This is a genomic window from Citrobacter sp. NCU1, assembly GCF_010231475.1.
Lineage (GTDB): Bacteria > Pseudomonadota > Gammaproteobacteria > Enterobacterales > Enterobacteriaceae > Citrobacter_D.
The window spans coordinates 1-55,182 of the sequence record NZ_NRDO01000035.1 but is presented as its reverse complement, the minus strand read 5'-3'; the positions used below and the strand labels follow the sequence as shown (position 1 = coordinate 55,182).

Sequence of the window (55,182 nt, the reverse complement as noted above, 5' to 3'; positions counted from 1 at the left end):
GGTGCTGGGGTGTTGCTATTGATGGACTCAAGCACAGCCTTACTGTAGAAGGCACTGTTTTCGACCGAATCAGCCATCGCGCCCAGCAACTTACCGCTATACCCGTTCGACTCTGCCCATGACCGAATGTTGGTAAGGGTATTAGCGCCAATAACAAACGGCATCTTTCTTCCCAGTGAGAAATTCAGGCGCGCGAGATTTTCTTCGGTATCCGGGTTAGCCGTTTCAATTTTGCCGCTCATTTTGATGGCGTTCACCAGCTCGTCTACGCTGGTTGCATTCGCGATCATTTGGGATATATACGCGCCGGTGTCACCCGGTGCGGATTCAAACATCGCAAAGTTCAGCCCTTTTCCTTCGCCGTATTCCTCTTCAATTTCGGCGGATACTGATGACAGTACATCCCCAAGAGAAAGACTACCGCCGCCGAACATATCCCCTAAAGCCTGTTGCTGGTGGATCAGCTCATCGTTAATCTTCTGCGCCATCTTCTTAAACGCTGCGCCAATACGCTTTGCGCTACGGTTGTTAGCGACGATAAACAATGCCAGGGCTTCCGCCTCTTTGCTGGTATCTTCAAACAGGCCTTGTTGGGCGATCACCTCTTCCAGCGCTTGCCCGGAGTCTTTCGCTCGTCGGACAAGGTTGATTGCTTCCTGTAGCGCGGCAATGGCCTGTTTATCCAGACCATCAACTTCATCAAGTCCCCCCACCAGCCCGTTGACGGCCTCCTTGTGAACATCACCGGATAGCATCTGCATCTGTGCAAAATCACTGGCTGCAGTGTTGAGTGCCGTCAGAATATTGCGCATATCAGGATCGGGTTCTTCTGCGACCATTTTGACCAGGCGCTCATCCTTGTACGCTTTGGCGAAAATAGCGTTCTGAATGCGGTCAATTAACTGCTTCGTCGGTCTGCCGTCCGTTGTCACCAGACCTGCAGTAGCCGTGTCCCCAATTTCGCGCATAAACGCCTGAATAAAGCTGTCGTTTGACCGGGCAAGGAGATTGCCTTCCTCGGACGGCGAAAACATTGCCATAAGGCGCTCATCCAGCATTTCAGCGTCTACGAATGCCTTCTCGCTTGCCGCCATTTCCTGAAGGTCGGAAAGGTTGGAGTCTCTGGCGAACTGCGCGCGATCGACGTCGGTAATTCGTTCCCTGACCAGCACCGGCCTGTCCATCCGGGCAATATCTTCAGCTTTAAGCCCATAGTCGGCGGCATGGTCGATAAGATACTCGCGGTAGCTGTCAGCTTGCCCCTGCTCGTAAGCCCTCAGTATCCCCATTGATCGCCCATTACCCGACTCAACCACATTGTCGGGGCCAACAATTGGCGCGCCGTGGCTACTTAGCCCCGAATCGGTTAGCTGTGCTGGCCTCAAGTTACCGGCGATCTTGCTCACCTGAATTTTGCTCGACATACGGGTTCGATCCCGCGGCTGCAGCTCTGTCGGGAATGCCGGGTTTATCGTCCCGTCCAGGTTGTTTGAGATGATCAGGTTTCCGGCGTTAACAACTTTAAAGCCCGTTTTGACTTCATCGCCCTTGCTCGTCACTACAAACGACGTTCGCCCCAGCGGGGACTCAGTGAATTGCAGCGATGCCACCAGCGCAATAAGGCCATCCAGACCTGATGTGCCGTTAATGGCCTGTTGTGTTGCGTCCAACGGTCATACCTCCACGTTTTGGGTTTCGTGAAGGATAAGGAGTGTGTGTTTTATTCAGGGGGAGGAAGAAAAAGCCCCGATGAACGGGGCCGGTAATCAGTATTCAGAGTGCATACTCGTTTTGAGTCGCCCACGCGTTAGCCTGGCCTTTCATATCATCCAGGGTCAGGAACTCGTTAAGGTACTCACCAACCTGGCGTAGCGTGTCCACAAAGTCCATCTGCGCCTGTGTTACAAACTTCCCGGAGAGAAAGTCTTTAACGATTGACGGCGCATTTTCTTTGGCGTCGTCTTTGGCCTCGTCTGGACTTGCTTCAGCGCCATAGCCCAGCTTAACTAAAATGGCGTCGATTTCGTCATTCAGGTCCAGCAAATCCAGCCCTTTAGCCGTCGTTGCTTGTACCATCAGCTCATCAAGACGGTCATTTAGGTCAAGACGTTCCAGCGCGCTTAAATTCATGCCCCTGCCCCTTCTCGTTGAATAGCCACCAGCAGATCAGACAGGTGTTGCGCGGCGGCATTCACTTTGTCTTCATTTTCGTCAAAACGACCGGCGTCCTGCAGTGTTGCAATGGCACCGCGAACCTTGCTGCGCGCATCACGGATCTCCGCGATATCTTTGGACTGCAATTTGGTCACGGCATCCAGATAATCTAACGCGTCATTTGCGGCTTTATCAGCTTCAGATACCACAGGCTGGTCCTCGTTGTTTTGTTCCGGTGCTGGTGGCGTTTGGTTCGCTAACTCGGCTTTAACTTGCCCTAAAAAGTAAGCGAGATCGTCCCCTTCCGGGTACGCCATATTCGGTGCGATTTTCTTTGCGTTCAGCTTAACCTGAGAGTCAAACATCTTGGCGTCCGTCTCAGCCATTTCAACGTATTGCTCTGCATAGCGCCCCATTGAATCACTCGCGACATCCTTCGCCAGCGCATCGAGATCGGCCTGAGTCGGGATCAGCTTCAGCTCAAAGTTAGAAGCCTCCTGTTCCGTCAGTTTATGGTCGTATTCAATGAAGCCATGACGTGCTACGCGACCATATTTATCGTCCTGCGCCGGTGCTGCCAAAATAGCAGTCTGGCCTGCAGGGACGGCACCAATCCCGGCAGGACGATTTACCAGCGCATAGCGGTATTTGCCGACTTGCTCCGGTTCCGGTTGTGGCTCCGGCTGCGGTTGCTGTTCTGGTAGCGGCGGCTTTTCTTCCTGACCGGCATCCGCTGTCGTGACAACGTAACGGTCTGCTCGCCCTTCACGGTAGGCTTTAAGCAGTTTTGTTGCCGTAACCCCCATAGCTCCGCCCTGGGAGGATGGGGACGGCATTTCATACACCTTACCGGACGGATCGGCGATGATTACGCTCCCCATCAATTCGCCGTCGTTGTCATATGAGTTGTAACGGATCTCCGCGCCGTTACTCAAAGTGGCTTTACCATCAACACCCATGCGCTCTTTCACTTTGCGCGTCGTATCAGTGAAAGATGAACCTGCAGCGCTATCACTGCCTGACGGAGTGCCGTTCTGTAAAGCAACCAACTCGGCTTCCAGCTCTGCGTTAATGCGGCGCTGGCTGGCGAGTTTCTCACGTGCGCTTTGCTCGTCGCTCTGGTGAGTGAGTAATTTGCTCTGCATGGATTCAACCTGAGTGAGCAATGAGGATTGTTGCTCACTTAACTGGTCGTTTTCGGCGTTCATTGCGTCAATATCGCCACGCAATTTAACCTGCGCCGATTGCTGTTTGGTGAACTTTGCGCTGTTGCGCTCGACTAGGTTCGCCAGCGCCTGAGTAACCTGTTGTAACGACACGTCGCGACCACCAATCGGGGCCACAATATGCGTTACATCGCGCTTGTTCAGCAGGAAACGGAAAGCCACCAGCAAATCATCGTTTTTGATGCGCCCGTTATCTGCGGTCGGGGAGTGGAAGACCAGAGAAATAGACTGACCATCTGATAACGGTATCAGCGCAGTCATGATCGGAATGCCGTTAACACGGCGAACCTTCCCGATAATGGCGCCACCAATCGTTTTTTCTCCGCTATCGTCCAGGCCAGCATCATCGGTCCCGGCTTTAATGCCCGTCCCGTTCAGGCCACGATTGAGCGATCGGACAAAGGCGCGCATGGTCTGAGACAGGCGCATACGTTCCGTAGTAATCGCTTCAAACATCGCGGAGTGCGTGGTGTAGATCAGCTCGTCACCGAGATAAGAGTGATCCACTTCATCAATCGTGACGCTTTCCAGCATCAGATCTGCACCTTGCCCTTTCATCAGGTCATCGTAGATAGCGTCAGTGATTGCAGGTGCGATGTAGCCAGGCACATCCTTTAGAGTGATTGTATCAATCAGTTTAACGGTCATTTTGTACCTTCTTTCAGTTGCGCGATCTCTTTCTCTAACTGGCTGGTCTTTGCCATTTCGAGATTCAGTGCCGCCTGAATGTTCTCTTGCGATTTTTTCGCTTCGTCGGAATCCGAAGAGAGGGACTCAATTTTCTTTTGAGTCGTGGCGATCGTCCCCTTCAGTTCGTCGCGGCGCGCCCGTGCGTCACTGAGCATTTGCACCCCAGACTTAACACCCTTGCTGGGTTGTGGCTTGTTGCCGTCGGTGTCTTTCTTAGCGGCACGGGCCAGCTTTCTGGATAGTGACTTCTGAAAAGCGGTTGAGCCTTTACGGAATAAATCAGCCAGTGATTTACCCAGTTCAGCCATTGTTTTTACGGGGGTGTATGGTGCGTTTTTGCCATTCAGCTTAATGCCGGAGATATCGCCGGTGTTGTTCACCTGAATTGACATGACCTGCTCATCAATTCCTTTCAGCTCAAACGTTTTTACGGGAATGCCGTCTTTTCGTCTGGCTGGCCCTGCCGGGGTGATTTTGACGACCTCATAACCGGCTTTAGAAATCGCTTTTTTCAGCTTATCCAGGCCTTTCTCGTTTAACTCATCAAAGTTAAGCGTGACGTAGCCCTTATCTTTAGTTGATGACACTGTATCCCCCCTTACCTTTCGCAATCTCATAGCTGCGAACGGTTGACTCCTGAAGTGGGAAGATGCGGTACAACGGGTTCATACGGCTGTTACCGTGGGTAATACGGATCGTTAGTTCCCATGTACCATTGTCCAGATAACGCGTATCTATCAGCAGGTACTCATGGTTTAAGCCTTTCGGCGTTAAATCCAGCGTCCTGGTTTTGCCCGTGATAACTGCCGTGGGGTTACTGGAGTCACGAAGCCAGTATTCGATATGCGCCCCAGTGAGTTTCTCGCAGTTGACCTGAAACTTGACCGGAAACGCTATCGCATTGTCCCTTTCGACTGCTTCCCCCGCGCCCAGTAACACGACCTGTTTTCTTTTAAAAATGAAGCGATCAATTGCCGCCACCGCCGCCATTCCCAGCAGGAAATAGTTTTGAATGTCATTCATTAGCCCCGGCCTCCTTTTGGCCCAAATAAGAATTGGATAGCTTCGATAAGACGGTTTTTAAGTGCTGTTGACACCTCGCGACCGTTGTTGCTGACAACCAACACGGCGAGATAAAGCAAGCTGTCGTCCCACGCCTTATGTCTGGCGATGTAATACGCGGTCAGTCCTGCGAGTACCGCTAACACCCATTCGGTGAGCAAGTTAAGGGATGACGCCTTTATCCTTTCCTCGCGCACCCCATGCAGGAAAACGCCTGTGCCGCTGAGTAGCGACAGGAAAAGCGCCTGTATGAGATTCGCTTCTACTTCTGTCACAAACCCTCCGTAAAACTCCTGATTGAGAGGGTGCAGAATAGTGAGTCTGTGATTTGCAAATGAAGGAGTTAGCCGGGGAAGTGGTTATTGGGGGAGGATGAGATAAAGAAATCAGAACGTCTTGCTGAAGCAGAGTCAATCATTTCCCCACTTGAACGAACGGTAAGGCTGAACATAGCAACTGATGAAGAGGTCAAACAACTTGAGGCGTGGGAACGATACAGCGTGATGGTTAACCGGGTAGATACATCAAACCCCGAGTGGCCCCCGGTCCCATCATGATAATTGAGTAAAGCCCGAGCTAATCGGGCTTTGCTTTTTCATATGGTCGGAGATTCGGGCCATTCAATATCTGGCGCATCAGTTGGTTTTACACGACTCAGTAATACCCGGTATTTTTTCCATGCAACAAGCGACTCTTTTTCATCATCGGTTGCCATATCGAAATCAACGGCATCCTGTAATGTTTCAATAGCTTCATTCGCTAGTTTGAGTTGCGTAATTTTCTTGTTTTGTGCTTCCTCAATGAACGTACTTCTCTCTGCATCAGTATCATCGACCCAAGATATGCCATCCCATTTTTGCCAAGCGTTTTCAGGCGCAATTGTCGTTGTTCCTACAGGATATCCGCCTGGTTCTGTTATCTCTATTTGATTACCGGTTTCTGTATCGAAAACAATCTCACCTCGATGATCCTCTGCCTCTTCCCACTTTTCATTTTTAGTATCAAAAATAAAAATAAAACCGTCTTTACTCTCTGGTGGTTTCATGGTTGTGCAATGGGCAGGTAGTCCAGTAAATGCTGGAATAAAAGCATCGCCTTGTCCAATAAATTCATTGGTATCTGAGCGAAGATTATAAACAGTTACAGTCCGGCATTCTCCGGTCATTTTAAAAGTCATTAGGCAAGCCTCACTAAATAATTAAATGCAGTATTTTTTACGGTATTTTCAGCATTACCAGCGGCGTTAACTGTAATGGCATGGCCATGCGGCCCAAGAGTGACGTTATGTGAGTGCGCACCTATACCCACAGTATGAGCATGGGCGCCGATGGTTACAGCATGCGCGTGGTTTCCAGCCGATGATGAGTTAGACGCCGATCCCCAGCGTGGCACCTGGTTTTGTGTGTTATTACCCGAATCTACGTAAGAACCTCCATTATTCCTGGAGTGTACGTGTGCCCCCGTTGTATTCGTTGTTTTCGTTCCATAATCAAACGAGGAAGATGTTTTAGTGCCGTAATCAAATGACGTCGTCGCCTTTGTCCCAAGATCGGTATTTGCAGCGGTGGCACTATGGTTATGCGATTTGATGCCATCCTGTTCCTGTGACAATACCGCACGCCCGGTTGCAGGTTTCCCCTTAATGGTCTGACCGCGCATATCAGGGATTACCCCCGACGGATACGCACTGCCAAGCAATGGATATGCTGATTTGTCAAAAGCCTGGCCCTGCATTAATGCGTAACCCAGAGGGGTGGTATCAGATGGCCACGGGATTGGCGCTCCCACTGGGAAGGAATTGTCGGGGGTCCACGGCGTCCAACCTCCAGTTGAATACTGGCTTCGCGTATAACTGCGAGAAGAGTTATACGTGCGATAAATCTGCGTGACTCCGGCACTTTTCAACACGACCAAAGAACCGGCGTTATTCTCTGGATAATGCAGCGCTGCACTGGTATTGGCATTTGCACTCTGAACATAGAGGCCGGGTGTTTTGTAGTTATTCAGATCCTGATTTGCGCCAATTTCGACGCACTGACCGTTGAAGATGTCCTGAGACGTGACATTGACGTCTCCGGACAGCGCGTGACCGTTGATTTTTCGGGTCGCCGGTACTGCATTTTTTGCGATCTCGATGGTTTCGCTTAAACCAAGGTATTTTATAACGTCGGCGATCGACGATTTAGCCAGGATATCACGCGCCACCTGCGTGAAATCTGTTTGTGCAACTGTGTCTGCACCGGTGAAATACGGTAGTTTATTTGCACCGGTAGCCAACGCTGCAAGTGCCGTTAGAGTGGCATCCAGTGGCTGTTTTTTCGCTAACTGATTAGTAATCGTTGTTGCGAAGTTCGGATCATTGCCCAACGCTTTCGCTAACTCACTGAGCGTATCCAGCGCTTCAGGAGACGATCCCACTAATGCAGCCACTGCAGCATTTACGAATGCCGTAGTCGCAATTTGTGAGTTATTAACTGTTAATGGTGCTGTAGGGGCCGTTGGTATCCCTGTCAGAGCGGGGCTATTGAGTGGTGCTTTCTGTGCAAGCGCAGCAGCTACTGTGGCGCTGTAATGTGGATCGTTGTTAATTGCATCCGCAATTTTTTTCAGCGTATTCAGCATGGCTGGCGCGCCGCCAACAAGTTCTTTCACCAGCAATGTAGCTATGTCATTAGCAGCTTTAACCGCCTTTTTGACTGCGTGTGACGATGCCGCAACATGGTCATCATCACTGTCAATCTCACTACTCAGCGTAATACCAAGAGCTTTATTCCGGCGATGCGATAAGTCGATCATATCCAGAGTCAACTCTGTCGCATCAGCGGGAACGGTTAAACGGCATAACTCCAGATGGTTGCCAGCTACCGGCTCACTGATGCTGGCAGTGAAAATCCGCGCAGCCGGAATATCTGAGCTACCATCAATCTGGTTGGTTTTGACACCATACTCGTAATTTGCTTCCAGCATTACCCGCGTTATGCCATTTACCGGGATAGCCAGTATCACATCTTCGATTTGCTGGACGGTTATCTGAAGATTATTCACATCTACAGAGGCTACTCCATGCCCACCGGGACCATGCAAAGATGTAATTTTAAGGTTTAACCCACCAGCAAGTTCAGGTGCAAATCCTCCGTAGATGCCAGGTGTAATGATCCCTTTCATCTTGCGGTTAAATGCAGAAGAGACATGACCATCCATGAACTGCACATCAGCCAGAAGCGCATGTTTGATCGCTGAACTCAGGATGGCGATTTTGTTAATGGCCTCGCTCATCTTGAGTTTCCTTTCTGCTCAATCGTGAGCAAAATATTGTACGTTTTGCCCTTATAAAGACTGTCTTGCTGGGCGCAGAGCACGGCAAATACAGCGCCCTGATCGTCTATTAGGGCAAGAGTATTAAAATCGAACACATCATTTTCCGGCAGTGCAGACTCCGGAAGGACAATGCTTACCGTGATGACTGCACCTTGCAACGTGCATATCAATTCACTTTCGGCAAACTTTCCGATGAGCTGTTCATTGGCGAAATCATTTGGAATTTCGGCAATATTCCAACCGCCATCAGGATTTTTCGTTACCAGGTCAGAGCGGCCCCAGTAAGCTTTCATTAGCGTAAAACGGCTACCAATGCCGATCGCGGATTCCGCGCGACGGGTATAGTAGTAATCCAGCAGTTTTGCCTTATACATACTCCCATTCGGCGAAGATAAATTGATGTTGTCTGACATATGAAAACCCCGTCACTAGAACTGTGACGGGATAATAATCAGTCTGTACTTTGTGTCGGCGGCTAACCCCCCTCCCCCCGCACGAGGATAGGTAAATCCAGAGGCCACGCGTCAACCGGTATAGTGTCAAGGGTTAGGTAGATAGGTTCCAGGGAACACGTTTGGGGTGTCACTTCGCCAGCATCATAACTAACCTGTGTTTGTTGCAGGTTCGCTAACTCCTGGACAGGCTGAAACAGAAAAGCACGGCTACAACCTACCGAGGAATGGGCAAGCTTTATGGTTTCTTCTGCTTCCTCAAGCCAGAAATCCAGACGGAGAGAAATGCCATCAAATACTGTTTCGAGAGGCAGTAACGGGGCAATAATTCGGTCTACGTCTTTTATCAGCCGTTTAATTAACTTGTCCTGTTCCTCATAGCCGTAAATTTCATACAGCTTGTTCAGGTCAACATTAATGGTGCCGCGCGAGGTGAGAAAGAAATCCCCATAACTCCCCTGCGCGATCTTAACGCCGCTTTCTGTAGTAAAAAACGTGCCATACGGGAAACGCTCCTGGTCTACCGGTGCGTATAACGGCTCCCAGTTGACCGGCAGGTTGCCAAACTCACGCCAGAACGTAGAGACAATAGGCCGGTCGGTTCCCTTAAAATGGACTTCATCAAGACGCTGGGCCAGCAGTATTGGCCTACTCGCTTTGTCTGTTTCTCCAATAACGAAAAATCGCCCGTACTCACTGATACGGGTATCCATGTCCTCCGGGTGCATGGAAAAAAACGACTTACGATCGCTGAGTCGGGAAAGCAGAGGGGCTACCTGTTCCTCATAGACCGCCTGTGTCACATCAGCGAAGTCAGGCCATAAGCCCTGGCGCTGTTTTTCGGGAATTAACTGTTTTTTTAACCAGTCTTTAATCACCGGATCACCTCCCCTGACTGGCGGATATCAAACGTAGAGTTTTTGGTATCGAGATAGATAAAATCGTTGAGATTTTCTGACTCCTGCATACCCTCAACCGTTATGTCATAGGTACTTAGCAACCCCATTTCATCAACGCACGTCCACATATCCTTCACTTTCACCTGAACAAACTGCACGTCGCCGTTTTCCAGCTCGTCACCAAAGCTTTTGGAGTCGTAGCCGAAACGAGACTCCAGTTCATCGGTGATGGCTTTTTTGGCGTCGTTAATGACCACGTTTTTATTGGCGCGACCGGTCAAAGTAATGGTGAACGGTTTCTGATTTACCTCCATCCAGCGGAAGTTTTTATTCAGGGCATTGGGTACGCTTTTCAGTGCCATATGAATGGAATCGGCTAACTGCTCCTGAGAAACACCCGGCTTATGTCCACTGAAGAAAATGGTATTGATATTGCGAAGGTCTTTGACGCCGGTTGCGGCTTCTTGTTGCTGTTCTCCCCATACAGCAAGCCAGCTCATGCCCGGAACATGGCGATGAATGAAATAGCGATAATCACCACCCCATACAACCTGCTCATCAAACGGTACGTAATACTGAGCGCGATAGCGCGTATCTTCGGTCGATTCAAACCCACTACCGCCGGTAATGGGGGTCGTCGTGACCACTTCCAGCATTTCTGCCATTGACGAAATATTACCTGCGGGGGTGAGTTTTTGCCCCTGCGCCAACGTTGTTTCGCCCTGGCTACACCATGCTTCAATTTCAACACGGCTTCCCGCCGGTGGCATTGCGCCGGTAGAACCATTACCAAAACGGACGCCTAATTGTTCAGATGGTCGGTACACCAGAACGTAATGCTCGCTGGTCGCACGTGACAGCCTGAACATAGGGTTATATTTCCACTTCCGGCGCAACCCACCAGCAAGCACAAACACGTTGATAGAGGCCGTTTCTGCGGTGATATCTTTAGGTAAAAGTAAGGTGAAAAAGGCGCTTTCTTTTTCAATGTCAGCACTGATGCTGACCATTTCCATCTGCAGGACGTTTTTGACTTCAACGGTTCCCCCGGCAGGGATCGTCACGGCATCCGAAAGAACATAGGGCAACTCCAGCGAAGACAACAATTCGGCATAGATGGGTAACTGAATTTCTTTTTTCGTCTTGTTCCTGATGCTGATAGCACCTGACGACGGGGTGATTAGCGGCCCGACGTATCCACGGTCTTCGGCTGCAGCCAGAATACTTGAACGTTTCGTTGCCGTAGAGATAAAGCCCTCCCCCAGCGCTCGCCTGGCGTGGGATTGAGCGATATAGATAACCTGAGCGCCAAACACGCTCATCATTTGGATAAACTGACTGTTCGCGAAGCGCGCCCACCACGGCTTGTCCTGAAGTAAGCCGTTAAACTTTTCAAGTAATTCCTGAATGCTCAAGATGTTCTCCCGTTTGATTCTTTTTGCATAGGCATAGGGGTAGTAAATTCACCGTCTGGCGTCACAAAGGTAATTGCCAACGTATCTTCAGATACCGACTCACACCGCACCTGCAGGAGACGGACGGAAGGCAAATCCATGCGGAGTTTTTTAATCAGCTCGTTTTCAATAGCGACCTCCACCAGATAGCTTTTCTCCGATCCAATGGGTTCATGTTTGAATTTCGCTAATGGATTACCCCATGATGGCAAGCCGTAAACGCTGCCTATTGGTGTTCTCAGCCATTCCTCCAGCCGGATTTGGCTTACCTTGCCAGTCCCCTCAACAACGATGACGCCACCAGCATCAACCCTGAGTAATCCGTCAATCTCGTATATCACGTGCTTATTCCCTCAATAGGTCATCGAGCGTCGCATCTTTAATGGAAAAAGACGCCGCCTTGCGCGGTGCTGGTTGTGCGGTATGAACAACTTTTTCCGGTGCATCCCCTTTCTGTTTTGATACACTCAAAAGCTGTTCTAACGTGGCCCCCATGCCTCTTAACTCTTTCAGGATATCCACATCATGATTTGCAGTGTCAGTGCTTAACGATGGTCGGATACCACTTCCCGCCAGATCCTGAACGGTAGGCATAGACTTCGGAATGGACAGGCCAGACGACTGTGACGTAATGGATGTCGGTAATGCGGTCTGATCCTTAGTTAACAGCGACGTCGAGGCCTCTTTAAACGAATCAACCCCGCCATCAAGCCAGGTTCCAACCTTATCGGTAATGGGCGCGATAGCGCGCTGAATGGTAGGGTCCGACATTCCTGCTGCGTTCAACGCGTCCCCTACCACCTGGCTACCACTGAAACCACTGATTGTCTGGTTTAGCGTGTCGCTGACTGCCGGGAGGATGGACGCGCCGACCGTTTTCAGTCCGTCAACGGCCCCGCCCATTGCTTTTTCAAACATGCTTTCTTCGGGGACGGCTGCATCGATGGCGCTGACTTTCGTAACGCCTGACGCATTGGCTGGCGAACGCCCGGATACTGTTGTCGTAGTGCTTGCTGTTTGCGTAGTTGCCCTGGCGCTGGCCTCACGGCTGCGACGGGCGATTTCTGAGGCGGGTAATGCTGCCATTTCAAGTGACGATGGCAACGCAGCTCCGTTAGGCAGAGTTAACCCGGCAGACGGGCGATTTTTTTTCATGCCTCGGACGCTGAACTCTGTCATTTTCTCCTGCAGCGCATCATCTAACTTGCCAGGTACCGCCATTACCGCGCTGGCGCCCGTAGCCATAGCTGATTTCGTTTTATCCCATACGCCATCTTTACTGGATGCCGCTTTTTCCCGTTCTTCACTGGCTTTAATGGCAGATTGAGTGGCTGCTTTTGGTTGAGTGATCCCTGCATCCGGACGATTTTTTGTCAGGCCGCTAACATTGTGTTCGTTTAACTGCTCCTGAACGGCCTTATCCACCTTCGCCGGTACACTGGCAATAGCTGCTGCTGCGCTGGCGCCAGTTGCCGGTGATGGGGTAATCGCATTCGGTGACGCTGTGGTGATCGCCTTACTGCCGGTGCTGTAGAGGGAATTACCTGCAATTGGTGCCAGGCCTTTGCTGGCCCGTTGTTCATTGACGACTTTCAGGGATTCGTTGCTAAATTTCCCGCCAACCCATTTTCCGTCCTGGTGTGTACCGATAGAGTCCTTAATGAACTGATCCGTAACCTGTGGGTTCCCGCCTTCAATGGTGGCGATGCCGCGCATTAACTGGGTCATAACCTCGGGATTGGTCATATCCAGTTGCTGCCCGGACTCCACGCCCATTTTTTTGGAAAGCGAACTGATATAGTTCTTCGTGTTGTTTTCGCTCTCTGGTGCGTAGATCTTGATAATGTCCTCAACGGTATTGAGTTTCTTACCACCAGTAGCTTTTGACTTCCCGTTTGAATACAGCGTGAGTTGGTTCGCCAGCGCCCTAAAGCCCTCTTCTGGCGTATTAAACTTCGCGAACCTTGCCAGGCCTTTCCCGTTCGGATCTTCGAGTCTCGCGCCTTCCTGCCCGACGTAATTCAGGTTCCCAAAGTTGTTGTTACGGAATGAGCGTACTTTTGCATTTTTCCCGCCAATGTTCAGATCCGCCGAAATGTCATTGGCCTGAACGGACGCGTAATCCGATACAGATTGACCGGCGGCACCAACGTTATCTTGCCCCCATTCACCGCCCTGCATTTGTGAGCCAAGCTTATTGATGGCGGTAACGGTTTTATCTGTACCATCAGATACGGCTTTGGTTATCTCATTGCCTTTATCTTCATAGGATGACGTAACCTTTGATATGGCATCACCAACAGTCGCCATGCCTGAATCCAGGCCTTTAGCAATCGTCTCGGTGTCAAAGGTCAACGAATCAGCAACCTTATCCATACCAATCATTCGCGCGCCGGAAGCCAGTAATCCGGCTCCACCAGATACCAGCCCTCCCATATTGAGCACATTCGCAGCGGTGAAGGCTGTTTTTTGTCGGGCGTTGACTTCTTTGCCTTCGGCAACGTTAAACGCGGCTCTCTGGCCTTCTTCGTCATTTACACCGTCATACGCATCCCAGCCAATACCAAGCGCAGTACCGAGAATGGGGATCGTCTTCAATGCGGCTTTTGCCCCAAGTTTGCCACCCGCTTTTAGCGCGCCTTTCTTCGCTATGGCCTCCCCTGCTTCCTCCGCTATTGGTGTTGCAGTCTTGACCGCTGCAGGTTTGGCGGCAGCTTCAACGGCTTTATTTGCAATTTTTTCGGCAGCGGGTTTAGCAACCGCGTCGGATGCCACTTTCGCGCCGGTGGCAGCAAGCGCACCACTGGCAACAACTCCACCAGCGCCTTTAAGCACGTTAGCGGAGGACATAACCGCCTTGAGTTTGCCCAGCTTGCCCGCCTTCCCGGTCGGCTTGCGCACCCTCTTCCCCGCTTTATCAGGCAGTGATATGTCTCCACGCCCAATATGGCCAGCTCGCCCTCGCCTTCCCTTTCGACCAAAGCGATCGCCGAACCAGCCCCCTAAACCGCCACCGTTCGCCCCCTTGCCACTCCGTTTAATTTCTTCCCGGATCTCGTCCAGCCCTTCAATGATTCGCTCATCATTGGCGGCGATGGTTTGGGTTTGTTCTTTGGTGGCCTGGATGCCCTTTTCCACGTTTCCACGCGTGAAGGTTTCAGCCGATGACTTCTTGCCCATCACCGGCGGAGGAAGTGGCTGTGTTACTACATCAGGATATTTTTTTGCTGGCGAAGGCTCGCCCAGCTCTTTGCCCTCTTTCTTGTCATTTGCCCATTTCTGCAGCGAAACAACGTTATCACTCACACTCTTGCCGAGATCGAACATTCCCCGCCCCAGCATCCACACCGGACCACCTACGGCAGCACCGCCCACCAGCTCCGCGCCGTCGGCGTTCGAATTGGCTTCTTTGTCGCTGTTACCTTTGAGCATGTTGCTCAGGCGGCTGAAAAAACCAACCTGCAGTTTCTCTTGTTCTTTTTGCCCCAGCTTTTGCTGACGAACCCGGCTTGTCTCTTCCGCTTTATCACGAGACACAAAACGCCCGGACGAATCGCGTTTTGTTGAGTTACTACTGTCATTGCTGGCTTCGGTGTCTCGAGCGTGAACTTGTCGCTGTTTCCGGGATGGCTTTGGCCCCTGCTCCCGCGTCAGCGGCAGACCATTCGCCGCCATTACATCAGCATAGGTTCTGTTACCGGAGGCCTGATATTTTCGCTTTCTCGGTTCCTTTTGTTCCTGTTTAGTCCTTTCGGTAGGTACATTTTCGGGTTTGCGCGAGTCTTTGCTTAAATTGTCCTTTCTATAAGTCCTTTTATGGTCTTTATTTTCCCCTTTTGGACTTTGTGAATTGTCGTTTTCGTCCTCATGCGACTGTTTGCGTTGGGTGCCGTGTGAATTGGTTCTCTGCTTCAACCGACGGCTGACTACCAGTGTCGGACCGCTTTGCTCAGATGAGCCTCTGTCGTTCGCTGGTACTCCGCCTGTATGCGCCGGGGCGATATTTTGTAACGCCTGGGAGATCCGCGCTAACTCGCCCAATTCCGCTTCGCTGGCTTTTTCTATGGCATCAATGATGCTCAACCGATCCTGTTTCACCATCGTCAAGAACTCTTAATTTTGTACTTATCCTGTAGCGCTTTATTCATTTCCAGCGCTCTCCACTCCGGCAACCGTTCGACGTCGCTCACTGGCTGATAGCCGTATAACGTGAGGTTGTTAATAATTGTTAGCCAGCCACTCAGATTTAAAGTTTGGAATGAATGCGCCAGGCCGAAAGGGAACGAGCAACCGTGTTGCCATACCCTCCTTACCCTCAGCTTCACAGTGGTGCGGAGGTAAAACCAGGCTGACAGCGCCGCGATCAATGCTCACTTCCAGTCCATGCCGTAAGTCGCGCTGCATTAAGTGAACATGGGCCACCAGCGGCACAAATTCCGCATCAGTGGTCATGCTTTGAATCAGGTCGAAGCGACGGTTTGCAGCGGCTTCAAAGTCTTCAGGGTCATCGTCAAGCGCCGTATGCAGGGCTATTTCAGCCAGGCGCATTCGCCGTACAGCGTTGTTGTATTCAGGGTCGGCTTCGTCAGGCAGCATGAATCGGAGTTTTTCGAGCATACAAATACCCCGACCATCCAGCGGCTTTAGCGTCCACTCTGTAGGAACGCCTTTAACCGGCACCGTGACGCGGCGAACTGGTTCTTCCGTCAGCAACTCTGCAGTTTCAGACAGCGCTCTCAGGTCGCAATCATAGAAATGAGTTTCCCCGCAGTGCTTGCACTCATAAGGGAATGTGGTCACGGTGTCCGTGCGGGAATTGATGTAAATCCACCATAACGCGGTCCGACGGTCCTGCGCCGTCCATAGGGCAGAGTCATTAACTTCGCCAGGCTGCATGGCATTCAGGTATTCAGTGGTAGTGACTTCTTCCTGCTCCTCCTGGCTGTCGCTGTATTCCATGGAATCCGCCACAGTGGGCATTCGAAAACTGATCTCTTTTTTTGGTCGGGATGGTAATGGGAAAGCGGGAATATTCATTTTAAGCCCCAGCAATTGAGTGATGCCGGGTAGGATAGTCAGTCTGTGTTTTATCTCGTGGCACCACACATTACTGATGTGACTTTCATATGATATGAATGTATGACGATGTGAAGATATTACAAAATGACAATATTACTTTAATACAATGTGGCACTGCAAAAGACCGGCATTAACGCTGAATGAGGATATGAGGATATGAGGATATGACAGAATGATGATGTGATGATGTGATGATGTGATGATGTGAAAGAATGATAGAGTGACAAACACTCCTTACGATAATACGACGGTCACTACGTCATCTTTTGTTTCAGTCATAACTTATGACAGTGTGACTATCATTCAGCATTATCAAATGACAATCACACTATATGATTGTGTGACATTTAGAATTGAATGGCGCTACTAACTTTGCCTGTCAGCCCTGAAATGGCGCTCTCTGCAAGGCCTCCCAGCCCCCGGTTAATCGACGAGTATTTAACAAACGACAAAGGGTAGGACGTGAACTCAGTTACCTGGTCACGCGAACGGGTAATCTCTCCAAGCGTCGTTGGAATCACCGAGACTTCTTCCTCTAAATTGCGCTGGCCTTCCTGCGTTACCCGGTAAATTCGAATGTTCATCAGATAGGCGTGGGGGAGGTTAATAGTCCCGTCATTATTAATAACCCTCGCTCGGCGCTGATCAAACCACCGGTACAAATCACCCCGTTCGTTATCACGCACGGTCATCGTAAGGTTTCCAGCCGTCCGGTGAGTCGGTTTATTGAACTCAATCCCTCCGATAAGTTTGGACTCCGTTTCTATGTTGCCGAACCCATAGGTAACGTCTTTAGCGTACATGTCGAGTCCGGGCATACCATCGGCCTCAATGGTCCACTGCCAGCCCTGCGCGTAACGAATACGCATTGCGGCCTGTAAAATAGACTTCGCATTCGATAACTCAGCGGGTAGGCCACCGAATGACACAGGCCTACCACTCGAAATGGATGTGGCGCGATCAAGGATGTTAGAGATTAAATTACTGCCAATGGATTTTGCGCTGGCCCCGCCGGTGATGTTACTCGCCAGCCCATCAAAGAATCCCATATTCACCTCAATATGCTGGTGGAGTGCTGCAAGCTATACAGCACTTTCCCACGCGTTACAGAACGGTCGCCCCAGGAATAATGGCCCTGTTAGCTGACATTTGCGCTTCCAGCTCTTGCTTGCGCTGCTGCAGGGTGATTTCATCCGGGTATCCGCTTGTGTCCAGCTTCCCGGCAATGGCGACAATACGAAGTCTCTCTGTGTTCTTTATTGCGATAAGCGCCTCCAGGTAGTCTTCCAGCATCCCGATAATGTCAGCCGGTATATTCCATTCTTTGTAATTGCGATCTCGCAGATTGACCAGGTAGAGCATTGTGAAGGGGTAGCGCTCATCCCCATTCAAATCAAGGTCAATGGAGTCCGGGAAGGGATCGGAATACACCAGACACCCACGACTATCTGTGACGTGGATTAACGCCAGGTAGTCTTCTGGTGGCTTCAGGCTGACACCATCCTCTTTTTTGATGCGCACAGGCTTAATCACGCCAGCCTTATCCTGGTAAGTGGTCAGCGCCTGACGTAGCAGGGTTTGAAGCAATGTTTCGTCATCCGCTAAAAGCGGCTGAAAGCGCCCCTTGACGCTTTCCAGTAGTTCGACTGGCGTCATGATTATTCAGCCCAGTTGAAAACGATACGCAGGGTAGGGCGCACGACCGTAGTCACGTCTTCCGAACCAAAATCAATAGCATCGCTGTAAACCTTACAGTGCAACAGGGTACGGGAAATGCCACCGTCAGAGCCGCTATTGGACTCAGCCGCCGCTTTCAGCTCGATGTCGACGTATTCCTTGCCGTATACCATTTGACGGACGGCTTTAAACACATCGCCTTTGATGGTTTCAGCACAAGTAACCTGCAGTTCGCCAGAGTTGCGAATAGCGCCGTGCTGGTTGAACTTCATGCCGCCAGGCGCGAAGTCTTCCACATCTTCACGGGTCATTTCGGGAAGTTGAGCGGTACGCACCAGGATCGACAAATTGTCATACCCTTTGATACGCATCCAGAACTCAGAGCCAATCAGTTTTTCACCGGCGGCAATACTCTGATTGAGACGTTTTTTAAGGAAGCCTACATCGGCTTTGGTGTTGGAAAATCCAGACATAAATACCCCTCAGTTAACACAATGGCAGTGCCAATTTGCACCGGGGGTAGAATAAGTAGTCTGTGATTTGCGAAGGGGGTCAGATAAACATGTAGGGAATATCAGACTGGTTTTGTACAGCCATTCCTGAACACTGCAGCGTTACAGTATTGTGCGTGTAGTACCCATCGCTTGTGCGCGGTACATCTAACTGAAAACTGACATTCTGGATCACGACATCCATCAGTTTGAGCCTCCGCCCAACATCCAGCACAACAGGTATTGGTCGGCGCCCAGTTGCCGCCATTGCAGCCAGCTCCGGCGATTCCATCTGCAGCAAGGTTGTGATGGCATCGTTCACTTCCACCTTTGCATTCATCGTCGCCATCAGGTCAATGACAAGGTTAAAAGTAGGTGGGGTCTGGCCTTCCCATATCAGCAAACTGTTAAACGTTGATTTGGTTGTCTGGTCAGTCATTGCCTGTCCGGTTGACGCCACTTTACCGGCTGCAGAACTCACCGCACCAGCCATTCCCCCTAAGCTATCGTTACCGAATGGAGATTCCCACATAGACTGCAGATCAGCGCTGCTACCCTGACCGATATAGCCAACAACCATATCTGTTTCAGACGTGATAAAGACTTTCAGGAAAGGGCTTACGCCGTCTGGCATTATTGCGCCACAAATCATTACGATGACTCCCTGAAAAGCCACCAGCAGGGCGCTGGTGGCTCAAGCACATTACATTCCGCGCTTCTTGCGGAGTTTCATGGATTTGCGTTGTTTGAGTTTCGCCGTAGACGTATGCGATTTACGCTGGGCTTTTTTGAGGGCTGCTTTTTGCTTTGAAGTACGGCGTTGCTTGCGGATACGCTTACGGATCAGCTTCACCTTACCATCACGGACCACTTTGATTTTCGGCGCTTCAAACATAGCGTCGTCGTCGTCACCGGCAATGGTGTATTGAGCGATAGCGTCATCGGTATCTTCAATATCATTGATCGCGTCATAGACAGCGGCAGCGGCGTCGTCGTCCTCATCGTCGATCATGCTGGTTACGTCATCCTGATCAGCGCCCAGTGCAATGGCGGCATAAGCAAGATCAGCCAGCGCTTCGTTGTAGGCGTCCACCTGTTCGTCGGTGTAGTCGTCGTCACCGTCTTCCAGATCAGGGAGGTCTGCCAGGGAAATAGCTAAGGCGCTGAAGTCCTGCCAGGTAGGTTCGCCATCGCTCGCCCATTCCACCAGCATGGACGCCGCCAAACCGCGACGGTCTTCATTAAAGCGGCGTTCGACAGCTTCCATCATCGCCATTTCTTTATCGGCGCCCTTTTTCTCCTGACCTTTCTTATCACCGTTGTTTTCCAGCATGGCATGTTCCCCGGAAGCCGGGGCTGGTGCAAAACCTGCCTGAAGAAGTAGGCTATGGTTCAAGTTTCGTTTGTTCAGCATCTCTTTTTCCTTAGCGCAAGAGCATCGGTTTACCGACAATTCGACGGGATGAACCAGTCGGGCAAACGGCCCACTCCAGCTCCCACAAATCAATATCTTTTTGAATCAGCGTCAGAGCGAACGGGGATTCACCCTGGCTTGGGTCACGCGGTTTCACGATCGCTTCAGCGGCGGCAAAGCGCTCCAGCAAATCGGTCATCCCGGACATCAACACGGTGTACGTCACACCATCGGGTTCATGTTTTGCAGCTTCAGCCACTTCATAGAAGCCACGCGCAATAGCGTTCATCAGCGAGCTAATATGCTGCAGACGCAGGTAGTTATTTTTGGTGAGAGTGGTAAGCGCGTCGTCGATATAGAGATCACCCGCACTATTCATGGCAACCGGGTTAATACGCGCCTTCACGAACTCTTCGTTATCAATCTCATCCAGGTTAGGAATAGGCTTGATATTTTGACGACTGATAATGGCGCGCGAGACGCCAGCCGGTGAGTAGTGCCATCCACCAACATCAGGGACCAGCGCAACACCTTTAGCCTTAGCCACAAACGCATCACAGGAGATCCCGAATACGACATTCGCACTGGTGAACACGTCACGGCAGGAATACGGGAAGTAGTAACGGCACGGCTGATGTGAACCACCGAGGCCGTGAGATTTGGCTTCAGTAATAGCTAATGCAGCGGTTTGAGCGCCCAGCAGGTCGTAGAACATGTCAACACGCACGTCCTGAGCAAACTTATCCAGATCCGCGATCACGGTCGGGTCATAGCAACCGAGAGACAGCACGGCGGTAAAGCTGAACATAGACTTTTTCAGTACGGTAAGGGCTTTTTGATAGTCCTTTGCGACCAGCTTAGACATGTCACCATCGCTACCACCGACAAACGGCGCAGCCTCAACCGTAATGGCTTCCCCTTTAAGCTGAGAGAGCGCTTCATGCGCGTCATCAGCCACCAGCGCACGTAACCGCGTGGAACCATTTTCCAGCGCAGTATCCATGAATGCCGGAGTCCCCATATCAGAACGCGCTTCCGGGTCAAAAGAGACCTGGTGCGATTCCAGGATGGTGACAGTCCCTGCGGAGTCGGTTTCCTGCAGCTCCAGCATGAATAACCCTTCTGAGGTTTCGTCCTCATAGAAATTAATCGCTCGGGATGCAGAAGCGTCACCGTCATCAATGTAGATAAGTGCATAAGCACCTTCCGGCAGGGCAGGTGCAGCGCCGACATTTACCGTTGAGGCTGTCACCGTAAGCTTTTTGGTTTCGGCATCCAGCATGAAGGCCAGCGTCGGGATCTTCATGTCTGACGGGCAAACACGCACGACATAGCCGTCACCGCCTTTCGTTGCACGTTCAACGTGGCGTAAAGGCTCGAAAATTGCCCCCTGGCGTGGGTGAATTGCCGCGCCAAGCACTGACTCGAAGTTATTGGCAGTGACGCGCAATACTTCGCCAGGCTTACCACGACGGGAAATAACCAATCCGGCAAAAACGGAAGCACCGCCTGACGTATTGGTGTTGGTCGCATCAGCATTGATCGGCATGACCGCAACACCAGCCGCCTGACCAACTGCATAAGGAATTTGTTTCATTCTCAGAGTCCTTTTAGCGGCGCCCGTTCAGGCGCCGCCTTGCAATTACTTGGAGGCTTTAGCCGCTTTATCTTCAGGCTCGTCAACTTCAGGTGGCTGTTCGGCTTCAATTTTCTTGCCGGTCAGCATGTTGAACGCACCGACTTTGGTGTTGGTCAGCTTCAGCTTGCAGAAGTAGTTTTCACCTTTACGCGGGTGGATCTCGTTGAGCGCAGATCCCCACATAGTGGTGCGGTTAACCAAAGCAGGGTTGGTTTCATGGATGTACGGAATGGCAGGGACGGCATCACCGGCAATCAGGCCAGCTTCGCCAATGCTGTTACCACGACCGTAGAAAATTACGTCGTTCGGATTGAAGTTATAACCATCTTCAACGAATTGCTCACAGACAGCGGTCGGGACTTCGTAGATACGGATGTAGCCAAACAGCGTACCGATATACTGGACGTGAGGACTTTCAACGTAGTTCGAGTCCTGGGCGAAATACTGCGGAGGTAGGGACTTAATGAAGTTCGCCGCTTCACCACCAGCAAAACCACCACGGATACCAGATTTGCGGGTCTTGTTGACCATCGCCGTACTCATCTCGTTCACGCGGTGACGGATCAGACCTACCCAGGACTCATACTGCTGGGCTTCCGGCATTGCCACGTCAAACTCGTAGTTGTTAACGCAGAAGAACGCCATCAGACGCAGACGCATCATGTCCTGCTCGTGGGACAGCCAGTTACGCAGCGCGGTAAACTGGACAGACTGCAGGTTGATACCAAATTCACGGCTGAGATCGGACGCCGACATTACAGTGTGTTCGGACGCTACGACGTACTGAGACGGGCTAACTTCCCACTCACGCATAGACTGGTTAATCACAGGGATAAGCTCTGGCGCTTTCTCGATGTTGATTTCCAGTTGGATAGCCAATTCAGTGTCGGCTGGTGGCACTTCAGTAAAGGTGACAGCAACGGTCCCCTTGTCATAGGCCACTTTACAGGTCGCGGAGTACGCAACGCCGTTAAAGTCTTTATCGTTGAAATACAGGTTGCCATCACCATCATCGGCTTTGGATTGACGACGGTTAATCAGCAATTTCGTGCGACCGGCACGAATCGGCATGTCTTTGCCTTCCAGATCTTTAATCGCGAAGTTAAAGACTTTTTTCGTGCCGTCTGGCTGGATGGTTTTAGGGAAGATGTAGTAACGCTTGAGTTGCGAATACATACCCGCGCGCTGCATATGCAGCTCATCGCCAGGCTTGAACGAGCCGAACTCAGTACCCGCAACGTTCAGTAATTCGAAGATGTTGGCCTTATCACGCTCGCACGGTACGAACGTACATGCGTCAGACGTCGCAGCACCCAAAGATACCGGCAGGATAAGAGCCACAAACTGCGCCAGACGTAAAACACCATCAGAGGTGCGCATATCGGCTGCGACAGATTCAAACATCGCGCGGCCTGCGCCTGTGTGCGAATCGGCTGCGGCTTCCAGCATCAGTTTTTCACAGCAATGTTGAGCGTTCGCCAGCAAATCAGCAGACGGCAGATCACCAGTGCGTTCCTGATGCTCCATAACAGCAGACGTCCACGCACTCGCTACGCGTTTTACAAAGCGTGGGTCAACATTCTCAAACATTGGATCACGTAACGCCGCATCCATTGAGGCCTGAGCCAGTTCCTTTGGATCGGTAATGGTGACGCCATTCTTTTTCTGAATGTCGACGGTAAATGCTGCGACTCGCGCGGCGCGGTGGTTGATGTCCTCCAAACGCGCGCGGGCAGGTTGAATATCTTTGCTCACAATTTAGCCCTTATCTTAGGGCGCGGATGCGAGAGTTACTTTTGACGCGTAGAAGTTATGCGGTTTGTACTTTGATTACCTTTCAAAAAATACCATCAAAAATATTTATTTTCGTTAGAATTGCATGTATCTTTACTCTGAAATTGTCCAACAGGGAATTACCGTGTCTTACGAGATTTACTTTGCATACAAGTCGGGGGCGACAAGCCACAACTTACAGACGGATTCGCGCCGGGTTATTGATGCCCGATTACGTGAATTGCTGACCAACGAAACCGAGACACGTCAGATGGCGGATCGCATCGTCATGAAACGTGCCGGGGCCATCATTCTGGATATGCCCACCAGCGCCAGTAACAAAGAGATCATTAGCTCGGTGCTTTATCCCCGCGTAGGCGCACCAAGCAAGATAGAAAACCCCGTATCACTTTCTTGTTATATCCCCGGTAAAGCCGCCGATTTTTTAAAGAAACGCGGTGACGGCTCTGCATCAAAGGGATTGCGCCTGATCCTGATTGAAGTCGGCGGTGAGGAAATGCGTCAGGCATACCAGCCAAAAAAATGAGACTGGTTAGAGCGCTGTTTGTGGGCTTGTCCTTCCTCGGTTGGGGCGTATTCATCGCTCTGGCATGGGGAGTGGAGTGGGGGACAGAAGCAGCAGGAAAAATAGCCCTGGGTTCAAGCCTTCTCGCCATTGTTTACGGCTGTGATAGCTATCGAAGGAAAGGACGAAACAGGAAAAGGGGAACAACAAATGGAACCCATTGAAGGAAGGAGAATCGCATGAGTGACCGATTTTACATGGCCTGTCTGCGCGATACCGTTGGCACCAACATGTCCTTTCATTGCGTTGATGGACATGGTTACAACACCAATATCGACTCAGCTCACGTGTACACCCAGGAAGAAGCACAGGCCAAATGGAACAAGGGCCGGGATATTGATCTCCCTGTTTCTGCTGACTGCATCGATGCGCTGGCAGTGTGGCACGTTGACTGCCAGAAAATCCCCAATACGACAACGCTGGTGGATGGCTGTAACGCCTACGTCGCATTCGTTACTGGCAAGTGGGATGGTAACGACGTTTATTGGCTGGCTGACGGCTCACTGCCAACGACCGATTTTAGCAAAGCCGCGATTTACCCGGCGGCGCGCCAAGATAGCGAGGGTCTTGTCTGGCTTCCGTTCTCCACCGTGGACGCAGTTAAGCGCCGCACGTTCAATATAAACCTGCTAAACCGCCGCAAGATGGTCCAGGGCGCTGGCTTGCGCGTACCTGCACTCCTGAAACGTCGTAAACGCAAAAACACAGGCAAAACCCGCTGGAATTGCCCTTACTGTGGGCGCATTAGCTGGCAGCTCAACCCTTATGACTTTGAGGGATGCAGAAACTACAGTTGCGAGGGCGCACGATGACCACCAGCAACCTCAGCAAAGAAACCAAAGCGCACCTTCACGCTCAGTTGGTAAAGCTGGGCGATATGATCGGCGACGGTGTTGCTAACGAGCCAGGCGGAAAATGGGTAAATAAAGAATACAACCGCATCCTTAAAGCGCTTGGCATGGCTCCACCACGCAGGAAACGCCGCACGAAGTCACCAGAAGCTATTGCCGAGATTAACCGCCTCATGACCATACGGATCACTGAAGTTCAGTGTCCTCAGTGCAAGAAATACAGCCTCAAACAGTCCCGCGCCGGTTCTATGTCTGCCAGGTGCGAGTTATGCAATTTCGGTGTGAAGTTGCTCCGAATGACTGCGAAATAAAGGATTAACAGTGAAACCGACCTATGAAGAATTAGAAGCCGAATGCGCGGCGCTTAACAAATTTAAAACCGCTGTGTACCAGCAAATGGATGTTGGCTGTGAGGCTCCAGTATTCGCCATAACAGTCGGGATCGGCAACCTGCGGCGCTTCGCTGACACGCTACATGCCGTTGAACGCGAGTTCTTTACTCGCGAAGTGCCGGATGAAGAGAACGAAGACGAAACCGTAGAGCAATGCCCGATGCACTGGGGAATGTCAGTTGAAGAATACGTTCACGCGTTCGGTAAGAGCCTGTCTGAAGTACGGGCGCAGGGTGCGGAGGGATTTATAGCGTTCTGTGGTGAAGAAAACTCCGTATTTGTTGAATCTAAGGCTTATTACCGTTCACTACCGGATGCCGTTGCAGAGTTCGCTGCACAGCTTCGCCAGGAGGCCCAATGAGCATCAACACCAAAGCGCTGAATTACGACCCTGCCGATCCTGACAAGATGCGTTTACCGACTGGTGTGACATGTGGTAATTGCCATCACATTCGCCGCTGCAAAGCTATGTTTGGTCACACTGAGACAGACACCTATTGCGACTGGTCACCATCCCGCTTTATCGCTAAAAAATCCGAAGGGGAGGCAGCCCAATGAGCAAGTCTATCGCTGACGGGGCAAAGCTGACGCCGGAAACCTTCGCTGATTTTATTGAGCGCCTGAAGTATCACCATCAAGGCGAAGGAGTGAGCCGCCACCACACCGCCGATCCAATTTTCATGGTGCAGAAGCAATCGACAATTTACGGCCTGGCTGACGAATACTGCGAAGGCAAGGTACTTCATTACGAGGAATACGACTGGCATTCACCGCAGGAGTATTGGGATGACGCCGATGAGGAAGACCGGGAAAAGCTGAACAGCATGGCCCAGGGAGCATGGGAATGCGATTTCCTTGAGTGCGAAGAGGATGAGCAGTGGCTGGTTCTTGCTGACCTGGACGACCATACCGTTTGTGGGTATCGCAAAGAATGGCAGCACGTAAATGCGCACCTGACCAGAGAAGCGGCAGACGCATTCATTCGTCGCAAGCAACACGACTACCCACCATTGCGCGTGTACGTCGAAAGCATGTGTTACGGCTGGGAATATCAGGAAGTTATTGCGGCGCTGTGCGATGGGCGTCTGGTATTGGCAGATAATTCAATTCGTAAGGAAGCAGCACTATGAGCACACCAAAAACGCATACGGGAACCATCATCACCAAAGATGGCGAAAAGACCGTTAAGTTGCATGGAACAGCGACAACCTGGTGTGTCGGCCCCAAAGAGACATACGACAAATTCACCGGTCGTCGCGTAGGCGCACCACTCACAAAACGCCGCCTTGTGCTGACAAGCATTAAGCCAATTATCGAAGCAGGGGTTGCGTGATGAAGCAGTCTGACTTACCCCGCTGCCCGACCTGCGGAAACATGCCGGAATACGCGCTGAAGCCAAATTATATGGGCTGGGTGTGGGGTGGATTGAAATGTCCATACAACCATTACAGTGTGCTATTGGGAGGTCCGGCTGGTAGTCGCGCAAAAGCGATAGAAACGCTGGAGCCGCAGTGGATTGAGCTGGTGGAAAAAATTAACAAGGAGTTGCCGGAGGATCACCGTGGCTAAAATCGCCGAACAACTAATTGCCGACATTAACGGGGCAGGGAGCATGGACGAACTTCTTTCCATGCTAGCCCCCGCAAACCCTCTTAAAAACCCACATCGCGAGTGTGTAAAACGTATTTCAGCCATTCAGGAAGAGTATGGCCCGGACACCGACAAGTGGCCTTCAGAAATACTGACGGAATACGAATTTTTCTGTAGCGAACGCGACCGCCACGACGCGGAAGAGGCCGAACAATTTCAATTCGAGGCAAAGAGGGGCTTATGAACCAGAAGCGTGACTTAACCCCGCCAGGCATCACTGAACTCAACGGGGTGGCACTCACCGCCGCCGCAACTGATGTCCTAGCAGAGCGCCAGCGCCAGATAAACGCAGAGGGCTGGACTCCAGAACACGATGATGAACATGTTGAAGGTCAAATGGCTGACGCTGCAGCATGTTATGCACTTCTGGCAAGTGAACAGGGTTTCTCCATTCCGGTCCACTGGCCCTGGTCTGATAACTGGTGGAAACAATCAGGGCAGCGAAAGGATTTAGTCAAAGCGGGTGCTCTTATTTTGGCTGAAATTGAGCGAATTGACCGAGCCGCTAACATCAGCAAAGGAGAATGAGATGGCTACCAACAAAACCCTTGAAGCGGCAAACTTCTGGCAGATTGAGCGCGCAAAATTCGAAGAAAAACACCCTGACCAGCGCGTCATGCTTAATCGCATCGAGGAGCAACTTCATAACAATATTATGGCTGCAGTCATCATATTGAATGATTTCTCATATGCCATCCGTGAAGTCGAGCGCAAAGCTAAGACAGATAAAGAATGACCTATAACCACACTAGCGGAGATGCCCCGCAAGGGGCAAAACAGGATGATCAATAACAAAAAAACAGACGAACGCCTTGATAACGAATCACTGGAAATGTTGATAACTATTGGGCGGAAAATGGTAGATCGTCACGCCAGAGAGGGTGATGCAGCGCAACAAGCTGTACACACCGTGCTACTTAAAGCACTGCTTGAGCTGCAGGAACGCCGCAAGACTGATAGCGCTTATCCTGTAGCCTGGACTGCGAAAGATGTACGTAACAGTCAGTTGGCAACTAGAGTTGGGATTTATGAGCGAATCTATGGCTCGCTGCGTGAATGTCCGGGGCCGAACTCGATATATTCCGTAGCCCCTTCAGGCAATGAGCATGTTCCGCATGGAATCTGCGCGCATGTTGGCTGTATTAGTTTTTATTGCAATTTCGGTCATCTCCATCTTGGAGAGCCTGATGCAAGTCAGGGACGCCATACACATAGCCTGAGTGGTGGGAAAAATGACGCCTGATGCTAAAAAAAAACTCATTAAGTTAACTTTCGTCATTGAGTTTGAAGATGGCAAAGAGCCTCCTGTACACGCTCACATGGAAGCGTTCGGCGGCAAGGTTGTCGCCGTAGAGTTTCGTGATGCGCTGGAAGATCGTGAGAGGGTGGTCAGCACTTATAAGCCACTCAACTCTATCCGCTGTTTTATCTGTAATGGTTTTCACCCATTCGGTGTTGCATGTCCATTAAATACGATTACATCGGCGGCGAACCGTGGCTAACCTGCAGATCGCTGTAAACGGTGAATACTTCGATCAGATGAAGTCAGGTGAGAAGGAATTCGAATACCGGCTGCAGAGCGACTATTGGCGAAAGCGCTTGGTTAATCGTGAATATGACCGCCTGATAATCACGAGAGGGTATCCAAAGCGTGATGACCTGAGCAAGCGCATAAACATTCCGTATTGTGGCTACGAGTTGCAATCAATAACTCACAAGCACTTTGGACCAGATCCGGTAAACGTGTTTGCTATTAAAATACGAATTGAGAACTGAGTATGAAAGATTGGATTACCAAGAGAAACCAGAAGGTTAAACTAAAAGCATTTATCAGGTTCAACTATAATAAATCAGGGGCTGAATGCTATACAAGTAGTAAAATGAACCTACAGGGTCAGACTGTCGACTTAAAATTTAGTGATAACAAAATTAAATTGATACCGAAAGGTACGGAGTTCAATTTAGCAAAAAGATATAGGTCGACGTTTTCATGTCCTCGGAAATTTGTGGATATTTGCGGGGAACAGCGAATTTTTTTAACAAAGAATGATGATGGCTCATGGCAAGGAGAAATCCCATCAAAAGACACCCCTTCTCCAGATCCGATAGATATAAGACCATGCCCATCTTTTCCGGGTTATTCAGCAACAGATACAGGGCTGATTATCTCACAAAAAAGAAAGCTACATCGCGTTCTGACTTTATCTCATGGTTCGACAGGCTATTTAACAGTAAACATCGTTTCGGAAACTGGTGTGAATCAAACAAAATTAGCTCATTACCTTGTTGCTGATGCTTTTCACGGACCGCATCCAGAAGGACAAATTATCGGTTTTAAAAATTTGATTAAGAATGATATATCACCAAAAAATTTGTTTTATACAACACGGGCCGAGAGAGGATTAACTCTGAAACCAAGAGGTGAAAAACACTATCGTGCAAAATTAACCAGTGAAGATGTCATAACGATTCGAACGCTCTACAAAAAAGGTAATCGCATTTGTGAAATATCTAAACTTTATGACACTCACGTAGCATCAATTTCAAACATAGTTCACAACCGGTCATGGAAACACTTACTCGACTAAAAATGGAGGGGATAAATAAGATGGTGACTCTTTTCTGCTCGGATATGGAAGTGACAGAACTTAATGGAGTGACGTATAAGCAAACCCTGCTGAAAGGCGTGAAGTTCAAAACACCCCCGCGTAAATCTGAGGAACTGGGCCGGTTCTATGATCTGGTTTTCTCGCCAGAAACATTCTTTGCGAGCTGGGCTGGTCGTGTTGATCACTATGCCTACGGCGAGCATCCTCACCAGGTGGCACAAAATCAGGACGGTTACGTTTATCTATGGCCTGAAACCACTATCTCTGGATGGACTCGATGGAAGATGTCTGCCAACGCTGATTGGGCGCGGGATTGTTGCTGTGTATACGTGGAGATCATTCTGTGAGTAAACGTAGCGAACTGCTGGCCCGTCATGGGCAGCAACTTAACCGGCTGTTAATTTGCCACCAGCAAGAGGTACTGGACCTGGTGAAGCAACAGCGCCTGGAATTAGCAGAATTGATGATAGTAGAGGACAGTGCAGACCGGGCGCTGGACATGCTGGCCATAGTGAAAGAACCGCTAGAATGGACGGCGAAACACCAAGCCCAATCGGTTGATGGTATCGATGCCGAAGCCCTGATCCGCATAGTTGACCGAACAGTCACGCACATCAAAGAGAAGTACAGCAAGTAACCAGGATTGACACCATGACCAAGAATAATAATACTGTTTACATATACAGTATTATTATGAAGGGCGATTTATATGGGCTTCCCATCACCAGCAAATGACTATGTAGAACATACACTTACTGTTAACGATCTCTGCCAAGTTGACGCTAACTGTTTGACAATACAAACATCAACCGGCTACGCCGTTGTAAACCACTCAATCAAACCAAAACAGCAGGATTTGGTACTTATCTCATTCTGCGGTCGCAGCCAGTTTGCGCGCGTAATGGGGAGGGCGTTGATAACAGACGACGGCGAGGCTTTGGAAGGGGATGCACTTGATGATGTAACGGTCGCAGGAGTCGTTACCTTCCTCATTAACAGAGCATCGAGGGCGGCGGTCGATGAGCTGCCCGTCATATAGGATGAATAATGCCAACGAAAATGGAACTCCAGGCCAGATGCGAGCAACTGGAAAAGGACATTGCCGCGCTGCAGCGCCAGCTACTCTGTATGGAACGACAACTAACCGGGAAACTACTTCCGGAAGAACGCCAGCCAGCCGACATGCCAACGAACCTTATGGCGTTGATGAAAAAGCATAGGGTTCCGTGGGAAGTGTTCTGGTGTTACGAGCACGAACGCTGGCTGGATGAGGTGTGCAGTAGCTTCCCACACGATATGTATGGCAGTAGTTGCCCGGAGTGCAGGGGGGAAGATGGCAGTAACTGACGAAAGCATTTACTTCAAAATGCTGAGAGAGCGTAGACTGATGCGCCAGCAGATAGCGAGCCTTGAGCGCCAGCTACGAGAGGCGGAAAGTCGGTTAGAGTGCTACCACACCAACCAGAGCACGATCCCGCCAATTCAGATCAGCGCGCCGGTGCGTGAATGGATGTTTGAGTATGGTCTGCCCTGGGAGGTCTTTTACTGCTACGAACATAAACAGTGGGTGGACGAGCTGGACAACAGCCTCCCGTACTTTTGTGATAACCGATGCCCTGAGTGTCGCCAGGGGAGGGGGCGGTAGCCCCCGTATAGCACTCTTTAATCATCAAGGTATCGCTTGTCACCGTCACAGAACTCACATCCTCTGATATGGCTGAATTCCGGGACTGCATCACTCATATGATCACAGAAGTTACAAATAACCATTTGATTATAAAAGTTCAGACATCGTGTACACAGATAGCCATTACCAAACTTAGCCACCGATTCAGGACTCATACAATTAGTACAACCAGCCGGTAAATATTCATCCTCATCAGTATTTTGAAGTAAATAATCACCGAGCAGTTCGTATCGTTCAAATCTGTCATGGCACGAATCACACTCTACACTCAATTCACCTTCGTCACATGACATGATCTCTCCGCAACTTGGGCAGTGCAGACGAACTTGGCGGTTGATGCTCTCACACACGAGACATCGACCAACTATAAGTTCAGGCATTGACTGATTGCCTGTGTGGATAGGTTCGTTAACAACCGCATTCTGTCCACAATCAGGGCAACACTGAATGTCAGCACCTCCCTTTTCCCGCTTTCTCAGTTCAGGTTCAACCTGTTTTAGCCGTGCTGTGGAGTAAAACTTGCTTCCCTGAAGAAGACGAGTCTCACCGGAAGCGAGAATGTGTTTGTGATTATCACCGAATATATTTTGCCATTCGTCCCGCATCAGACGGTTTAACGCAAACCATGCATCCGCCTGTTCTTTCAAGATTGTATCCAAATCTGCAGAGGAGAATGATGAATGGTAAAAGTGCACGACGCGATTCCGATGTTTTCGGACTTTATTAAAGGCCTCATGTGTCTCTTTACTGATAGGTTTTTCTAACACGTCACGAAACAGATCCCGTGTTTCATCGTAAGTGACAGACTGAAAATCGCCATCAAGATAGTCCTGCTTTTTAGGTTTGTTTTTTTTGCTGCAGACCAGAGTCCAATGCTCGTAAACCAATGGGACTTTCAGCATGATCTCAACCGCTGTCCAGAAATTTACGATTGAGTGTTTATACTGTTTAGCTTCCAGCTCTTTTCGCGCCTTATTGAGGAAATCGAGACCGTTTTCTATCAGTGCCTGGATTTCTCCTTGCAGCGGCGTTCCTTGATCCTTTGTCATTCTTATTACTCACTCGATACGGTTTTGAGAGCACTTCCCTATGCATGCTGGGTTATTTGATGATAGCGGTCAACTTGCATAGTGCTGTCTTTCCAGGCTTTCGAATGATTCCTCAATCTCCCACGGAATGGACTTGAACTGCTCAATCGCCTTAAACACATCATCTACGCTGGCTGTCGGCTCAACCGCACCCTGTAACCACGGCAGCAGGGCATCAATAACACGGTTTTTCATGTGCTCACCGGACGCAAGCAACCGAGTCTGGTACGCGTCGATATCCGCCACCAGCGCCGATTCTGCCATACGCTGGAACGGCTCGCCTTCGCCTGGTTCGTCCAGTTGTTCCAGACGTTCTTTAATGCGCTGCGTATCGCGCTTTACCGCATCAGAAGGGGTGGCGGCTAACCAAAGCTGGCATAGATGATCGGGTATAACGATCGTCGTGCGTGTGCCGGTGCCTTTCCTCACGTAGTTCACTTTCATACTCTCTTCCTGGTTACTTTGGGTAAGGGCATCATATCGTCTTAATGTTCATGAGTAAATATTTACTCTTTTCATTGACTCCCTGCTTCAAATGAGTAAATATTTACTCATTAGGGCGGCAGCATGACGCAGCCGACGATGAAAATTCAGGAAAACATTATGAAACTGACTCGCAACGCCATCACTGAAGCAAACCCTGCTCTGCGTGGTCGTAAACAGCACTTCACCATTGATAACGCACCGGCTGCGACTCTGGAAGCAATGGATGACATGCTAACGGCTGCGGGTTGGGAGAACGACACCTGTCCAATTTATGATGAAGGCGTCAGTTGTGGCTGGTGGATCGACCTGAGCGAAGTTGACGAGTTCAAGGCCGACTACAAACGCCTGAAAGGTGAAGTAGAAAACCACATTCGCAACACAGAGCAATACCGTAAACAATTCGTGGTGAATCTGGTGGAAGCCACTGGCTGTAGCGCAGAAACAGCACTACTGGCTATCCGCAAGGCTGATAACTATTACAACCGAGCTTTGGAGGCCATTCAGACAGAAATGGCGCTTAATGAAGCGGGGAATCAGGAGCGGTTACGCAGTATTGCTCTACCTGGCGGCGCTATTGAGAACCTGCCGGATGGTTTGCTGAAAACTGCAGCACTTAACGCCGCTCACAGCGAAGCGCTGGAAATAAACGAGCTGGTTTCTATTGGGGTCGATGTCCCGCGCTTTATGCTTCACCTGATCATCAAGCGCCGTGATGGTGGATATGCTGTCAGGGTATCTGACATGACCCCGCAAGTGACATATAACCCTTTAGCTGCTTCATTTTGGGAGGTAATGCCAGGTTTTTCAGGTGAACCCACTCACGAGAGGGAGACACAGAGCAAAATGCGTCAATTCATGCGCGAGGGCGACACGATAATCAGCATTGGCAATGCTATTGCAGAAACGATGGTGTTCGCGTTAGGCGCTAACTGGATCGAAATTGTTCGCCGCTGGGAGCTGGAAAAATGAGTAATTCCGCCATCCAGACTGAGCGTAATGTCACTAAACCGGTTCGTATTATTGCTGACTACATCTTACGGTTTTTACGTAATAACAAAGATGTAAAGCTATCTGAAGCCAAAGAACGTATTGAAAAGAAAATATCTTTGTTTGCTGCAGATGGGTTTGATAGACAGGAACTGGAAAAGGCATTTGCACCAGCGTTACGCAGCCGTTCTTGTCTGACCTTCAAAGCGGCATGTAAAGCACAACTCTTTGATGAAGATAAGACCGCAAAGGTATGACAGGCAACAAAGGCCCACATCCGTGGGCCTTGTCTTACGGCTATTGGTTTAGGTAATCAATAATCGCGATAGCAATCTCGACTATTGAAGGTACGATCTTCAACAACAAATTCACCATTTTGAGCCTCCATAGGCTTCAGTGTTAACGGCCTTTAAAAAATCCCAACAAGGTCAAAACAATGACCGTCACTGGGTGCGCGAGCTTCAAAAACAACAGCAGCATCTGCATGTTGGTTCCTTACTTTCTTCGCGCCTGGCTGCAAACACTCTTGGGTTTTCCTTTGCAGTTGTCGTACCTGAGCTGCCAGATACATTCGGCTCGAATTTTGGTTTGAGCAAGGTTCAAGCATCACAAAGAACCCGGAACTAAATTTACTTCTTAATCAGTGGTGAACCCGTCTATCAAACAAAAAAGTTTGAAGGACGTCATTCATGCCGTTAAGATTAACGGAGCTGCCAGATACATTCGGCACGGTTAAAGAGGTGCGAACTCTTAATACCGATTGAAAGGCCCAGTCTCATCAACTGGGCCTTTTCATTTCTGACCCTTCGATGGACTTAACACTATATCTTGCGCCTACCACTGCTATAACTTCCTGTATATGGGGATATTCTAGTAAGGATTCTTTTCAGTACAAGAGTTGATTTTGAGGTTAAATTGAGGTTGCAAAAGGGAAAGAAACGCTAAGTGCGCGTCTTATAAGGCCTGGAGGCTATGTCAATTATTCGCAAAAAAAAATGAAAATTTGATCGAGTGATGATTTCATTGGCGAATGTAGACATTGCGCCGTATGCTGCAGCGCTATTTTTGCAAAAACTCAAAGGTTTCTCGTAGTTTTCTGCAATGCCCACCAGCCTGAGGGACTATCTATGTCCTGGTTCAGAGTTACCTGACTTACCCACTTACCCACTTATCCACCTGATAGATCAATTCTTTTAGTCCAATAGAGATCATTAAAAGATCAATAAAGATCACCGATGCCGTATCCATTTGATATAACTACCGAAAAAGGCAGATCATACGGTCACTTTCATAATGAATACGGTCACTATCATAATAAATACGTTTACTTTCATAATAAATACGGCTACTTTCATAATCCGATTACGGTCACTTTCATAATTTGCTTGTTTTTTAAGCGCCCTATGTGGATAAATAGGAATGTCTTTGAATAACAAAGAGATCGTCAGCCCTTTTGCTGTCACTAAAAAAGATTCAGACACAGTTTATGAACTGACACCTAACAGCAATAAGACGGTTCAGCCGGTCGCTTTGCTGCGTCTTAGCGTATTCACGCCTGTATCGCCACGTGAGCGCGGCAAGCGTGATTTTCTCATAGATGCCTCAGAAGAACTTTCCAGCCTTGAGGTGGCCCGTAGAGAAGGCTATACGGACATTAAAATTCAGGGCGCTAAACTCAACATGTCCACGGATTTTAAAACGTGGGTTGGGATCATCAGCGCGTTCTCCGTTTATGGCTTCACGTCTGAGAAGATAACTCTACCGTTTACCGAGTTTGCGCGGATGTGCGGATTGCGTCCAACGGATATTAATCAGCGAGCACGTAAGCGCTTGTTTGACTCCATGTTTAACCTGTCCAGCGTCACGCTGTCCTTCCGGTCTAAAGACGGTAAGAAGGCAATGGTTACGCACCTTGTGCAAAAGGCCAAGCTCGATACAGAAACTGACCTGGTAGAGATTGTTGGCGATCCTAACCTGTGGGAATTGTACCGCTACGACCATAAGGTGTTGCTGGGCTTGAAGGCGTTGAGTGAATTGTCTCGTAAGGAGGCCGCTCAGTCGCTGTATATCTATTTTGAGTCAATGCCTTCTGGCACGTTGTTTGTGTCGCTGAAGCGCTTACGCGAGCGCCTGGCGATGCAATCCCGCGTGTGTGACCAGAACGTTGTCGTAAGGCGCGCTATGGCTGACCTGGTGTCGATAGGCTATTTGGATTTCTCCGAGGTCAAGAAGGGAAGGGAAGTGCAGTTTATTATTCACTCCCGTTCACCAAAGCTGACGGCTACGGGCTGAGTCAATTACGGTTAGTTTCATAATACGGTTAGTTGCATGTTGGCTCCTGCGAATACGGTTAGTTTACTGGTACGGTTAGTTGCATGTTTTAGCCGGATGCTGGTGGTTGTAAGGCAGGATGACGGGCCGTTATGCCCCGTATTTTATGAAACTAACCGTATTTATTCCCTCCGTTATGAAAGTAACCGTATTTGAATAGCAGATAGAAAAAAAGGCCGCATTCGCAGCCTTTGTCACTCATTGTCATACAGTCACACTGTCATAACTTCATATTGTAATCAGACCGGATAGCATTTCGGGCGTTACATTCTTCAAACACGTCAAACAGTCTCGCTGTATAGGCCGGGTATAGCTCCAGATATTCCGGCGGGGCTTCATCTATTTGGCACGGCAGGTACGCTTTTGCTTCCTGCTTTGGACGCTCCACTGTCTTTGTCACTACCACTGGCTCTGCGGTTGACTTCTTCGGCTCGTTCGCGCTGCATCCGGATAACATCATCAGGGAGACGCAAATCGCGAAAGCCAGACTGCTGAAGTTGCTTAGTGAGGTTCCTAATTGCATCTGATGTTTCCTTCTTATGCTTTTTGAGTTGTTCTTCCAGTTCACGTTCTTTTTGCTCATTGTCGACCTGCTGTAACCTTCGCCTTTCCAGCTCCGCCACCAGCTCGTCGTTTTCCTGCTGTTGCTGATGGATGGCAACGGTCATGCTGCTCACCTGCTCATTCAGATCGTTTTTGTCTTCAGTCAGCGTTTGGTTGTCATTTTCCAGGGTGCTCACATATTCCCAGTGGTCGGAATAGGCGTTATATCCCTTTATCAGTACATAACTGACCAGGGCTAATACGATGGCTATGACCGGCGTTCGCCAGGTGCTTAACATTTTGAATCCTCTTTCAGCGCGCTAATCACGTCTGGTGGCATGATTGCGGCGATGGCTTGTGACATAACCGGATCGGTTGTCAGTCCGACGGTTAGCGTGATGGCGACGGCATCGTTCAGAGACTTTGCTGCTAACGCCGTGGAGGTTTGTACTCGGTCTGTGTAATCGCTGGTTACTTTGCTGGTGGCATCAATCGTCGAAAAATGCGGGGATAGCGTTTCTGTCGCGACTTTCAGTGCCTCAATTTCTTCCGGCGTAAAGCTGGGCGGCGGTGGGGGCGGTGTTGTCGTTCCTTCGTCTCCGGGCGGGACGGCAGCGGCAAGCATAAGCTCGTTAATGGTGGTCATCGCGCCAGCCAGCCCGGTTAAGGTGATCTGCTTCAGCACGTCGGTCAGGCCTTCGCAAACAGCGGTGTCACATAACCCTTCCACCAGCGCAAAAGGCGGTGCCGGATTCAGGCGGTTGCCTTTGGCGTAGCACTCCCAGCCAATTTTCATCTGCATGAGATCAGACGGAGTGGTGTAACCCTGAATGGCTGCGATAAACCTGCTGGCCTCCGCGCTGGATTTTGTCAGGGTGTCGATGTATCCGGGCAGCTTGCCGGTGAACTCTGATATGGAAGGGGGATAGGTGACGTCATCCAGGTAAAGCGCGGTTATATCCCGCTTTAAGCCGTCAGCGAGACTGATAGCCTCGCGGTAACGAATGATGGGCGCCGGTGTTGCAGCTCCCTGAGCGGTGAGTATGCCGAAAGCATCAATTTGTTTGTCGTTATCTAACATCATGCCACCTGAAAAAAATCGTCGCCGGTGGCAACCACTGAACCGCACGACACGGGATCGGATACACACGCGATAGGCTTGCCGTTAATGGTGAACCACGGGCGCGTAGATACCGCTACGCCGCTGTGGGTGGAGTTGCCGTCTGTGTGGTCAGGGAAGAGGTTTCCATCCACCAGCACGGGCTTGCCGTTGATAGTTAAAAATGGCTCTGCTTCTGCTGTTTTCCTTGATGGGAAGCCACCGTGTCCCGAACAAACGGAATCTATCGTTCCTGCTGCGCTCATAGCGCCTCCTGTGTTGGTTACGCAGGGGCAGGATAGGGGGTCTGTGATTTATGCCGTGAAATACGCATGTAGAGGGCAGGTGATGTTTGTTTTTTTTGTTATCGTCACATTATAATAGTGTCATTCAATATGACAGTATGACACGGAGTTACACGATGATTGTATTGCTGGGATCTCAAAAGGGCGGCGTGGGTAAATCTACGCTCGCCGTCTCTATTGCGGCGTACCTGCTGGAGTTGGGGAAAACCGTAATGATTGTCGATGCTGATGATCAGAAGTCTGTCCTTACCTGGTACAACAACCGGGATGAAAACTTGCCGCGCGTACCTGTTGTCTCTGCGACCGGCAACATCAAAAATACCCTGTTGGAAATGGCACAGCATTACGACTATGTGATCGCGGATAGTGCAGGACGAGACAGTAGCGAACTGCGCTCCGGGCTTATGGCTGCAGATGTGTTTATTTCCCCGCTGCGTCCGTCACAGATGGATCTGGATGTTGTTCCTCATACCTGTGACGTGTTTACTAACGCGCAAATTTTTAACGAAAAGGTTCGTGGCTACCTTGTCCTGAACATGACGCCGACAAACCTGTTTGTGAATGAAGGCAATCTGGCGGCGGAAGTGCTGAGGGACTTCCCGGCAATGTCTCAGGCTTCAAACCGAATCTGTGACCGTAAGGTGTTCCGTGATACATGGGCCACCAGCACAACCGTTTTTGAAGCGGATAACGAGAAAGCGAAAGAAGAAATCCGTAAGTTAGTTGATGAGGTGATTTTGTGAGAAACCGCGCTGCAAGCAAACCCGGTGAAGAGGCGTTTATCAGTGGTGGCACTGCTAATGTTGCCACTACTGCTGCAATTGTTGCACCAAAAGGCCGCGCTAAAAGCCGCCCTGTTACGGTGTCACTGACCGACAACTACCTGAACCAGATAACTACTCATTTGCAGCAAGCGGCGGCGGAGGGCGAAGTAAGCCTGACGCGTACCGATGTTGTCAAAGCGGGGCTGCTGGCGCTGGCAGAGTTGCCGCCGGAAAAGGTCATGAAGTTACTGAGACAGACGAAAAAAGACTAAAAATAAAGCCCACTCCGGTGGGCTTTTTGCTATCACAGCAAAGGGTCTAACTGTCGAGTGGACTCATGCCACCCCCAGCGTTGCCACGATATCAATAGCGACTTCTCGCGTATCTCCTTTGCAGGACATAGAGCGGCGCGCAAACAGGTCATTCACCTTGAAACCAGCTTTAGTATAGGCCTCAATCAGTTGTTCGTTGCCTGAGTTCGTGGCGACCACGCGCGCGCCTCGCTGGTGGGCTGCAACCATTTCATTGAGCAATTGCCACTGGTGCTCGTCTTTAAACGGCGTGTCTGTGTACTGCGTGAAACCGTCTTTACCGGGTAATGGCATGTACGGGGGATCGCAAAATACCACATCGTCTTTTCCAGCCAGCCGGATCGTGTCTACGAACGACTGACAATGGAACTCACAAGATGCAGCCATATTCGAGAAGGACTCTATCTCACTCGTTGGGAAGTAAGGGGCTTTGTAGTGACCGTAAGACGTGTTGAACCCTCCCTGCTGGTTGTAGCGCATCAGGCCGTTAAACGCGTGACGATTGAGATACAGAAACGCTGCAGCGCGTTCCAGCGGTGTGTAGTGGAGGCGATTAAACTTCTCTCGCACGTCCTTGTAGCCATCGCTGGTGTTAAGCGTTTCAAACATCGCTTTGGCCTTGTCCACCAGCGCGGTGGGGTTTTGCTGTAGCCCGTGATAAAGGCCAATCAGATCGGCGCTGGTATCCCCTCCGATGTACTGGTCGAAGCCTTGTGCATTGATGAAGATAGAACCGGCACCGACGAACGGCTCAATGAGGCGCTTACCCGTGCCAATCAGCGGCAGAATTTGATTAAGCTGAGTGTATTTCCCTCCGGGCCATTTGAGGAACGGGCGCACAAAAGAGGACGTTTCCACTTTCGCTTTTTTAGTGGATTTGCGTTTTTTCGGTGTCATTGTTTTTCCGGTATCAGGAACAGGGGAAGGGGTGACAGGTGCGGTAGTAACGGGTAATTCCCCAAGAATGCGGGTCATCAGCCAGCGCATGACGGGAACGGCCATAGAGTTACCAATCGCTTTATAACGCGGGCCGTCGGCGGCAAGCCGGTACGCTTGTTCTGCTGTCAGTGCTGGGAAGTGAGAGCGAAGATACGCGTACTCTTCTGTCGTTAACTTCTTAACTTTTTCGGAGGGGATCAGAGTATGTCCATCCGGCATTCCCTGGAGACGTTCACACTCAAGTGGGGTGAGGCGGCGAATTGACTTTTGGGGATCACGATTCGAATAACCTGTTACTGCGACACACGGCGCAGCATCACCTTTCCCCGTCTCACCTGACTGAGCATTCAACGTGTGACAGATATCCCCCATATCACCGCGCCCGTTGCGCGCTATACGCGGCTGGAATCCATAGGCGACGCCATGCCGGTCTGAAACAGTCAGGCATGGAGAAATGTCATTCATTGGTTCGACGGCGTTACCGCCATTTTCCGGGGCCCTGCCAATCCAGTTACCTGGGATTCCGTAAGCAACTGCTGGTGGTGCTCCTGCATTCTGGTTGCTGTTTACGCTTCCACTTGCTCGTAAAGTTGGTGCTATTTCTTCGGCGGCATCCTGCCCATAATCTTTGCTATTGAAAGCAATGGCTGTTGGGTTTCGTGACATAAGTGAAGGCGAAATACCTTCCATAGTTGCGCACTGTGTGCCGCTCATGTACTCAGGGAATGCTAATACAGCTATAGGTGCTTCGTGGTTGCATGTGAGGGTCGGTGCAGAATCGTCGGTTTTTATCTCTGCCCCTCCCTGACCATGCGCCATTAAAATGATACCGCTGCCGCGCTGGGCGAATAATTCTTGGTTGCTCGCACCAATTCCCCCGGTGTTATGGGACTGGTTTAAGGTTGGGTGTGGGTTTGATGGGTTGTCCCAGTGGCTACCGACTTTAGTGCATCCTCCAGTAGCGCTGGCAATTTCCGTCCACGCGCTTCTGCTCGGCGCAATATTCCGGCGCAAGCCGTCGGACTCAAGAAGTATTTTGGAGGGATCAACATCCTTTCGAGCACTTGCGATAACAAACACACGGCGGCGTCGTTGGGCCACTCCGAAGTATTGGGCATCAAGGACTCTCCAGGCCAGTCGGCGCTGTCGTCCAACAACACAACCTGACTTTGACCATTTTGGAATATGCTGACGGGTTGTTTTGCTCCAGCGCCAGAATTTGCTGTTTTTCTTTGGTTCTGGCTTTTCGCCTGGCTCGAATGGCACATTTTCGCCACCCAATCCGGCAAGGTAACAGCCGAATGCGTTGTCGGCGCTACTGAAAATGCCTGGGACGTTTTCCCAGACAATAATGCACGGGTTTTTCCCATGCCGGGTTCTAACATCATCAATGGCATTTGCCAGCTCCACAAAAGCAAGAGTAAGTTGACCGCGCTCATCGTCCATCCCCTGACGCAAGCCAGCGAGACTGAACGCCTGGCATGGCGTACCTCCTACCAGCACATCAGGCGCTTCAATTTCACCGGCGCGGATCTTGTCGGCAATCAGCGTCATGTCGCCCAGGTTAGGGACGTTGGGCCAGTGGTGCGCCAGCACTGCAGACGGGAATTTTTCTATCTCAGCAAACCATACCGGCTTTAGCCCTAATCCTTCCCAGGCAAGGCTAGCGGCTTCCACGCCGCTACAGACTGAGCCATAGGTAAGCTGGTGGTTTGCCGTGAAATTAGCGTTCACACTCACCGCCCAGCGCGGTAGTGAGCGCGCGCAGCATGTCAGTGAACTCAGCTTTAAAGAGAATGAAGTCAGCCACCAGCCGGGAGTGAATGTCTTCGCGCTCGATGTCGTCGTTCTGGTCGCGCAGCTCGTCGGCGAAATGGATCGCTTTAATGGTCATATCGTCATTCAGACGAAACGAAATGCGATCCTGCCAGCGTAATCCGGCGGTTGTTACCAGCTTTCCGGCGTCCAGGTGCGTGGAGATTTCTTCACTCACCAGCTCCTGCTTACTGACGCGTAGCGCGCCACCATCTTCCAGAATGGCTTTGAGCACGGCATCAGTGCCGAAAGTGAACCCCGTCGGTGTCTGGTTCGTTTTGAGCCAGTCGGTCAACGTCAGTTCAATGGGATTTTCCATCATCAAAGGCACGACAGGCAGTGAGCCAAGTGTTTTACGCAGCAGCGCAAGGATGTTTTCGGCGGCTCTGGCGCTCCCGGCTTCAACAATGACGCGCTGGTGGTTAAGGTCAATCCAGACGTAGTTATGCGTGAACTTAGTGAATGCGCGGGGGACAAGTGCTTGCAGCGCCTCATCTTTGAGGCTCAGACGCTCGGCACGGCGTACTTTTCTGCCTTGTGTGGCTTCGACCTTACTCACGCGGTTTGCGACTTCCTCGTTAACCACATGCGCGGGGAGAATCTTGCTTTCGTTGCAGTAGCAAATCAGGAATGAGCCTTCATGCTCGGCAACCATTGTCTCCGGGGTGACGTTCGTCCAGCCCGACGTCGCCATGTCGTGTGCGCCGCAAGCGCTGAAAGCGAAATGAGACAGTTGCTCGTGAAATGCTTCGCGTGACAGTGAGAACTCACGCGAAAGCGTATAGATACAGACGTTTTTTAAAAACGGAGATTTCATCCTGTGATTACCTACCCAAAAAAGACAAGGTATTAAATCACATCACGCCTTAGAATTGATGTTATTTATTTTGAGAAGTCCACCGATGCAGCCTTGCCACTCAGTTTCCCGGTTGCCGTCAGTCCTAAATCCGCCCCGGCTTGCAGCAAAATCTTGCCACCGGCTTTAGCGATGAAGTCTCCACCAGCATCAAAGACCATGTTGCCAGGGCCCAAAATATAGATGTCCCCCGCCTCATTCATTCCCACGCGTGAACCGGAGGCCGTATTTGCTATCTCATACCCGCCACCAGCAGTACGCACTTCAAGAATGTTATTGCGATGTACTACAAAGTCTTCACTCGACGTAAGCTGTGGGCGCGCCGGTGCGCCGTCAACCGCTGGTGGTTCCCATGCTGAGCCTTGCCCGGACGCTTCAGGGGCGACGTTCGGCACACCGCCAGGGGAATCGGAGGCCGCGCCTACTATCAACGGTCGCCGGGTGTCAGGACGTCCTCGCACATCAAGGTACGGAAATTCAACCCATACCAGATCGCCGGTAATGGTTGGTGTAAAGGCGTTGCCAATGGGCATCATGTATTCCGCCCACGGTAGCGCGTCATCTGGTACGCCGTTCCAGTCCGGTAGCACCCTGACTTGTGCGCGCATTAACCCGGCAGGGTGCTTTGTCCCTACAATGACGGCTCTCTTCTTACTCAATGTATGGCACTCCTAACACCATGCGCGTGATATACGACACGCGGTCTTCGTAATGCGCTACGCGCCCGACAATGAAGTTTTTCGGAAGGGACTCATCCACCTGGTTTTGCTGGTCATAGCGATGGATTTGGATACCGATCACCATTCCGGCGGAGATATCGGAGTTACCCGACACTTCCAGATCCAGTTTTGGCACCAGCACCTGTTGCATGTTCTTCAGGGTCGCCATATCAGCATCAGAAACGTAGCGAACGGGCAGGGATTTGTCCCCGGACTCAATATACCCGTCCGTTTCGGAGTACCCGACAAACCGGTACTGGCTCCCCTGTGTGGCGGCAAAGTCCTGATTGATGTTTTCTAAGCGGCTGATCGTGTACTGCGCCGATGGGTTATTGGCCTCATAGACCATTGCGGCTTTTGTCTTAATCAAACGCGCCATTTCTTTGACGCAGAATTTACCGCGCGCCATCCACACCAGCGCGCCGTTATCGGCGGCTATCTGGCTGAGTACCAGCGACGGCTTTTCCCCCATATTCAGATGATAAGTCCCGGCCTTTTTGAACTTGTCAGCCTCGACCGTGAGTTTACCGGCGAAGTCTTTGAGGATGTCCCCTGGTTGCCTGTTTGAGTACAGCCTTGCGCCGCTGGAGGGGGTTTTTATCTGCTTCAATGTGTCATGAACGGCGGTTATCTGGATCACGTCGCCCTGTGCCGGTGCTGATGTGACAAAGAAGGTTTCTTTGATGGTTTTCCGGTCGCCGGTCGGGTCGCCAGTCTCGACCACCAGCGTAGCGCCATATGCCGCTTTATAGTCGTCAACGACAGAACCGGTCGCGTCCCTGACTTCAAGACGCAGTATCGGGCCAGACAGTTCCGTTTTCTCGATGTAGAGAACGGTGTTTATCCATTCCCTGGGGATAACCTCTCCGTTTAGCGTTGCCGACTGCAAAAAGTATTGCTGTAACTGTGCCATCGTTAGCCCTCCACGCCACTGTAGGTGTTAACGCGCATCTGTTTTGCATCAACCTCGAAGGCGGTCATCATGTCAGCCATGACGGTAAGCGTTGCCTGTGCTGCAAAGATACGGTTTTCCATGATAGGTGTTGATAAATCGCTGTACCCGATCCCCTTTGCGTCCTGGAATGAGCAATCAATTTCGACGGGCAGGTGTACCAGCCGGTCAATTGCCGTAAAGCTGGTGGACTCGCGCCAGCGCATTGATGATGCCAGGGTATTGCACATCAGGCTGAGTGTGGATTTCTCGGCGGCGATCAGGGTGACGTTGTAGGTGAGCACTACCTGAGTCGCAGACACCTCTGCGACTGGCGTTATGCCGTCCGACCCATACAGATCAGCCAGGTCGTCACGGTCACGCTGGTTGTCGTTGCTGTCATAGTCAGCATCAAAGGATCGGGAAATGTTGATAAACGGCATAGCATCGCGGTTAATGGATTCACTGGATGGAATACTGCGTCGTCCAGCAGCCGCTCGGCGAACGGCCCCCAAAAACTCAACCACGTTGTCAAAATTGCCCACAAATACGCGGTCCTGCGGTGCGCGCGCCAGGAACGCCGCAAAGCGCTCGCGATCACGGGTAACGTGAGTCACAACGACATTGCTGAAAATGCTGTTAATTTCCCGCGCAACGGCGTCATCAGTGGCGGCAAAACCGGTTATCTCAAATTTCCCGGTACGCGTTTTTTCCCACTGACGGGTTTTAGCCAGTAGCTCCCTGGTCATTTCGCGATCCCTCCTTCTGTTGAATCAATATTTCGCGCCGGAATGCAGTAATACAGTGAGCCGACGTGCTGAGTCCCTAAGCTGAAAATACGGTGTACATACCACCAGCGCTGCGCCAGCTTCCCGGACGCCATTTCTTCATTCCAGGTGAGGATAGAGCCGATAGATACATTCTCTGCGGCGATACGCAGTAGCTGGAGTTCGTCGCCTAACCCGTCCTGCTCGTTGTCCGAATCCACGGCCTGAAATGCGTCCCGTTCATCAGGACAGTCCAGCACTTTGACCAGCACCGGATCGAGATAGCGCAAATCGCGCTGGTTGTTGTTCAGTTCGGTGTAGGAGGGGCTTTCAATCCCGCTTTCCTCATCCACTTCGCCCACGTCCTCGGGATCAGGACGAAACAGCAGGGCGTCAAAGTTGTCCGGGTGCCGGTCAATCAACTTCATCCAGTCTTTGCGCACCATCGTGTTAAGCGGCGAGTGGCCTTTAAAGCGCGGCTTCAGCGACGTGTCCTGATCCCGTGCCGCTAATGCGCCAGGCAGCGCGGCGACAGCCTCAGTTTCCGGCGCGTCAGGTTCATCAAAATAGACTTCCTCCGGCGGGTACGGGGCTGCGGTGTCGCCCTCCACCAGCTGATCCATATCGGTAGCGGCTGGTGGCGTGATTTCGTCATTGTCCTCTGGCTGGACAACCTGATAGTCAACTGGTGCGGCTGGTTCCGGTTGTTCGTCGTCTAACCATTCATCAAAACGGCCCATTCAATGCCTCGCTGATGGGGGTATTCAGTCAGGAGGGCAGTTTAGTCAGATTGTGTTTTGTGGATGGGGACAGAAAAAGCACCGTTCACATATTGTAAACGGTCTGTGGGCTTGCTATAGTGTTCACATAATGTAAACGGATGAACGGAAACGCACGATGCACGTCATATCAAAGGAACCTTTTGAGGTAGCGGCAAGGCGAAATCCCAACGACTCGTTAGCCATATTCGCCCTGTATCGCCTGGTACGTGAAAATGACTTCACATCACCGGCAGAGTTAAGAGCAGCAGTACCAAGCCTTGATAACTTTAAGTACAGAAACAAGTGGTGGGTGTTGGACGTAGGAGGAAATAATTTAAGAGTGATCGCCTACATCAACTTCGTGAATAAGCGCTTTTATGTAAAGCATATCGTCACCCACGCTGAATACGACAAATTGAACCGCTATTACAGGGAGAACAAAGAATGATTGCCGACACTACAAAGGCCATCGAAGCAACAAAACAACTGGTAGCCGCTGTCCCCTTCCTGGGGGGCAGTGCCTCAGAGAAAGATTACCGTGACGCGCTGGCGCTGGTGGATTACCTCATCGAGAACGATGATGAAAACCCGTTGATTGACTTCCTGGCGGCGAAAATTGCCGACTTTGAAGATAGCAGCGAGCAGTTTGCGGAGTTCAATAAAGCGATTGCTGAAATGCCGGTGGGCGTTGCCCTGTTGCGTACTCTGATTGACCAGTACAAGCTGTCATACTCTGACCTGAAGAACGAGATCGGCTCTAAATCACTGGTAAGCCAGATCCTGTCCGGGCAGCGCTCATTAACCATTACCCACATTAAGGCGCTTTCCGCGCGCTTTGGTGTGAAACCCGAGTGGTTTCTCTAAGAACATCCCATGACGGCTACCGTTTTCACCGGTCGCCGTCATTCCCCCCGCTGTAGACCTCAACCGCCGCCTTTCTTCACGTAGTCCAAAAACATTTGTTCTGCTTTCGCTGGTGGCGTACCCGTCATCACCAGCGCATCAATAAACGCCTGTCGTTTGATTTTAAAACTGTCGGTCAGTTGCTGTTGCAGTAGCTTGTTTTTGTCCTGTTCGAGTTTTAGCTTTTTCTGGTTTTCTTCGGCTCTGGCGCGTTGCGCTTTCGACATCTTTCTGGCTTTAAGTAGCTTATCGCTCAGTGAGCGTAACTTCGTGTCGTCCCGCGCGATCTGTTTACCCAGGGCTTTCTGTCGGCGCTGGTATTTATCCCACTCCTGACGCAATGCCGCCTGGTTGGTCTGAGAGCTACGGTTTTTGTTAAACGCCTTTTTATCTTCATCGGTGAAGTGCTTCGTGGTTCGCCGCTTGTCGTCACCGAACCCGACACGTTTTGCGGCCTGAAGCATGGCCTGGCCTATGCGTAGTTGCCAGCTCGCCGACTGGAGACGCGTCATTGAGTGGATCACGTGCTTACAGGCGATCCCTTTGAGATTCGGGTTACGGATTTTGGGATAGGCGTATTCTTTCGGTGGAGCCAGTGCAAAGTTACCGGCGGTCGCGATGTAGCGATACCAGTATTGGTGACGACCACAATCACAGTCGAAGGACACGCGACCGGCGCATAGCTTTTTCGCCACCTTAACGGCGCTTTTCTCGTCCCCCAGCTCGTCAATCAGCGTATCCCATTCCTCAAAGCGCACTTTGACGCGGTGATGCTGGTCTTCGGAACGGTCAGACGCCTCCACGCTGACGGTAACGACGTTATGTTTTATAGATGATGGAACGGCGCGTTTAATCCCTGAACCGTCGTCCACGGCGTTGTTTGCGCGCTTAACGTCGATTGCTTCACTGCCAGCAATAAGCTGGGCGTAGGTTATCCCGGCAACACCCGCATTGAGCGTGGTACGAATATCCTTGCGGCGCCCTTCGAACTCCTTCAGATCGTCAACCGTGAAGAACGTACCGGCCTGTTTCTTTTTCCCCAGGGAGAGAATGTCTTCGACCGTTTTATTCTTCAGTGATGCAGGGGTGAGGGTACGGCGCGCGCCACGGCGTTTACTCCGCTTGTCCTTCTCAATCTGGTTGAAGAGGCGCTCAAACTCCTTCGCACTCAGTCCCTCAGTCTGATAGCGCCCGTTGCTGGCGCGTGGGAAATCAGCCACTGGTTAACTCCACCGATCCCGACGCGTAATCACGCATACGGTCACGTATCCAGGCCACCGGCGGCACGGTGAACGTCGTGCCAACGGACATTGCCTCAGTTTCTGCTTCATGCCCCGCCAGCAGACGGAACACCCAGCGTAGTTCCATATTGCCGTAACAGCGAAACGCCGCCAGATCGGAACGGTAAACCTCATCAACTTTGATGGTGTACGGGATGTTATCGGCGCTGTAGCTGGTGGCCCGAGCAATGACCTCCTGATGGAACAATGCCAGCAAGACAGGATCGTCAATGGTGCGATCATCCAGGCGGTTATAACTCACAGGATGACCTCATTTTCACTGACGCGGTTGCCGGAAAGGGATGCAGGGACGGCGTTTGCACTGGTGACGTCCTGATGCCGGATGAGATTGGCAAAGGTACGAAAAAACGGGTTTGCCTCGCGTTCTTCGCCCCCGCCGGTCATGGCGTTGATGTAATCAGCAGACGTGACCGGATGGTACACCGTGGAGAAACAGCAAAGGATCGTGAGTCGGTGCTCTGGCCTGATATCCTGCCAGTTGATGTGATACACCACGTCACCGGCAGCGTTGTAATCGACATCCACGATGGAAGAGGGGATCTCATACGCGCCGGGGTTTTTCTCAGGGAGCAAAATGGCTTTTTGTAGCCGTAATTCGTTGTAGCGCTCGATACCGACGAGAACGGCAGCACGTCCGTCCGTATGCCGCGTATTGAGGGATACGTGGTGAGCACCACACTCGCTGGCGATTGTCCCGCTGGTTTCCTCCACCAGCACCTTAAAGCCGGAATTTCGCAGCTTTTGAACGGCAGGGATCACCTTTTCGCGCTGTTTTTTTAATGAGTTGGGGAGGGACTTCGGGACGCTCATTATCAGGGTGTTATCGTTATAGATACCGGTGATAAAGAACGGGGTTGTTGTTGAGAGACTAAAGACAGCAATTTTCTGACTCAATTTTCTATCCTCCAGAAAGCAAAAAGGCCGCTATTGCGGCCCCTTACTGGCTATTGATGTTCCCAACCGCGCTAAAGCAGGAAGTTAAATTGTCAAAAGTACCCTCAAGGGAACACAACGGCTGCGAGGATTTTATGCGGTTTGTACTTTGTCATTTCCCGCGTCAATAAATTATTTATCTCTCTCATTATCGGGGTTGGCGGCGGTATGCCAGTCCCGCTGTTTATCAGTATTGAGGCCGCACGGCGGCTCTGTCTTACTCCACTTTCCCGCCCACCAGTATTGCCCGTTCCGGCGTTCACAAGTACCGCAAATCTTGCAGATGTGGTGTCCGGTCAGGCCATCAAGCACATAAACATGCCCGTGTGGGTTTAACATCCGGTCTGTCGCTGTACGGGCCACTAGCGCGCCTCCCTGACAATTCCGGCTTGTTCATAGGCCATGAGTAGCAAATCCTCTTCTGATGCGTTCAGGTGCGCAAATTCAGCCTTGCCGCCGACAATGCCGCTGGCGTGAACTGGCACCAGCCACGGATATTGTTCACGGACGTCTTTTGGTGCCGCGTCCTGGTGATGCCACCGGCACAACGGGATCACGTCCATATGCGCGCCGTCGGCAGTACGCCCATTAACGTGATGCAGACTGATAAGCGGCTGGTGGTGTTTGTGCAGCCAGCAAGCAGTGCAGGGGAGTTTAGCGAGAGCATCCATTACGCGGCGTTCGGCTGCGGTCGGGGTTCGCCCTTTGAGTCCCCGCGTTGATGTTTTGCGGGGTTTAGGTGCTGCGGGTAGTTTGCGTGGTGTCTGCGCCGCCTCCTGGCGCTTAACCCGCTGTTTCTCGCGTTGTTCTGCCTGATACTCCGGCGACCGGATACGGGCTAACCGTTTCTCAGCTGATCGTTGCGCTGCTGCCTGGCGTTTTTCCTGTTGATGTTGCCGATAAGCTGGATCAGCCAGTTTGGTTTTCTGGCGTTCGCGCTGGCGTTGCGCGGCGATGCGCTGTTTTTCGTAGAGTGCATTACGTTCCTCTGTACTGTGCATGATAAGCCTTTAAAAATACCTTAGAATTGATGGTATTTTCTTAGTATAAGTCCTACAGCTATCATTTTTCTATTCGATAAATACAAATTTATTATTTTCTTAGAATTAATGTGATTTATGCTGCGCGCACACGAATGACAGGAGCTTTTTTTGTGACCACTGCGGATATCGTTGTCTTTGACCTGGATGACACGCTGGCTGACTCCAGCCACCGGGGGCATCTCATCCCACACCCCGACCTGATGGGCTACGCGCCGAACTGGGATCGGTTTAGCCTGGCGTGTGACAAAGACACACCCATCACTACGAATATCGCGTTGCTGGTGGCATTGAGCCGTCACTATCGGATTTTTATTCTGACCAGTCGGGGAGACGTGGCCTATGCAGAGACAGCGGCCTGGTTGTCACGATTCCAGATCCCTTATGACCGTCTGATAATGCGTGGAGAGAAGGAGCACCGCCCACCAGCAGACATCAAGCGGGAGTGGATCAGAAACATCGGCCCCGAAAACGTCCTGTGCGCGTTCGACGATAACCCGGAAGTGTGTACTGCCATTCGTTCTATGGGCATCACCTGTCACCAGGTTGCCTGACCTTACAGATGGGGCGCTACACAATTTTCAGACAGGAATAGCTCAATTAATAATCCAGCTTGACGATTTACGCTTAGATATCTATTATAAGTGTAAAGAGAGGGGCTGAATTATGAATACTTTAGATAGAAGCACTCCACACAAAGAGATTCCTAAAGAGCAAAAACTGTTGCTTGAGCGAACTGTTAGCATCGCAAGTACAGCAATTATGCAAATGGCTAAAGACCGAGTGTTATCTCGTGCAAGTAGCATGAACGATACCGAGTTGATGCAGTTTATCTTTGAAAAGATATTGGAGAACAACACGCTGTTGTCTGAGCGTGAACTGCGCCGTATCCACAGATTAAATGAAGGTACCCGAGCATTCACCGAGCAACTTAAAGAGCATGGTGGCACGATTAAGGCTGGGGATGTAGCAAAGCGTCTGAAGACTAGCAGACAGACTGTTAATAATAAGCTGAAGGCGAACAAGCTGCTTGCCGTTCGTCCTGGAAATGATTATTTATTTCCTGACTTTCAGTTTTCTGAATCAAAGGTAGTTGACGGGTTTGAGGAAATTCTTTCCTGTCTTGGTGATGACTTGGGTTCAGTATCAAAAGTCTCGTTCTTTACGAACATGTACTTCTTTGGCGAGGACGGTCCCAACGTCATCACTGCGATGAAGTCAGATAACGTAAAGGATTATTGGGAAGAGATTAAACATCAGGCTTCGATTTTCGGTAGGCACATTTCTTAATATACCCGGCTTAACAGGCCGGGCATTAGATTTACACGTCTTCTTCGTTGTTATTTACTACTGTGAAATCTAACGTTTCTGTCAGAATTTCAAACCCGTCTATATCCGACTCGGGCCAACCTTGCGGGAAGTTTTCCTTGTCGGTATCAACGTATTCGTCCAGTTGTGTCATATCAACATCTTTGAGGGGTAAATCCATCCCCTCGCGCTGCCAGAACGCGGTGCATGTCCCAACCCCAAGTAAATGACGGGACATATAGGTAATGCCGTCATAATGGAGTCCTGGCGTATTAGCCGCCCAGTCCGTCACAGTCCGTGTGATGTCCTGACCATCGCCCATTACTTCGTCTGCTGTGATATGAAGCAAGCCCAGCAGCCTTCCCATGTCGATAGTTGTTGTTTCACGGGTTGTTTCCAACGTACACATTTGAGCCTTCGAAACCTCATCGAAGCCGATACTGAACTTACAGTTTGGTTTTTTGTGATACTCGCGTCCGTACGATTCCGCAATTGCCGTGACAGCGTAGTCTGCGACGTAACAGATTCCAGTTTTCGCTGTTGGGTCATTGTAGCGGCCCATCTGGAGCTTTTCTTGAGGGCATCCGAAATACACACCGGATTCCTGCTTGCTACGTTGCCAGCGTTTGAACTGGATAATGCCGTTAACCTTCACAGGCATACGGCCCGAATTATGAATAGCTGTTAGCTGTTCATATAGTGAAACTCCTGTTTTCTTAGTTTGGTTTGCCATTTGATACCTCTGAGTCGTTTGAACATAGTTCTAACCATAAAGTCACCATTACTGGGTTATGGATGAGTTGAGTGGTCAAAGGGAGTCAGTAAGATTGTGACAGCAGCCGACATGCTTGCCTGTTGGCTCACAGCCCACCTGACTGTATGACCGTGTTTTGCCTGATAATCCAGGCCGGAGCATCATAAAGGGGGGCGCGTCAGGCATCAAGCCACCTAAAATGGAGTCGGCTTGATCTTGCACTTCGGGGGAAGGTGTTTGTTAAGGTTAAATAGGGCTATCACAGCAATGGATGACAGCCAGTCCGGGACCGCCATAACTGGCGGCATTTAATTTATTGCTTCTGTTGCTGTTGTTGCGCTGCTGGTTTGGACCATGAGTCGGCATATTTAATCATGCCCTTAAGAAGTATCCGCCTGGCTGTTAATCGTAAAGGTATTAACGGCATTCGCGCTTAATCAAGATTATTCTCACATTAAGTTCAATAATATATATTATTAGTTTTGTTTGGATATTAATTTAAATTAAATCCTTAGATATTATTGGTTATTTTGGTAATCATGCTACCCCAACCACCTGAGACCCCCCTCAATCCCGCGCCACGGCTGGCGTGGCAGTTGCCGATGGGACAGGGAAGGGGGCAAGAAACATATTAATATGGTGAAAAGTTCGTTACCCTTATATGCCTGATATATCAAAAAGATAAATTCAATACACATTTTGTATGGTAGGGACGCATGAACACTATAAAAGGGCTTTTACTTTCGACGCTGCTAATTTCCGGGGCAGTCGCAGCACAATCCACCAGCCAACGGGCGCTTTATTTTGATTGTGGCGACCGTAAAGTCACTGTTTATCAGGACTCCGGTGTCGTGGCATTAAATGGTAACAAGATGGATGACACGGAATTTAAACGCGGCGTGGATGGCTATGTTATCAATTTTGCAGAGTACGCGGCGGCTGGTGGCTCAAGAACCGCATACAGTCTCTGGTTCAAGACGGATATGAACAAAAAGCAAATGCCCGGATTAATTCATCAGTGGCTGGACGCCGACAGTAACCCTCGCCATAAAGCTGAAATAGACGCCTGTGACACTCCCACTCAGATCGCTGCCGGTGCGCCAAAACCGTCAATGCTAGAACTCTTGGCAGAGGATGCAGAAGGGTAAAAAAATGCCCCTTTCGGGGCTGTTTATGCTGGTGTACGTGCGGCCTTCGTTAGCAGGGCCGTTGTGAGTGCATCTTCCCAAGCGTGAAGAGGCACCCCGACAGCAGCGAACTGGTCTAAGTCAGGCGCACGGATGAAAGTAGGGGTGTTTTCCAGCACTTTCAGATTGCTATCAAGCGGGACCACGTAATGTAACTCTGGTGTTGCCGTGTCATGTTCGCCGGTATAAATCCAGGCTTGTTGGCCTATCCCCTGCGCCTGTAGGAACACCATAGCAATAGCCATTGGTAATACGGTGTGCTGGTAGGAATGGGACTGATGACCGTTTGTCATAATGTCGCCATCACTGGGTGTTGGGTTGCTCTCTACCTGCCAGCCACCGATCAGGCGACCATTCACCTGCACAATTGGATTGATCGCCATTGGCACCAGACGTAACAACCGCTGCGCAAAATCAGCATCGAGGGACGGCACGATCGCTTGTGCGTTCAGTTCCTCAGTGATAGCTGCAATGTCCTCGTCTGGTGCGTCGGACGGCACCCAATAGCGCTCGCGCCCGTTCTCCCAAACAGTGAAGCCTCCCGTGTTAATGGGGGTGAAGCCGGTCAGAATGAACAAGGCCTGATTAATGGAGTTTTGGTCAATCACGCTGCTGTCATCAACGAAAATGCTCATTCCCTTGCCAATGAGATATTGCATATTACTTCTCTGCCTGAGCGGTCACGGTTTTCTTCGCCTTTTCGGTTTTGGCTACCGGCTTTGGAAAGTCAAACTCTTCGACTTCCACCAGCTCCGGAGACACGATTTTCTCCAGCATGGCCCGTGCCACAACCATTCCCGCTCGTGGTTCAAAGGATTTACCGCCATCGTCGATCACCATCCGGAGGATTAGCTCGTTATGGTCGCCAGGTTCCACCAGCGCCACACAATCAGCGAGTCTCGCAAGGTTTTTGTGCGCCAGCTCTTGCACGGGGAATACCTTCAGAACATGGCCTTCTGGTACGTCGAACTGCAAGCCTGTTTTAAGCCAGTACGCTTTTGCTTGCTCGCGTCCGGTGCGGATCGTCGCCTCGTAGCGAATATCAGTCGCCTTGATGGGGAACGTCGCCGCGCCAGCCAGTACCGGGATAACGGCGTTATCATCAATCTTGCGAACCTGTAATTTACTCATGGGAAATCTCCTGTGTTTTAAATCTGTAGAACCGACACGCCGCCGGGAATGGTTTTTCCTGGTAGGACTCAATCAGTCCCTGTTGCTTCAGTCGTGCTGCAGCGCGAAGGAATATCGTGCGTGACACCCCGTTAACCCGCAGCATGTCATTTGCCGTAATGACCCCCTTTGACTGGATGAGCCGCAGGATCTGCAAGTCCACGCGGTACAGCCGGTGGGGTTTCATGTTGATGATTCGGGCGGGAGTAACAGCAAGCCGGTAACGGCATCCACTGCGCGCCAGCACCTTGTTTTCCAGCAAATCACGTACTGTTTTGCGGATGTGGTCGGTACAGACGCCAGGGAGAAGGGCGGTAAAGTCACGGCGCGAGAGCGTCAGGCCGCGCTTTTCCTCGCAGTACAGCGCAATAATGCGGTTAGCGACGTCCGGGTACGGAGAAGAAAAAATCTGTAATTGTGGGAAGGCGTTGTTCAATTTGCTATCCTGTCAGTGGCTTTTTCAAAGGCTAAATCGCAATGAAGAAGGGGGGCTGTCATGGCCCCCTTTTTTCTGTCTACCCTTGCGCCCATCGTTCCCCTGTATCGGCACATACCATGCCGTGACACACTCGCCCCTGGTCCTCCCGATATGCCATACCTCCGTAGCGCTGGCGCTGGTGGAAGAACTTTCTCCCGGCAAGGTAGGCGTAAGGGCTGGTAGAGTCTTCTGCGTCGTCAGGATTGCCTGACTCAGCATCGACAATCCCGCGCTGGAACTCGTCAAGAACGTCACGACGATCGTCAAACCGGATAACCTCGCCGTGCTCCTGGTCGCGACAGA

General features: G+C 50.7%; 71 protein-coding genes and 2 pseudogenes (1 of these 73 only partly in view). 32 read left to right on the top strand and 41 right to left on the bottom strand.

The window, feature by feature from the left end; genetic code table 11:
- The 6 genes from CJP72_RS25520 to CJP72_RS11910 all read right to left on the bottom strand — a co-directional run.
- A protein-coding gene (locus tag CJP72_RS25520) for a hypothetical protein (RefSeq protein WP_238340052.1) crosses the window boundary here: on the bottom strand, positions 1–1,670 show its 5' portion. It extends 1,381 nt beyond the left edge of the window; only the first 1,670 of its 3,051 coding nucleotides appear in the window; the start codon lies at positions 1,668–1,670; its stop codon lies beyond the left edge, outside the window.
- 103 nt (positions 1,671–1,773) lie between these two features.
- Positions 1,774–2,130, bottom strand: coding sequence for a ddrA (locus CJP72_RS11930; protein ID WP_162381340.1), 357 nt, complete (start codon positions 2,128–2,130; stop codon positions 1,774–1,776).
- On the bottom strand, positions 2,127–4,028 hold the full coding sequence (gene darA / locus CJP72_RS11925) for an antirestriction phage head protein DarA (RefSeq protein ID WP_162381338.1): 1,902 nt from the start codon (positions 4,026–4,028) through the stop codon (positions 2,127–2,129). Before darA ends, CJP72_RS11930 begins: the two co-directional genes overlap by 4 nt.
- Positions 4,025–4,657: a defense against restriction DarA-related protein gene (locus tag CJP72_RS11920; RefSeq protein ID WP_342212304.1), complete on the bottom strand. Its 633-nt coding sequence runs from the start codon at positions 4,655–4,657 to the stop codon at positions 4,025–4,027. The genes darA and CJP72_RS11920 overlap by 4 nt, the downstream gene beginning before the upstream one ends.
- The gene (locus CJP72_RS11915) at positions 4,644–5,093 is read right to left on the bottom strand and encodes a lysis protein (protein WP_162381335.1); all 450 of its coding nucleotides are present in this window, start codon (positions 5,091–5,093) and stop codon (positions 4,644–4,646) included. Before CJP72_RS11915 ends, CJP72_RS11920 begins: the two co-directional genes overlap by 14 nt.
- Positions 5,093–5,407, bottom strand: a complete 315-nt coding sequence (locus CJP72_RS11910; protein ID WP_162381333.1) for a holin — start codon at positions 5,405–5,407, stop codon at positions 5,093–5,095. The genes CJP72_RS11915 and CJP72_RS11910 overlap by 1 nt, the downstream gene beginning before the upstream one ends.
- A gap of 105 nt (positions 5,408–5,512) precedes the next feature.
- Here CJP72_RS11910 and CJP72_RS11905 point away from each other — a divergent pair.
- A pseudogene (locus CJP72_RS11905) lies at positions 5,513–5,689 on the top strand (tail fiber assembly protein); the annotation flags it as partial.
- A 38-nt stretch (positions 5,690–5,727) separates the two neighbouring features.
- On the opposite strand, the gene CJP72_RS11900 reads toward CJP72_RS11905, so the two are convergent.
- From CJP72_RS11900 to CJP72_RS11830, 15 genes and pseudogenes are all read right to left on the bottom strand, one after another.
- Positions 5,728–6,309, bottom strand: coding sequence for a tail fiber assembly protein (locus tag CJP72_RS11900; protein ID WP_162381330.1), 582 nt, complete (start codon positions 6,307–6,309; stop codon positions 5,728–5,730).
- Positions 6,309–7,673: pseudogene (locus CJP72_RS11895) on the bottom strand (tail fiber protein); the annotation flags it as partial. The gene CJP72_RS11900 and the pseudogene CJP72_RS11895, both read right to left, overlap by 1 nt.
- Before the next feature lie 731 nt (positions 7,674–8,404).
- Positions 8,405–8,863, bottom strand: a complete 459-nt coding sequence (locus CJP72_RS25515) for a phage tail protein (RefSeq protein ID WP_238340050.1) — start codon at positions 8,861–8,863, stop codon at positions 8,405–8,407.
- A gap of 62 nt (positions 8,864–8,925) precedes the next feature.
- Positions 8,926–9,780, bottom strand: a complete 855-nt coding sequence (locus CJP72_RS11885; protein WP_162381328.1) for a phage tail protein — start codon at positions 9,778–9,780, stop codon at positions 8,926–8,928.
- Positions 9,777–11,216 (bottom strand): baseplate protein, encoded by a 1,440-nt coding sequence (locus CJP72_RS11880; RefSeq protein ID WP_162381326.1) that lies wholly within the window; start codon positions 11,214–11,216, stop codon positions 9,777–9,779. The genes CJP72_RS11885 and CJP72_RS11880 overlap by 4 nt, the downstream gene beginning before the upstream one ends.
- Positions 11,213–11,596, bottom strand: a complete 384-nt coding sequence (locus CJP72_RS11875; RefSeq protein ID WP_238340049.1) for a hypothetical protein — start codon at positions 11,594–11,596, stop codon at positions 11,213–11,215. Before CJP72_RS11875 ends, CJP72_RS11880 begins: the two co-directional genes overlap by 4 nt.
- Before the next feature lie 4 nt (positions 11,597–11,600).
- Positions 11,601–15,356, bottom strand: a complete 3,756-nt coding sequence (locus CJP72_RS11870; protein ID WP_162381324.1) for a hypothetical protein — start codon at positions 15,354–15,356, stop codon at positions 11,601–11,603.
- A 117-nt stretch (positions 15,357–15,473) separates the two neighbouring features.
- Complete coding sequence (locus CJP72_RS11865; protein ID WP_238340048.1) at positions 15,474–16,214, bottom strand: hypothetical protein; 741 nt, start codon at positions 16,212–16,214, stop codon at positions 15,474–15,476.
- Positions 16,215–16,681: 467 nt separating this feature from the next.
- Positions 16,682–17,383 carry a phage tail protein gene (locus CJP72_RS11860; protein ID WP_162381321.1) on the bottom strand — a complete coding sequence of 234 codons (702 nt, stop codon included), beginning with the start codon at positions 17,381–17,383 and terminating at the stop codon, positions 16,682–16,684.
- Between the two features lie 55 nt (positions 17,384–17,438).
- Positions 17,439–17,990 (bottom strand): hypothetical protein, encoded by a 552-nt coding sequence (locus CJP72_RS11855; protein WP_162381319.1) that lies wholly within the window; start codon positions 17,988–17,990, stop codon positions 17,439–17,441.
- A gap of 2 nt (positions 17,991–17,992) precedes the next feature.
- Positions 17,993–18,484 (bottom strand): baseplate protein, encoded by a 492-nt coding sequence (locus CJP72_RS11850; RefSeq protein ID WP_162381317.1) that lies wholly within the window; start codon positions 18,482–18,484, stop codon positions 17,993–17,995.
- 79 nt (positions 18,485–18,563) lie between these two features.
- Positions 18,564–19,136 carry a hypothetical protein gene (locus tag CJP72_RS11845; RefSeq protein ID WP_238340047.1) on the bottom strand — a complete coding sequence of 191 codons (573 nt, stop codon included), beginning with the start codon at positions 19,134–19,136 and terminating at the stop codon, positions 18,564–18,566.
- Positions 19,137–19,205: 69 nt separating this feature from the next.
- A complete protein-coding gene (locus CJP72_RS11840; protein WP_162381313.1) occupies positions 19,206–19,916 on the bottom strand; it encodes a hypothetical protein in 711 nt (236 codons plus the stop codon).
- Positions 19,917–19,926: 10 nt separating this feature from the next.
- The gene (locus CJP72_RS11835; RefSeq protein WP_162381312.1) at positions 19,927–21,513 is read right to left on the bottom strand and encodes a phage tail protein; all 1,587 of its coding nucleotides are present in this window, start codon (positions 21,511–21,513) and stop codon (positions 19,927–19,929) included.
- Positions 21,514–21,558: 45 nt separating this feature from the next.
- A complete protein-coding gene (locus CJP72_RS11830; protein ID WP_162381310.1) occupies positions 21,559–23,310 on the bottom strand; it encodes a capsid protein in 1,752 nt (583 codons plus the stop codon).
- A gap of 163 nt (positions 23,311–23,473) precedes the next feature.
- Between CJP72_RS11830 and CJP72_RS11825 the strand changes: the two genes are divergently transcribed.
- The 21 genes from CJP72_RS11825 (at position 23,474) to CJP72_RS11730 (ending at position 31,061) form a co-directional block, all read left to right on the top strand.
- Positions 23,474–23,875 (top strand): hypothetical protein, encoded by a 402-nt coding sequence (locus CJP72_RS11825; protein WP_162381291.1) that lies wholly within the window; start codon positions 23,474–23,476, stop codon positions 23,873–23,875.
- The gene (locus CJP72_RS11820) at positions 23,872–24,078 is read left to right on the top strand and encodes a hypothetical protein (RefSeq protein WP_162381290.1); all 207 of its coding nucleotides are present in this window, start codon (positions 23,872–23,874) and stop codon (positions 24,076–24,078) included. The genes CJP72_RS11825 and CJP72_RS11820 overlap by 4 nt, the downstream gene beginning before the upstream one ends.
- A 15-nt stretch (positions 24,079–24,093) precedes the next feature.
- Positions 24,094–24,726, top strand: a complete 633-nt coding sequence (locus CJP72_RS11815; protein ID WP_162381288.1) for a hypothetical protein — start codon at positions 24,094–24,096, stop codon at positions 24,724–24,726.
- Positions 24,723–25,076 (top strand): hypothetical protein, encoded by a 354-nt coding sequence (locus CJP72_RS11810; protein ID WP_202882573.1) that lies wholly within the window; start codon positions 24,723–24,725, stop codon positions 25,074–25,076. Before CJP72_RS11815 ends, CJP72_RS11810 begins: the two co-directional genes overlap by 4 nt.
- A gap of 10 nt (positions 25,077–25,086) precedes the next feature.
- Entirely contained in the window at positions 25,087–25,518 is a 432-nt protein-coding gene (locus CJP72_RS25510; protein ID WP_238340046.1) for a hypothetical protein, read from the top strand.
- Entirely contained in the window at positions 25,515–25,715 is a 201-nt protein-coding gene (locus CJP72_RS11800) for a hypothetical protein (protein ID WP_162381287.1), read from the top strand. The genes CJP72_RS25510 and CJP72_RS11800 overlap by 4 nt, the downstream gene beginning before the upstream one ends.
- Positions 25,712–26,287, top strand: coding sequence for a hypothetical protein (locus CJP72_RS11795; protein ID WP_162381285.1), 576 nt, complete (start codon positions 25,712–25,714; stop codon positions 26,285–26,287). Before CJP72_RS11800 ends, CJP72_RS11795 begins: the two co-directional genes overlap by 4 nt.
- The gene (locus CJP72_RS11790; protein WP_162381283.1) at positions 26,284–26,490 is read left to right on the top strand and encodes a hypothetical protein; all 207 of its coding nucleotides are present in this window, start codon (positions 26,284–26,286) and stop codon (positions 26,488–26,490) included. Before CJP72_RS11795 ends, CJP72_RS11790 begins: the two co-directional genes overlap by 4 nt.
- Positions 26,490–26,726 (top strand): hypothetical protein, encoded by a 237-nt coding sequence (locus CJP72_RS11785; protein ID WP_162381282.1) that lies wholly within the window; start codon positions 26,490–26,492, stop codon positions 26,724–26,726. Before CJP72_RS11790 ends, CJP72_RS11785 begins: the two co-directional genes overlap by 1 nt.
- Positions 26,719–26,991, top strand: a complete 273-nt coding sequence (locus tag CJP72_RS11780) for a hypothetical protein (protein ID WP_162381280.1) — start codon at positions 26,719–26,721, stop codon at positions 26,989–26,991. The genes CJP72_RS11785 and CJP72_RS11780 overlap by 8 nt, the downstream gene beginning before the upstream one ends.
- The gene (locus tag CJP72_RS11775) at positions 26,988–27,335 is read left to right on the top strand and encodes a hypothetical protein (protein ID WP_238340045.1); all 348 of its coding nucleotides are present in this window, start codon (positions 26,988–26,990) and stop codon (positions 27,333–27,335) included. The genes CJP72_RS11780 and CJP72_RS11775 overlap by 4 nt, the downstream gene beginning before the upstream one ends.
- Before the next feature lies 1 nt (position 27,336).
- Entirely contained in the window at positions 27,337–27,543 is a 207-nt protein-coding gene (locus tag CJP72_RS11770; RefSeq protein ID WP_162381278.1) for a hypothetical protein, read from the top strand.
- Between the two features lie 45 nt (positions 27,544–27,588).
- On the top strand, positions 27,589–28,050 hold the full coding sequence (locus tag CJP72_RS11765) for a hypothetical protein (RefSeq protein ID WP_162381276.1): 462 nt from the start codon (positions 27,589–27,591) through the stop codon (positions 28,048–28,050).
- The gene (locus tag CJP72_RS11760) at positions 28,040–28,309 is read left to right on the top strand and encodes a hypothetical protein (protein WP_162381218.1); all 270 of its coding nucleotides are present in this window, start codon (positions 28,040–28,042) and stop codon (positions 28,307–28,309) included. Before CJP72_RS11765 ends, CJP72_RS11760 begins: the two co-directional genes overlap by 11 nt.
- Entirely contained in the window at positions 28,302–28,583 is a 282-nt protein-coding gene (locus CJP72_RS25505; protein WP_342212303.1) for an ASCH domain-containing protein, read from the top strand. Before CJP72_RS11760 ends, CJP72_RS25505 begins: the two co-directional genes overlap by 8 nt.
- 2 nt (positions 28,584–28,585) lie before the next feature.
- On the top strand, positions 28,586–29,395 hold the full coding sequence (locus CJP72_RS11755; protein ID WP_162381274.1) for an HNH endonuclease: 810 nt from the start codon (positions 28,586–28,588) through the stop codon (positions 29,393–29,395).
- A gap of 20 nt (positions 29,396–29,415) precedes the next feature.
- Complete coding sequence (locus CJP72_RS11750) at positions 29,416–29,763, top strand: hypothetical protein (RefSeq protein ID WP_162381272.1); 348 nt, start codon at positions 29,416–29,418, stop codon at positions 29,761–29,763.
- The gene (locus CJP72_RS11745; protein ID WP_162381270.1) at positions 29,760–30,053 is read left to right on the top strand and encodes a hypothetical protein; all 294 of its coding nucleotides are present in this window, start codon (positions 29,760–29,762) and stop codon (positions 30,051–30,053) included. The genes CJP72_RS11750 and CJP72_RS11745 overlap by 4 nt, the downstream gene beginning before the upstream one ends.
- A gap of 72 nt (positions 30,054–30,125) precedes the next feature.
- Positions 30,126–30,455 carry a hypothetical protein gene (locus tag CJP72_RS11740; protein ID WP_162381268.1) on the top strand — a complete coding sequence of 110 codons (330 nt, stop codon included), beginning with the start codon at positions 30,126–30,128 and terminating at the stop codon, positions 30,453–30,455.
- 8 nt (positions 30,456–30,463) lie between these two features.
- Positions 30,464–30,763, top strand: coding sequence for an antitoxin PHD (locus CJP72_RS11735; protein WP_162381266.1), 300 nt, complete (start codon positions 30,464–30,466; stop codon positions 30,761–30,763).
- On the top strand, positions 30,750–31,061 hold the full coding sequence (locus tag CJP72_RS11730) for a hypothetical protein (RefSeq protein WP_162381264.1): 312 nt from the start codon (positions 30,750–30,752) through the stop codon (positions 31,059–31,061). Before CJP72_RS11735 ends, CJP72_RS11730 begins: the two co-directional genes overlap by 14 nt.
- A gap of 17 nt (positions 31,062–31,078) precedes the next feature.
- On the opposite strand, the gene CJP72_RS11725 is transcribed toward CJP72_RS11730, so the two are convergent.
- Both CJP72_RS11725 and CJP72_RS11720 read right to left on the bottom strand, forming a co-directional pair.
- Positions 31,079–32,152, bottom strand: a complete 1,074-nt coding sequence (locus tag CJP72_RS11725) for a hsdR (RefSeq protein WP_162381263.1) — start codon at positions 32,150–32,152, stop codon at positions 31,079–31,081.
- Positions 32,153–32,221: 69 nt separating this feature from the next.
- On the bottom strand, positions 32,222–32,635 hold the full coding sequence (locus CJP72_RS11720; protein WP_162381261.1) for a hypothetical protein: 414 nt from the start codon (positions 32,633–32,635) through the stop codon (positions 32,222–32,224).
- Between the two features lie 159 nt (positions 32,636–32,794).
- Here CJP72_RS11720 and CJP72_RS11715 point away from each other — a divergent pair, with 159 nt between their 5' ends.
- The 3 genes from CJP72_RS11715 (at position 32,795) to CJP72_RS11705 (ending at position 35,956) form a co-directional block, all read left to right on the top strand.
- Positions 32,795–33,646, top strand: coding sequence for a DUF5417 domain-containing protein (locus tag CJP72_RS11715; protein WP_162381259.1), 852 nt, complete (start codon positions 32,795–32,797; stop codon positions 33,644–33,646).
- Complete coding sequence (locus CJP72_RS11710) at positions 33,643–33,921, top strand: hypothetical protein (RefSeq protein WP_162381257.1); 279 nt, start codon at positions 33,643–33,645, stop codon at positions 33,919–33,921. The genes CJP72_RS11715 and CJP72_RS11710 overlap by 4 nt, the downstream gene beginning before the upstream one ends.
- A 1,162-nt stretch (positions 33,922–35,083) precedes the next feature.
- Complete coding sequence (locus tag CJP72_RS11705; RefSeq protein ID WP_162381255.1) at positions 35,084–35,956, top strand: RepB family plasmid replication initiator protein; 873 nt, start codon at positions 35,084–35,086, stop codon at positions 35,954–35,956.
- A gap of 374 nt (positions 35,957–36,330) precedes the next feature.
- On the opposite strand, the gene CJP72_RS11700 is transcribed toward CJP72_RS11705, so the two are convergent.
- The 3 genes from CJP72_RS11700 to CJP72_RS11690 are packed head-to-tail and all read right to left on the bottom strand — an operon-like array spanning position 36,331 to position 37,903.
- Positions 36,331–36,837 carry a hypothetical protein gene (locus tag CJP72_RS11700; RefSeq protein ID WP_162381253.1) on the bottom strand — a complete coding sequence of 169 codons (507 nt, stop codon included), beginning with the start codon at positions 36,835–36,837 and terminating at the stop codon, positions 36,331–36,333.
- Positions 36,831–37,622 carry a hypothetical protein gene (locus tag CJP72_RS11695; RefSeq protein WP_162381251.1) on the bottom strand — a complete coding sequence of 264 codons (792 nt, stop codon included), beginning with the start codon at positions 37,620–37,622 and terminating at the stop codon, positions 36,831–36,833. The genes CJP72_RS11700 and CJP72_RS11695 overlap by 7 nt, the downstream gene beginning before the upstream one ends.
- A complete protein-coding gene (locus CJP72_RS11690) occupies positions 37,619–37,903 on the bottom strand; it encodes a PAAR domain-containing protein (protein WP_162381249.1) in 285 nt (94 codons plus the stop codon). Before CJP72_RS11690 ends, CJP72_RS11695 begins: the two co-directional genes overlap by 4 nt.
- 155 nt (positions 37,904–38,058) lie before the next feature.
- On the opposite strand from CJP72_RS11690, the gene CJP72_RS11685 reads away from it, so the two are divergent.
- Positions 38,059–38,685, top strand: a complete 627-nt coding sequence (locus tag CJP72_RS11685; protein ID WP_162381247.1) for a division plane positioning ATPase MipZ — start codon at positions 38,059–38,061, stop codon at positions 38,683–38,685.
- Positions 38,682–38,978, top strand: a complete 297-nt coding sequence (locus CJP72_RS11680; RefSeq protein WP_162381245.1) for a hypothetical protein — start codon at positions 38,682–38,684, stop codon at positions 38,976–38,978. Before CJP72_RS11685 ends, CJP72_RS11680 begins: the two co-directional genes overlap by 4 nt.
- A 63-nt stretch (positions 38,979–39,041) precedes the next feature.
- Here the strand turns inward: CJP72_RS11680 and CJP72_RS11675 are convergent, their stop codons facing one another.
- From CJP72_RS11675 to CJP72_RS11650, 6 genes are all read right to left on the bottom strand, one after another.
- A complete protein-coding gene (locus tag CJP72_RS11675) occupies positions 39,042–41,690 on the bottom strand; it encodes a Dam family site-specific DNA-(adenine-N6)-methyltransferase (RefSeq protein ID WP_162381244.1) in 2,649 nt (882 codons plus the stop codon).
- Positions 41,680–42,588, bottom strand: a complete 909-nt coding sequence (rdgC, locus tag CJP72_RS11670) for a recombination-associated protein RdgC (protein ID WP_162381242.1) — start codon at positions 42,586–42,588, stop codon at positions 41,680–41,682. The genes CJP72_RS11675 and rdgC overlap by 11 nt, the downstream gene beginning before the upstream one ends.
- A gap of 65 nt (positions 42,589–42,653) precedes the next feature.
- Complete coding sequence (locus CJP72_RS11665; RefSeq protein ID WP_162381240.1) at positions 42,654–43,286, bottom strand: baseplate protein; 633 nt, start codon at positions 43,284–43,286, stop codon at positions 42,654–42,656.
- Positions 43,279–44,259 carry a tail length tape measure protein gene (locus tag CJP72_RS11660; protein WP_162381238.1) on the bottom strand — a complete coding sequence of 327 codons (981 nt, stop codon included), beginning with the start codon at positions 44,257–44,259 and terminating at the stop codon, positions 43,279–43,281. The genes CJP72_RS11665 and CJP72_RS11660 overlap by 8 nt, the downstream gene beginning before the upstream one ends.
- A gap of 2 nt (positions 44,260–44,261) precedes the next feature.
- Positions 44,262–45,026 (bottom strand): baseplate, encoded by a 765-nt coding sequence (locus CJP72_RS11655; RefSeq protein ID WP_193568694.1) that lies wholly within the window; start codon positions 45,024–45,026, stop codon positions 44,262–44,264.
- Positions 45,023–45,784: a phage tail protein gene (locus CJP72_RS11650; RefSeq protein ID WP_162381236.1), complete on the bottom strand. Its 762-nt coding sequence runs from the start codon at positions 45,782–45,784 to the stop codon at positions 45,023–45,025. The genes CJP72_RS11655 and CJP72_RS11650 overlap by 4 nt, the downstream gene beginning before the upstream one ends.
- A 157-nt stretch (positions 45,785–45,941) precedes the next feature.
- Between CJP72_RS11650 and CJP72_RS11645 the strand changes: the two genes are divergently transcribed.
- Positions 45,942–46,253, top strand: a complete 312-nt coding sequence (locus CJP72_RS11645; protein ID WP_162381234.1) for a type II toxin-antitoxin system HigB family toxin — start codon at positions 45,942–45,944, stop codon at positions 46,251–46,253.
- A complete protein-coding gene (locus tag CJP72_RS11640) occupies positions 46,250–46,669 on the top strand; it encodes a helix-turn-helix domain-containing protein (RefSeq protein ID WP_162381232.1) in 420 nt (139 codons plus the stop codon). Before CJP72_RS11645 ends, CJP72_RS11640 begins: the two co-directional genes overlap by 4 nt.
- Before the next feature lie 59 nt (positions 46,670–46,728).
- On the opposite strand, the gene CJP72_RS11635 is transcribed toward CJP72_RS11640, so the two are convergent.
- From CJP72_RS11635 to CJP72_RS11620, 4 genes are all read right to left on the bottom strand, one after another.
- Entirely contained in the window at positions 46,729–47,928 is a 1,200-nt protein-coding gene (locus CJP72_RS11635) for an SNF7 family protein (protein ID WP_162381230.1), read from the bottom strand.
- Positions 47,921–48,250, bottom strand: coding sequence for a baseplate protein (locus CJP72_RS11630; protein WP_162381228.1), 330 nt, complete (start codon positions 48,248–48,250; stop codon positions 47,921–47,923). The genes CJP72_RS11635 and CJP72_RS11630 overlap by 8 nt, the downstream gene beginning before the upstream one ends.
- On the bottom strand, positions 48,247–48,903 hold the full coding sequence (locus CJP72_RS11625; RefSeq protein ID WP_193568693.1) for a maturation control protein: 657 nt from the start codon (positions 48,901–48,903) through the stop codon (positions 48,247–48,249). Before CJP72_RS11625 ends, CJP72_RS11630 begins: the two co-directional genes overlap by 4 nt.
- A gap of 401 nt (positions 48,904–49,304) precedes the next feature.
- The gene (locus tag CJP72_RS11620; RefSeq protein WP_162381227.1) at positions 49,305–49,943 is read right to left on the bottom strand and encodes a Ref family recombination enhancement nuclease; all 639 of its coding nucleotides are present in this window, start codon (positions 49,941–49,943) and stop codon (positions 49,305–49,307) included.
- 152 nt (positions 49,944–50,095) lie between these two features.
- On the opposite strand from CJP72_RS11620, the gene CJP72_RS11615 reads away from it, so the two are divergent.
- Together CJP72_RS11615 and CJP72_RS11610 are read left to right on the top strand one after the other, a co-directional pair.
- The gene (locus tag CJP72_RS11615) at positions 50,096–50,536 is read left to right on the top strand and encodes a phosphatase domain-containing protein (protein ID WP_162381226.1); all 441 of its coding nucleotides are present in this window, start codon (positions 50,096–50,098) and stop codon (positions 50,534–50,536) included.
- Between the two features lie 112 nt (positions 50,537–50,648).
- A complete protein-coding gene (locus CJP72_RS11610; RefSeq protein WP_162381225.1) occupies positions 50,649–51,272 on the top strand; it encodes a helix-turn-helix domain-containing protein in 624 nt (207 codons plus the stop codon).
- A 31-nt stretch (positions 51,273–51,303) separates the two neighbouring features.
- Here the strand turns inward: CJP72_RS11610 and CJP72_RS11605 are convergent, their stop codons facing one another.
- Positions 51,304–52,023 (bottom strand): RES domain-containing protein, encoded by a 720-nt coding sequence (locus CJP72_RS11605; RefSeq protein ID WP_162381224.1) that lies wholly within the window; start codon positions 52,021–52,023, stop codon positions 51,304–51,306.
- 737 nt (positions 52,024–52,760) lie between these two features.
- Between CJP72_RS11605 and CJP72_RS11600 the strand changes: the two genes are divergently transcribed.
- Positions 52,761–53,192, top strand: coding sequence for a hypothetical protein (locus CJP72_RS11600; RefSeq protein WP_162381223.1), 432 nt, complete (start codon positions 52,761–52,763; stop codon positions 53,190–53,192).
- A gap of 23 nt (positions 53,193–53,215) precedes the next feature.
- On the opposite strand, the gene CJP72_RS11595 is transcribed toward CJP72_RS11600, so the two are convergent.
- The 4 genes from CJP72_RS11595 to CJP72_RS11580 all read right to left on the bottom strand — a co-directional run.
- The gene (locus tag CJP72_RS11595; protein ID WP_162381222.1) at positions 53,216–53,890 is read right to left on the bottom strand and encodes a hypothetical protein; all 675 of its coding nucleotides are present in this window, start codon (positions 53,888–53,890) and stop codon (positions 53,216–53,218) included.
- Between the two features lies 1 nt (position 53,891).
- Entirely contained in the window at positions 53,892–54,362 is a 471-nt protein-coding gene (locus tag CJP72_RS11590) for a hypothetical protein (protein WP_162381221.1), read from the bottom strand.
- Positions 54,355–54,837, bottom strand: coding sequence for a MarR family transcriptional regulator (locus tag CJP72_RS11585; protein ID WP_162381220.1), 483 nt, complete (start codon positions 54,835–54,837; stop codon positions 54,355–54,357). Before CJP72_RS11585 ends, CJP72_RS11590 begins: the two co-directional genes overlap by 8 nt.
- Positions 54,838–54,916: 79 nt before the next feature.
- A partial coding sequence (locus CJP72_RS11580; RefSeq protein ID WP_162381219.1) for a hypothetical protein occupies positions 54,917–55,182 on the bottom strand: 266 nt, incomplete at its 5' end.

Bases quoted from the DNA above. Each gene is read 5' to 3' on its own strand.
- CJP72_RS11870 (WP_162381324.1), bottom strand. From the start codon at position 15,356: ATGGTGAAACAGGATCGGTTGAGCATCATTGATGCCATAGAAAAAGCC.
- CJP72_RS25515 (WP_238340050.1), bottom strand. From the start codon at position 8,863: ATGTCAGACAACATCAATTTATCTTCGCCGAATGGGAGTATGTATAAG.
- CJP72_RS11840 (WP_162381313.1), bottom strand. From the start codon at position 19,916: ATGCTGAACAAACGAAACTTGAACCATAGCCTACTTCTTCAGGCAGGT.
- CJP72_RS11720 (WP_162381261.1), bottom strand. From the start codon at position 32,635: ATGAAAGTGAACTACGTGAGGAAAGGCACCGGCACACGCACGACGATC.
- CJP72_RS11765 (WP_162381276.1), top strand. From the start codon at position 27,589: ATGATCAATAACAAAAAAACAGACGAACGCCTTGATAACGAATCACTG.
- CJP72_RS11760 (WP_162381218.1), top strand. From the start codon at position 28,040: ATGACGCCTGATGCTAAAAAAAAACTCATTAAGTTAACTTTCGTCATT.
- CJP72_RS11775 (WP_238340045.1), top strand. From the start codon at position 26,988: ATGAACCAGAAGCGTGACTTAACCCCGCCAGGCATCACTGAACTCAAC.
- CJP72_RS11865 (WP_238340048.1), bottom strand. From the start codon at position 16,214: ATGGAATACAGCGACAGCCAGGAGGAGCAGGAAGAAGTCACTACCACT.
- CJP72_RS11640 (WP_162381232.1), top strand. From the start codon at position 46,250: ATGATTGCCGACACTACAAAGGCCATCGAAGCAACAAAACAACTGGTA.
- CJP72_RS11860 (WP_162381321.1), bottom strand. From the start codon at position 17,383: ATGGGATTCTTTGATGGGCTGGCGAGTAACATCACCGGCGGGGCCAGC.
- CJP72_RS11595 (WP_162381222.1), bottom strand. From the start codon at position 53,890: ATGCAATATCTCATTGGCAAGGGAATGAGCATTTTCGTTGATGACAGC.
- CJP72_RS11795 (WP_162381285.1), top strand. From the start codon at position 25,712: ATGAGCAAGTCTATCGCTGACGGGGCAAAGCTGACGCCGGAAACCTTC.
- CJP72_RS11815 (WP_162381288.1), top strand. From the start codon at position 24,094: ATGAGTGACCGATTTTACATGGCCTGTCTGCGCGATACCGTTGGCACC.
- CJP72_RS11930 (WP_162381340.1), bottom strand. From the start codon at position 2,130: ATGAATTTAAGCGCGCTGGAACGTCTTGACCTAAATGACCGTCTTGAT.
- CJP72_RS11750 (WP_162381272.1), top strand. From the start codon at position 29,416: ATGGTGACTCTTTTCTGCTCGGATATGGAAGTGACAGAACTTAATGGA.
- CJP72_RS11645 (WP_162381234.1), top strand. From the start codon at position 45,942: ATGCACGTCATATCAAAGGAACCTTTTGAGGTAGCGGCAAGGCGAAAT.
- CJP72_RS11785 (WP_162381282.1), top strand. From the start codon at position 26,490: ATGAAGCAGTCTGACTTACCCCGCTGCCCGACCTGCGGAAACATGCCG.
- CJP72_RS11740 (WP_162381268.1), top strand. From the start codon at position 30,126: ATGGGCTTCCCATCACCAGCAAATGACTATGTAGAACATACACTTACT.
- CJP72_RS11835 (WP_162381312.1), bottom strand. From the start codon at position 21,513: ATGAAACAAATTCCTTATGCAGTTGGTCAGGCGGCTGGTGTTGCGGTC.
- CJP72_RS11735 (WP_162381266.1), top strand. From the start codon at position 30,464: ATGCCAACGAAAATGGAACTCCAGGCCAGATGCGAGCAACTGGAAAAG.
- CJP72_RS11610 (WP_162381225.1), top strand. From the start codon at position 50,649: ATGAATACTTTAGATAGAAGCACTCCACACAAAGAGATTCCTAAAGAG.
- CJP72_RS11685 (WP_162381247.1), top strand. From the start codon at position 38,059: ATGATTGTATTGCTGGGATCTCAAAAGGGCGGCGTGGGTAAATCTACG.
- CJP72_RS11700 (WP_162381253.1), bottom strand. From the start codon at position 36,837: ATGTTAAGCACCTGGCGAACGCCGGTCATAGCCATCGTATTAGCCCTG.
- CJP72_RS11800 (WP_162381287.1), top strand. From the start codon at position 25,515: ATGAGCATCAACACCAAAGCGCTGAATTACGACCCTGCCGATCCTGAC.
- CJP72_RS11850 (WP_162381317.1), bottom strand. From the start codon at position 18,484: ATGTCTGGATTTTCCAACACCAAAGCCGATGTAGGCTTCCTTAAAAAA.
- CJP72_RS11660 (WP_162381238.1), bottom strand. From the start codon at position 44,259: ATGGCACAGTTACAGCAATACTTTTTGCAGTCGGCAACGCTAAACGGA.
- CJP72_RS11820 (WP_162381290.1), top strand. From the start codon at position 23,872: ATGAGACTGGTTAGAGCGCTGTTTGTGGGCTTGTCCTTCCTCGGTTGG.
- CJP72_RS11690 (WP_162381249.1), bottom strand. From the start codon at position 37,903: ATGAGCGCAGCAGGAACGATAGATTCCGTTTGTTCGGGACACGGTGGC.
- CJP72_RS11755 (WP_162381274.1), top strand. From the start codon at position 28,586: ATGAAAGATTGGATTACCAAGAGAAACCAGAAGGTTAAACTAAAAGCA.
- CJP72_RS11710 (WP_162381257.1), top strand. From the start codon at position 33,643: ATGAGTAATTCCGCCATCCAGACTGAGCGTAATGTCACTAAACCGGTT.
- CJP72_RS11600 (WP_162381223.1), top strand. From the start codon at position 52,761: ATGAACACTATAAAAGGGCTTTTACTTTCGACGCTGCTAATTTCCGGG.
- CJP72_RS11620 (WP_162381227.1), bottom strand. From the start codon at position 49,943: ATGCACAGTACAGAGGAACGTAATGCACTCTACGAAAAACAGCGCATC.
- CJP72_RS11730 (WP_162381264.1), top strand. From the start codon at position 30,750: ATGGCAGTAACTGACGAAAGCATTTACTTCAAAATGCTGAGAGAGCGT.
- CJP72_RS11725 (WP_162381263.1), bottom strand. From the start codon at position 32,152: ATGACAAAGGATCAAGGAACGCCGCTGCAAGGAGAAATCCAGGCACTG.
- CJP72_RS11715 (WP_162381259.1), top strand. From the start codon at position 32,795: ATGAAACTGACTCGCAACGCCATCACTGAAGCAAACCCTGCTCTGCGT.
- CJP72_RS11770 (WP_162381278.1), top strand. From the start codon at position 27,337: ATGGCTACCAACAAAACCCTTGAAGCGGCAAACTTCTGGCAGATTGAG.
- CJP72_RS11915 (WP_162381335.1), bottom strand. From the start codon at position 5,093: ATGAATGACATTCAAAACTATTTCCTGCTGGGAATGGCGGCGGTGGCG.
- CJP72_RS11695 (WP_162381251.1), bottom strand. From the start codon at position 37,622: ATGATGTTAGATAACGACAAACAAATTGATGCTTTCGGCATACTCACC.
- CJP72_RS11655 (WP_193568694.1), bottom strand. From the start codon at position 45,026: ATGACCAGGGAGCTACTGGCTAAAACCCGTCAGTGGGAAAAAACGCGT.
- CJP72_RS11790 (WP_162381283.1), top strand. From the start codon at position 26,284: ATGAGCACACCAAAAACGCATACGGGAACCATCATCACCAAAGATGGC.
- darA (WP_162381338.1), bottom strand. From the start codon at position 4,028: ATGACCGTTAAACTGATTGATACAATCACTCTAAAGGATGTGCCTGGC.
- CJP72_RS11810 (WP_202882573.1), top strand. From the start codon at position 24,723: ATGACCACCAGCAACCTCAGCAAAGAAACCAAAGCGCACCTTCACGCT.
- CJP72_RS11650 (WP_162381236.1), bottom strand. From the start codon at position 45,784: ATGGGCCGTTTTGATGAATGGTTAGACGACGAACAACCGGAACCAGCC.
- CJP72_RS11900 (WP_162381330.1), bottom strand. From the start codon at position 6,309: ATGACTTTTAAAATGACCGGAGAATGCCGGACTGTAACTGTTTATAAT.
- CJP72_RS11705 (WP_162381255.1), top strand. From the start codon at position 35,084: ATGTCTTTGAATAACAAAGAGATCGTCAGCCCTTTTGCTGTCACTAAA.
- CJP72_RS11855 (WP_162381319.1), bottom strand. From the start codon at position 17,990: ATGACGCCAGTCGAACTACTGGAAAGCGTCAAGGGGCGCTTTCAGCCG.
- CJP72_RS11845 (WP_238340047.1), bottom strand. From the start codon at position 19,136: ATGCCAGACGGCGTAAGCCCTTTCCTGAAAGTCTTTATCACGTCTGAA.
- CJP72_RS11605 (WP_162381224.1), bottom strand. From the start codon at position 52,023: ATGGCAAACCAAACTAAGAAAACAGGAGTTTCACTATATGAACAGCTA.
- rdgC (WP_162381242.1), bottom strand. From the start codon at position 42,588: ATGAAATCTCCGTTTTTAAAAAACGTCTGTATCTATACGCTTTCGCGT.
- CJP72_RS11590 (WP_162381221.1), bottom strand. From the start codon at position 54,362: ATGAGTAAATTACAGGTTCGCAAGATTGATGATAACGCCGTTATCCCG.